The following is a 57,671-nucleotide window of genomic DNA, read 5'->3' on the forward strand; positions in this document are numbered from 1 at the left end:
CGTTTCGCTCGCAAGAGCCGTACCGCCCACGTCTGTGATCGCAACCTGCCGGATCGGTCCGCCCTGCTCTCCCTCGATGGCGGGGAGTGCGGCAACGGTGACGTCGCCGCCCGCAGCCAGAGCGGCCAGCACGGTGACGATTCTCGTGTCGACCCGCCCAGCGCTGAGGAGGGCGCGATCGGTGTCCGAGATCCGCAGAGCGGGGTTCTCGGCGATTTCGGCACCGGCCCGAAGCCGGTCCGCCGCAACGAGGCGCTCGGCTGCGGAGGCGAGGGTCGCACCTTGGGCGACGACTCGGTGCACCTCGACGGTCCCGGCGCTCGTGCCGAACGAGGCCACGACGATGGAGTTCTGCACCGCCTGACGCGCGGATGACGAGACGGTCGAGGGCGGGACCGATCCGGCGACCGTGACGACGTAGTCGAGGCCGCGCCATCCGCTCGGCAGTGCGGCCTCGATCGCGGCGGCGGCGACCGATTCGTCGTAGCCGACCACGTCGACGCCGAGGGCACGGCCGTCCGCGATCCCCGCCGTCATGGCGTCGGGAACAAGCACTCGCTGTCCGCTGTCGACGTTGTCGATGATCCACGCCTGGGCGGCGCGCTCCGCCGCGCTGACGGATGACGACGCACGCCCGACGGGCTCGGAATGGCTCACATTCACGAGGATCACGCCGACGACGCCCGCGAGCACGACAAGAGCCGCAAGCACGGGTACGAACTGGAACAGTGTGGTTCGGTTCCGGGAGGCCCAGGCGCGCTGCTCGATCGGTTCGGGCGGCGTGGCGGCGCCACGCGGTGCGATGGAGGCCGAATAGCCGGCACCCAGGATGGATTCGGAGTGGCGGGCCGACACCGGCTGGGGAAGCGGCTTGACACTCGCGGGCGCAACCGGCTCCGGAATCGGCGTCGGTGTGGAGTTTGCAGGCGGCTTGGGGCCGGGCTTCGTCTTCGGAGCCTCTGCAGGAGGTGTTGTCGCGCGGACCGGCCTGGCCCGGTCCGTGGGGCGGCGGGCTGCGCCGCTGTTCTTCTTGCCGTGAACCGCCTTCTTCGCGGTGCCCGAAAGCTGCTTCGTGGCGGTCGGGGGCCTCTTCGCCCCCACCGCCTTCTTGGCTGCGGTGTGAGGTTTCGTCGCCCCGACCGCCTTCTTCGATGCGGGCGCGGACTTCTTCGCCCCTGCCGTCTTCTGCGGTGCGCGGGAATGCTGGCTCACCGCGGGTGACGGCGCACGGCTCGCCTTCTTGGCGCTGGGTGCGCGGTCGGTGGCTGATCTCGTCGAGACATCACGCGGCGCGCGCGCCGCGTTCGGCTCTGCGTCGAAAGGCTCTGAGCTCACATGGGTCATTCGGAGCGGACGAAAGATCGGATTGGATCCCCCGGACACTCGTCGTCGATGTGTCTGCGCCGGGAGCGAGACGTTTCGCTGCCTTCCGACACTTACCCGGTGAGAGACAATGGTGCTCCGCAGCGACGCACATCCGGACAACCCGGTCGGGCGCGCTGCGGCTGATGGGATGACGCATGGTGGAGCGCGCGGCGACAGACGACGCCTCGCTCGTGGCTCAGGCCGCGAGCGGGAGTGAAGTCGCCTTCCGCACGCTCTACCGCGCGTACGTGCGACCGGTGTACTGGCTTGCGTACGGGCTCGTCGGAAACGCCTCCGATGCCGAGGACGTGACGCAGGAGACCTTCGTGGTGGCATGGCGAAAACTCCCCGGACTCGAACTGGCGAGCGACTCGCTGCTGCCCTGGCTGGTCACGGTGTGCCGCTTTCAGGCGGCGAACCGCATCCGCCGGCAGCAGCGCGACCGCGAGCACACCGCCGGAGCCGTCGCCGACACCCTGCCCGCCACGGTGAACGTCGAGCAGCAGGTGATCGACGATGAACTCGCCGAGCGGATCGTTCAGGAAGTGGCAGGCATGAGCCCGCTCGACCGCGACATCTTCCGGCTGTGCGCCACCGAGGGCTACGCCTACCAGGCCGCCGCAGAAGAGCTCGGCGTCGCGCATGGCGTCGTTCGCAACCGTCTCTCCCGCATCCGCACCAGACTGCGGACCGTTGTCAAGGAGAGCACATGAACACGCAGGAGCACGCCGACGCGACGACATCCGCACCGCTGCCCGAACTGACCGACGAGCGGATCGACGCCATCGAGAGCGCCGTCTTCGCCGACATCTCGCGCGACCGCACCGCCCAGCGCGCACGCCGCGGCCGGTGGTGGATCGGCGGCGCGGCGGCTGCCGCCGTCATCGTGGTCGCCGCCGTCATCGCTCCGAGTGTCGGGAACCTCGTCGGCGGAGGCGGCGCCGGGGGCGGGAGCGAGGAGTCCGCAGTAGCGCCCGACGCGCCCGCGGTCGCCCCGGACGCCGGAGGCGGTTCCGACTCCTCCGAATCGTCGGACCTCACCTCGGGCGGCAAGGGCGCGGCCGGCGCCGCCGACCAGAGCGCCAGCGACCGCGACATCATCACGACCGCATCCGCGACGGTGATCGTAGCCGACATCCCGGAAGCAGTCGCCACCATCGGCGATGCCGCCGAGGCGCGAGACGGGTACGTCGAATCGATGAGCATCGGGCAGGCCGGCGAGGTGATGCCGATCGATCCCGACACCGGCATCGCGTACGACTCGACGATGCCCTACCCGTACACGCCCGACGGCGGCTGGATCACGGTGCGAGTGCCCGCAGACGAGCTCACCGGAATGGTGCGCGAGCTCTCGGCGCTCGGTGAGGTGACGGCATCATCCGTCAACCGGCAGGATGTCACCGAGCAGACCGTCGACCTGCGCGCTCGCGTGGAGGCCTCGCAGACATCCGTCGATCGCCTCACCGAACTCATGACGCAGGCGACGAGCGTCACGGATCTCCTCGCCGCCGAGGCTGCGCTCGCGGAGCGCCAGGCGACGCTGGAGTCCTACCAGGCGCAGCTCGAATCGCTCGAGGGCATGGTCGAGATGTCGAGTCTCACCGTGACGCTCCAGCCCGTGACCGAGACGGTCGAGGCCGACCCGGCCGGATTCTCCGATGGCCTGGTCGCGGGATGGAACGGGCTGGTCGCGACCCTCAACGGCATCGTGGTGGCACTGGGATTCCTGATCCCCTGGCTGCTCGTGATCGGCATCGCGGGCCTGATCGTGTGGGGCATCATCCGACTGGTGCGCCGGCGCAAGACACCGCGGACCCCCGCTGCGTCGCCAGTTGCTGCCGAGGGCGCCGACGAGGCGGACCCGACGGACTGACTATTCCGGCACGGCGTGCTCGCGGACCCACTGCAGTCCGTCGTCACGGGCACGTCGTGTCGACTCGCCGAGCCATTCCGTGCCTTCGTAGAGCCCTTCGTCGCCCAGTCGCTCGAGCAGTCCGCCGGCCTGCAGATGACTCATGACACGATCGCTCGAGACGACCAGACGCAGAGTGGATCCGTGCTTCTGGAGCTCGGTGAGATAGCGATCGAGCACCGCCACGAACGTCAGTCCCACTTCATCGATGCCGCGCAGGCGAAGGATCACGACCGAGCCGCGGGATGCGGCATCCACTTTCGGAAGCTGCGCTTCGAGCGCCGCGGCACTCGCGAAGAAGACGCTGCCGTAGGGCTGAAGCACCACGACCGATGCGGGCGGGATGCGTTCGATCGGCTCCCGCTCGCGGACCCGGCCCTCCGACGCGAACTCGAGCTGCCGGAGCCGCAGCCGATTGGACTGCTGGCCGACGAACATGATGATCGCGAGCCCGACGCCGATCAGCACCGCGAACTGCGCCGGCACGATGAGGGTCAGCACGAAGGTCACCGCCATCACGGCTGTCTGGATCGGCCCGCTTCCCATGACCGAGCGGATGCGCGCAGGCTTGATGGTCTGCACGCCGACGACGATGAGCAGGGCTGCGAGGGCGGGCATCGCGACGAGGCCGACGAGTCCGGACGCGGCCAGCACGAGCACCGCCATGACGCCGGCGGCGATGAACAGAGCCAGCCGTGTCCGCGCGCCGGACGTGGCGACGATCACGGATGTCGACATCGACCCGCCGACCGGCATTCCCTGGAAGAGCGCCGAGGCGATGTTCCCGGACCCCTGGCCGATGAAGTTGCGCGAGTCGTCCGCAGGCTTGCCGTCGATGTTCGGGACGGCTGCGGCGACGGCAGCACCCTGGACGAGCCCGATCAGAGCGAGCGAGAGAGCGGGGACGATCAGCGCGACGATGCTGTCGAAAGACGGGATGCCGGGCGTCGGCAATCCCGTCGGGATCTCCGCGACATCGGCGACGACCGCGACCGGATCGTCGAAGACGAAGCTGAACAGGGCGGCGAGCCCGGACCCGACGACGACTGCCACGACGATTCCGAAGGAGCCCAGACGTGTGCGCTTGAGGACCACGATGAGTGCCATCGTCACGACACCGACGACCATCGTCGGCCAGTGGAAGGCGGCCGGGTGGATGAGCAGGTCCACACTCCGCACGATCCGGTGCTCGCCCTCGCCCTCGCTGCCGAAGAGGTGCGGGAGCTGCCCGAGGATGATGTTGATGCCGATCGCGCTCACGAAGCCGACCATCACCGCGGTGGGCACGAAGCGCAGCAGTCGTCCGCCGTTGAGCAGTCCCGCGATGATCATGACGATGCCCGTGAGAAGGGCGAGGGTGAAGACGGCCTTCCTGGGGTCGGGCAGCGCGTGCAGACCCGAGTCCGCGATGACGATGCTCATGGCGCTCGTCGCCTGTACGGCCATGAACGTGCTGCTCGTGAACAGGGCGGCTCCTGCCATCCCGAACAGGTAGCCGTACAGGCCGACGATCGGGTTCAGACCTGCGAGCAGTCCGAGCGCGAGGCCGTCGGGGACGCTCACGACGCCGAGGATCGTTCCGGCTATGGCATCTTTGCCGAGCGTCTCGCGACGGAAGACGTGCCGCACGCGGCGCCAGCCGGGGATGCGGTCACTGCGCGCCATGCGATGATCATGGCAGTTATGACGGCAGTCGGGCAGGTTCGCTCAGCACACCGTCGTGCAGCTCGAGCACGCGATCGGCGCGAGCCACGATCGACTGATCGTGCGTCGACAGCAGCACCGCCACCCGGTCGTCGTGGGCGATCGACGCCATCAGGTCGATCATCGTGGCCGCCGTCTGCGAATCCAGCTGTCCGGTCGGCTCGTCAGCCAGCAAGATACGCGGCGAACCGGCGAGCGCGCGCGCGATTCCGACCCGCTGCTGCTGCCCGCCGGACAGTTCGCCCGGTCGCTGCCGGGCGTGGCCAGCCAGGCCGACGCGCTCCAGCAGCTCCGAGACGCGAGCGGTGCGAATCGTCGCATCCGAACCGCGGATCCGCATGGGCAGCTCGACGTTCTCTTCGGCCGACAGCGCTCCGATGAGCCCGAACGACTGGAACACGTAGCCGATCTCGTCGCGGCGCACCCGGTCCACTTCGCGCTCCGAGGCATCCGTCAGCACAACGTCCCCCACGCGGACGATGCCGGTCGTGGGCGGCTGGATGCCTCCGAGCACATGCAGCAACGTCGTCTTGCCGGCACCAGACGCGCCGATCAGCACGACGAATTCGCCGGCGGACAGCTCCAGGCTCGCGTCGGCGAGCGCGTGGACGTCGCCTGCGGGAGTGCGATGGACGACGGAGAGTCCGGATGCCGCAAGCACCGCCTCACTCATGGGTGGCATCCTCCCGGTCAGTGCCGCGGCGGAGGCTGCGGCGGGTCTGTGCGGGTACGTCTTCGGCGGGGGCCGCGGGAGCTGCGTCCTCTTGATCCGCAGCTGCGGGAATCCCCTCTGCCGCGGCGGGGGCCGTAGGGGTCGGCCGGGAGTCGCCCGGCCAGACGCCGACATGGTCGGGCATGAGCTTGAGCCGAACGCGCTCCTGCAGCGACAGCTGGTGCATGTAGTCGGTCGGCAGCTGCATCCGCCCGACCCGATCGACGACGACGAACTCCTCGGCCATCGCATGCTCGCGACCCTCGTCGTCGGTGTGCGTCCATCGCAGCACCTCGGTCGACGTCCGCCCGTCCCTGATCTGGACGGTGCGCTGGACGTGATCGGACACCGCCGCATCGTGTGTGACGATGAGCACCGTTGTGCCCAGCTCGCGATTCACGCTCTCGAACGTCTCGAGAACGTCTGCCGATGCGTGCTCGTCGAGATCGCCGGTCGGCTCGTCGGCGAGGAGCACGCGCGGCGAATTCGCCAGGGCGACGGCGATCGCGACCCGCTGCTGCTGGCCGCCCGAGAGTTCAGCGGGACGCCGGTTCGCGACATCCGCCACTCCGACGAGGTCCAGCATCTCGGCGTCGCGCGCAGGATGCTTGCGGTCGCCGCCGATCGCACGGGCGAGCTGCACGTTCTCGATTGCCGACAGGTACGGCAGGAGGTTCCGCGCCGTCTGCTGCCACACGAAGCCGACCAGCTCCCGGCGGTAGGTGACCCGATCCGTCGAAGACAGCGAGGGCAGGTCGCGGCCGGCGACCGTCGCCATACCTGCGGTCGGCGTGTCGATCGCCGACAGGATCGAGAGCAGAGTCGACTTTCCCGATCCGGACGCGCCGACGAGCGCGACCAGCTCGCCGCGCTCGACGACGAGGTTGAGTCCCTGCAGGGCCTGCACCTCGATGTCGGCGACCGTGAAGATCCGCACGAGACCTTCGCACACGATGTCGGGTTCTGTCATCAGCACTCCTCCGTACCTCTCAGTCTTCCTCGGTGCGCAGCACGGTGGCCATCGACGTCGTGCGTGCGCTCACGACGCCGGCCACCACAGCAAGGCCGAGTGCGACCACCACTGCGGCGATCAGCAGGCCGCTCAGCACGGGGTCGATCGCGAGCCGCGGCTGCGCGGCGCCGCCGGTGAATGGTCGCAGGTCGATCGAGGTCACGACCAGCAGCGGCAGCACAGCACCGAGCACGACACCGCCGATCAGCGCGGTGATTCCGAGCGGCACGAATTCCCAGGCGACGATGGCGCGACCGCCTCGCCGATCGAGCCCCAGCGTGCGCAGCAGCGCGATCACTCGCGAGCGGGCATCCCTCGAGACACCGGCAACAAGCAGCAGGGCGATGACCGACAACGCGACCGCGACCGCGAGAGCGGCGACGAGCACGAGTCGCAGCGCGCTGACGGCAGGTGAATCGCGGATCTCGGCGGTCGACTCCTCGAGGATCCGCACCGTGTATGTCGAGTCCATCAGGTCGCCGAGCAACGCCGCGACCGTCGACGGATCCGCGTCCTCGGCCACATCGACGACAACTGTCCGTGGGTAGAAACCCAGTCCCGAGAGCGGTTCGTAGTCGGCCTCGTCGACGATGAGGAATTCGGGGCCGACCGACAGTCCCAGCATGCGATCCACTGTCCCCGCGATCTCGACCGGCTTGTCGCCCGCCGTGGCGTCCCCCGTGCCCACCTGTCGCGCGATCTCGGTCGACTCGATGATCTGGATCGGGTCGGCACCGGGCCGCACCGCGCCAGACGGCACCGCGCCCACCATCCCCCGCTGCACGGCCGCCAGTCGCTCGATGTCGGAGACGACGGCCTGTGCGGTCGCCCGCCCATCGGGGCCGGAGACGGCGAGATAGTCCCCGCGCAGCACACCCACCGCATCGGCGACGCCGTCGACGGCCCGCATTTCGTCGATCGTGTCGCTGTCGAAGATCGGGCCCGAGAGCTGCACATCCGCCCCGACATCCCGCTGCGCCGCGACAACCGCGCCGCGGTCGACCGTGGCGAGCACGACCGACGAGAAGACCGCGATCGCAACGGCCACGAGCATCGCCAGTACGGCGGTGGTGCCGGCGGCGGGATCCCGAAGGCTGCGTGCCGACCCGACGAGTGCGACGACGCCCCGTCCGCTGCGGGCTGCACGCAGGGCCGCGGCGATAGGAACCGGGTAGAGCCGCACGAAGATGAGCGCGAGGGCGACTGTCGCGAGCAGGGGTGCCGCCACGACGAGCGGATCGATGCCGGCTGTGGCGGGCCCGATGCCGCGCACCAGCAGCAGCCCCACGGCGATGATCGCGAGCACGACCAGGACCGCTTCGGCGATCCGGCCGACACGGCTCCGACTCGGCGTGTCGAGATCCGCGCGCCCGTGCTCGAGCACTGCCGGCCGAAGCGTGAGGACCAGCGCGAGCGCCGGCGCCACCCCGACGAGCACGGCGAGGATCGTCGGCATCATGCCGGCATCGTGCACGGTGACAGCGACTCCCATTGCGGCGGCGATCGCTGCGACGGGCACACCGAGCAGGATCCCCTCACCGAAGAGCAGCGCCCGCAGACGCGAGATCGGAGCGCCGCGCGCCGACATCAGCGCGAGGTCGGCTCGGCGACGGCGGATGACGAGCGCGGCAGCGAGCACCACGAGGGCCACGCTGACGGCGAGCGGGCCGGTGGCCGCGACGGCGAGGATCGCGCTCGCCGAGTCGGCGCGTGCGAGGGCGGATGCGAGCACGCCCACGATCTCGGTCGAGAACTGTGCCCGGAACTGCCCGCTGTCGTCGAACGGCACGGACGCCGACGTGGCGGCGCGAATGGCGGCGAGCATCGCTCGCGGGTCCGCCCCGACGGCCGCTGCGCCGTCGATCGGGTACCACGCCGAGACCCGCGGGCGGGGGGTCGATATCGCGATCTGCTCCCACGAGCCGGGATTCACCCATGCCACCGAGGTGGCCACGGGCCGGCGGTTGCCGTCGTCGAACACCGTGGCGCTGAGAGCCGTCGGCAGGTGCAGCCACCGGTCGGCGTCGGGGTCGACCGCTTCGACGAGGGCGACGAGTTCGACCTGTGGTGACGTGGCACCGCTGGCATCCCGGGTCTCGTAGGTGCGAACCTCGCCGAGCGGCCACTTCATCGTGGCCGCCGCATCCTCGGTCAGGACGATGCCGACCGGCCCTTCGCCGCGCCACGCCGCAGGCCACTCACCGTCCACGAGCTGCAGATGCTGCTGCATCGCCGGCTCCGACAGCAGCTGCACCTGGGCGATCGGGGCCGACGGCGCCAGTGTCTCAGGCGTCGCATCGATGGGTTCCGCGTACGCGGCGAACTCCGCAGGGGCGATGATCGGGAGAAGCACGGGCTCGAACGCGTCGCGATTGTCGGCGAGGCTCTGTCCGATCCGCCCGAACACCGCGGCCGCGTCGGCATCCCAGTCTTCGGTGACAGCCGGATCGATCGCCGGACCGAATCGCGGGACGCCCTGCACGCCCGATTCCAGGTCGCGCGACGTGGCCGGCACCGAGGAGATCTGGTGCGCGACCTCCTCATGCACGACACCGACGAGCGCGCGGGGGGCCGCGGCGATCACGAATGCGGCGAACGCGGTGAGCGCGACGATGACCAGTGCGGCGCTCCGCGGAGTGGCGAATCGGCGACGGGTGAGGGCGAACAGGCCCGGGGACCGCTTCACTCGTCCTCCCTCACGTACGGGGCGAGCTGCGCGGGTGCGCGCACGGTCGCGACGATCGCGCAGCACACCCCCACCACGACGATGAGGACCGGCCCGAGCAGCAGGGGCGCCACCTGAAGCGACACCGGGAACGTGTCGGGCACGCTGCCGTAAGCGGCTCGCACCAGCGGCGGCACAACGAGCCACGCCGTCGCGGCACCGGCCACGATGCCGCCGACGGCACCCATCGCGATCGCGAACACGTCTTCACCGGCTCGCAGTCCTGCTGCCCGGCGACGACCCAGCCCCATCACCGCGAGAAGCGCGAGCTCGCGCGAATCGGCGCGCGATCGAGTGCGACGCAGCACCAGCACGACGAAGGCGAGCACGACCGCCCCAGCCGCTGCCAGCACAAACGCAACCGCCGTGCCGGCCGCGTTCTCGGCCGAGCGCGGGTCGGCGACCGTGACGACGACACGGTCGAACTGCTCGTGGACCGCAGCCGCGAGGGCATCCGGCTCGTCGCTCGAGAACCACACCTGCGTCGGCAGGACGTCGTACGGCGCCGCGAGCACGAGGGTTGCGAGGTCGACCGCGATGCCGTCACCTGTGGCGGTGCCAGGAAGAACCGGGACGATCGCCTCGACCTCGAAATCGGCGGCGAACTCGGGTGATCCCATCTCGAGGGAGAACTGCTCGCCGTCGCTGAGACTCATCGACTGTGCGATCGCCGCCGTCACCACCGCCGGGATCACGGCGGGTACGGTCGCGGCGACGGCGCGAGTGTAGGGCAGGTCATCGAATCCGAAATCGAGCTCGGGCGCGAACTGAAGTCCCCCGTCTATCGTCTCAACGTCGCCCGGCGTGCCGCCACCCTGACGGAACTCCTCGAGGTCCACCGTCTCGCCGCCGCTCGTGACGCCGGTGATCTCGAGCGATCCCATCGACGGCGTAAGCGGGTGATAGGCGACGTCGACGGCCGCGAGCGACCATTCCTCGCCCGCCGGCAGATCGAACGTCGACGAGACCTCCGGATTCACCTCCACCGCGAATGAGGTGCCGTTCCCATCGACCGTCGAGACATCCGCATTGGAGACGTCGAACCGCGCAACCGCACCTGATGCCGACACAGCGGTGAGGCGTGCATTCGCCGCGGCGGAGCCTTCGACGACCTCCTCACCGTCGACGACGACGGGCGGTGCGGGCGGTGCCGAGAGCGTGAACGAGACGGTGTCGCCGGTCAGCGGGATGCCGGCGGGCAGCGCGATCGCCGCACCGAGCGCCAACGGGTCGATCGTGCCGCCGGCGTCGAGCATGACATCGCCCATCGCCGGCGCCTCGACCGCGAGGATCGACAGGCGCTGATCGGCGCCCTGGGCGCTGAGCGGCCGCACGAGCATCGCCGCATCCGAGGGCTGCACAGCCGCGATCGCGCCCGGGTCCACATCCTCCGGGATGGTCCGAACGCGCACATCGGCGCCCACGCGAAGCGCCTCAGGTGCGTCGCCCAGCGCCGTGAGACTGCCCTCATAGGCACCCGCCAGCGTCACCGTGCCGACCGCAAACGCAACGACGACGATCGGCAGCGCGTGGCGTCCAGGACGTCGCAGTGCGAGCCGCATCGGCGTGATCGGCGAGACACGGCGGGTCGGGCTCAGTGTGGCGGTGATCGCCCGTGCGATCGGCGTGGCCACCGCGACGACCAGCATCGCCGCCAGCCCCAGTGCGAGCGCCGGCGCGATGGCGATGAGCGGATCGAGCGTCATCGCGCCATCGCCGCGCTCGACGATGGGGGTGCCCGCCTGGGCGAACTGCCACAACGCGATTCCGGTCACGACCGCGAGCAGCACGACCGCGCCGACGTTGACCGCTGCCCGAGCGCGGGAGGAGCCGCGATCGACGCCGCGGTAGGTCGCCACTGCAGCGGTCGCAACTGCGAGCCCCGCGACGAGCGCCGCTGCTGCAGCACCGAAAACCACCCCCGGGCTCACCGCGCCGACCAGGGTCAGGACCGCCAGCGATGTCGACGAACCCACGGCGGCGCCGACGACCGCCACCACGAGCGTCTCGAGGGCCGCGAGACCGACCAGATCAGCTCGCCGCGCTCCGCGGGCGCGCAGCAGGTGGAGTTCGCCTTCTCGCACCCTCACCGTCTCGAGGGCGACCGCGCCTACGACCACCGCGACCATCAGGCCGAGGAGTCCGACCGCCACCGCCGTCGGACCTTTGCGCACCTCCATCTGGTCCTGGATCGCGGTGAGCGTGCCATCCAGCTCGCCCGAGACCTGCACGCCGGAACCGGTCCGGTCCTCGATCGCGTCTCGGAGTCCCTCGAGACCGTCGGCGAGGGACGCGACCTGATCGCCCGTGATGAGATCGAGGTCCGGCGTGATGACGAGACCTCCGTCAGCGTCCTCGAGGATGAGCCCGTTTCCGGCACCCCAGCTGGCGAGTGCCGCGGCGGTGGCATCCCGTCCCTGCTCCGGGGAGACGTCTTCGTCGAAGCTCACCACGAGGCGGCTCTGCTCGCCGGTCGCCGCTGCGAGCGCGGCCCGCATCTCATTCGCCTCGACGGACCGGATCGCGCCCGCGACCGCCACGACGAGGAGGGCTGAGAGGGCGGCAACGACGGCGAGCGTGACGAGCGGCGGGAGGAAAGCGCGCGCTCTGGCGAATGCGAATCGAGGGCCCCCGATCACGCGTCCGTCCCCTGCACCCTGGCACTCTAGCCCAGAGACGAACGCCCCCCGTCGATGCATCCCCAGCGCCGACCCGTGCTGCTCGCGTCCTCGCCTACTACCTTCGAGATGTGACGCATCACCTCACGCGCGACGAAGCCCGTCGCATCATCGTGCGTGCGCAACTCCTCGATGCCGAGCGCCCAGGCGATGTCGTCGAGGTCGCCGAGCAGCTGACCGAGATCAAGATCGACCCGACTGCGACGATTGCGCCGTGCGAGCACACCATGCTGTGGTCGCGGATCGGCTGGTCGTACGAGCCCGGCCAGCTCAAGAAGGCGGTGGAGCTCGATCGACTTCTCTTCGAGTTCGCGGGCACGTTCCGGCCGATGAGCCTGCTCCCCCTCATGAGCCCCGCCATGACGCAGTTTCCGCAGCGGCCGAGCAACCGCGAATGGCTGGCGTCGAACGATCGATTCCGCCGCGACATCCTCGCCCGCCTTCGTGCGGAGGGTCCGCTGCTCGCCGGCGAGATCCCCGATACGGCGCAGGTACGCCGGGCTCCCGATGGCTGGTCGGGTTCGAACCAGGTGCCGATCATGCTCGATTTCCTCTCGAGACGCGGCGAGGTCGCGATCGTCGGTCGAGAAGGAAGGCACCGCCGATGGGATCTCGCCGAGCGCGTGTATCCACCGGATCTGCCCCGGTACGAGGAGGACGAGGCGGCACACCTCCTCGAGGAGCGCCGGCTACAAGCGGCCGGCATAGCGCGGGCGCACCGTTGGTGGAACCCCGTGGGCAAGGCCGGCGAACCCGCGACGGTGGAGGGCAGCAAGTGGAGGTTCCGCGTCGGCCCCGAAGCGCTCGCCGCGCTCGCCGAGGAGGACTCCGGTGGCCGCGTCGCGTTCCTCAACCCCTACGACGGAATGCTGTTCGATCGACCGCGCCTCGAGGAGGTCTTCGAGTTCAAGTACGTGCTGGAGCAGTTCAAGCCCAAGCCGCAGCGGCGGTACGGCTACTTCGCGCACCCCATCCTGATGGGCGACCGATTCGTCGGCATGCTCGACGCCGAGGTGGACAAGGCGCATGAAGCGCTGCGCGTGAACGCCGTGCACGAGTTCCTGCCGTTCGACCCCGAAGAGGACGAGATGGTGCGTGCCGAGATCGTGGAACTCGCCGACTGGCTGGGTGTCGCAGTGGTGCACGCCCGCTGACAAGAGACGTTGTCCGAGACCTCGGATGCCTCGACCACCTCTGTGCCCGCAACTGTGCCGACCGCACAAACCCTCGGCCCGAGGGTCGCGCAGGGAGCCCTTCGCGCCTATCGTCGGGCTATGCGCCGGATCAGGCGCGAGCCTCCGATCGGGGCGACATTGGCACCGCCCTCGAAGGCTGAACCGAAGCTCCACCGACACAGGAGGATCTCATGACGCACCCCACGCGCGCTCGCTGGAGGCTCGCACTGGCGAGCACGACCATCGCCGCTCTCACGGCGCTCGCCGGCATCGCCGCCGTGTCCCCGGCGGCCGCGGCGACGCGAGCGCCACTGCTCACCTCTGCGACCGCGATCAACGGCAGTTACATCGTGATGCTGAAGTCCGGCACGAAGGTCGAAGCGGCCGTCGCACAGGTGCTGAGCGCGCTGCCGACATCCGTCATCACCGAGACGTACTCGGCGCTCGGCGGCTTCGCGGCGACCCTCACCCCCGCGCAGATCGCCGTCATCCGGCAGAGCCCTCTCGTAGCGTTCGTGGAACAGGACTCCGTCATGACGACCCAGGAGACGTGGGGACTCGACCGCATCGACCAGCCGAGCCTTCCGCTCGACAACAGCTACACGCCGGCCGGCACGGGCTCAGGCGTGCGCGCCTACATCATCGACACCGGCATGCAGCGCGCCCACCCCAACTTCACGGGGCGCGCCTACAGCGGCTACACGTCGATCAATGATGGGCGGGGCACCGAGGACTGCAACGGACACGGCACGCATGTGGCCGGCACGGTCGGCAGCAAGACCTACGGCGTGGCGAAGTCGGTGCTGCTCATCGCGGTACGGGTGCTGGACTGCGAGGGCTCGGGTTCCACCTCGGGCGTGATCGCCGGAATGAACTGGGTCGCGGCGAACGCCAAGCGGCCCGCCGTCGCGAACATGAGCCTCGGCGGCATCTACAGCAGCTCGATGAACTCCGCGGTGAAGCGGCTGACCGACAAGGGCGTCACCCTCGCGGTCGCTGCAGGCAACGACAACCTCTCGTCGTGCTACTTCTCCCCCGCGTCGGCCGCATCCGCCCTGACGGTGGCTGCGACGACTCGCACCGACGCTCGCGCATCATTCTCGAACTACGGCGGATGCGTCGACGTCTTCGCTCCTGGTCAGGACATCACATCCACATGGCTCGCCGGCGAAACCAACACCATCTCGGGCACCTCGATGGCATCGCCGCACGTCGCCGGCATCGCTGCGCTCGTGCTGCAGACCAACCCGACTGCGAGTCCCACAACGGTCGCGAGCATCATCAAGGCCGACGCGGCGCGCAACAAGATCAGCAACGCGAAAGGCACGCCGAACCTGCTGGTTCAGGTTCCCTGACGGGCGTCCTCCGCCTGACGGAGGAACAGCGTCCGCGTGTCGGCATTCGCGGTGAGCGCCGCTGCCCGCTCGAACTCCGAGGAAGCCTCGGTGGTCCGGCCGAGACGGCGCAGGAATGTTGCGCGGGCTGCGGGCAGCTGCGGATAGTCGGCCAGCAGTGGTTCCCGAGCGACGTCGTCGAGCAGCGCGAGGCCGCGGTCGGGGCCCTCGGCCATGCCGATGGCTATGGCATGGTTGAGGGTCACGATCGGCGACGGCGCAAGGTACGCGAGGACGGTGTAAAGCGCTGCGATGCGCGTCCAGTCGGTGTCGTCGACCGATGCGGCTCTGACATGGCAGGCCGCGATCGCGGCCTGAAGCGTGTACGGGCCGACGCCGAGCTCTTCCGCGCGGTCCAGCGCAGCGAGCCCTCGACGGATGAGGAGCCGATCCCAACGGCCCCGCTCCTGATCGGCCAGCAGCACCGGACTGCCGTCCCGCGCAGTCCGGGCGGTGAGACGGGCGGACTGCAGCTCCATGAGGGCGACGAGTCCGTGCACCTCTGCCTGGTCGGGCTGCAGGCTGGTCAGCAGGCGACCGAGGCGGAGCGCTTCCTGGCAGAGCTCCGGGCGAGTCCAGTCGTCCCCGCTCGTGGCCGAGAACCCTTCGGTGAAGATGAGGTAGATCACGGCCAGCACGGCGCTCAGCCGGTGCGGCAGCTCGGCTACGGAGGGCACCTGGAACGGAATGCGCTGCTGGGTGAGCGTCTTCTTGGCTCGCGAGATGCGCTGACCCATCGCACTCTCGCTGACCAGGAACGCACGGGCGATCTCGCGAGTCTGGAGCCCGCCCAGGGTGCGCAGTGTGAGGGCCACTCGGGAGTCCATCGTGAGCACGGGGTGGCAGGCGGTGAAGATGAGCCGCAGCAGATCGTCGTGAACGGACGTGTCCAGTGCGTCGTCGACCGACGTCATCGGGTCCTCCATCCCTTCATCGAGTCTCGCCTCGGCGGCGAGGAGGGGAAGTTTTCGGCGGAGCACGGCGTCGTGCCGGTGGCGGTCGACGGCCATGTGGCGCGCGCTGGTCATCAGCCACGCTCCGGGATTGGGCGGGATGCCGTCGCGCGGCCACTGCCGCAGGGCCGCCTCGAGGGCATCCTGGGCGAGGTCCTCGGCCGTGGAGAAGTCACCCACGACACGCGCGAGGGCGCCGACGAGGCGGCCCGACTCGATGCGCCAGACCGCCTCGACGGCTGCTTCGGTGGCGGGCACTCAGCCCTCTGGGTCGAACGAGTAGTCCTCTGGACCGAGGACCTTGACGATGTCGGCCTCGCCCTCCCAGCCGGGCCAGAGGTCCCGGTGCACGGTGAGGAAGCGATTGGTCCACTCGACGGCATCCTCGCGCGCGCGCACGTCGTAGAGGGCGTAGCTGATGAGCTCCTTGGACTCGGTGAACGGTCCGTCCGCCGCGCTCAGCGTGCCGCCGGTCAATGAGACCCGGACGCCCGTCGCACTGGGCTGCAGACCCTGCGTATCGAGCAGCACACCCGCTGCGGTCGCCTCCTGGCCGAGCGTCGCGATCGCGGCCATCAGTTCAGGCGGCGGTGGGGAGTCGGGCAGGGTGATCGCCTTGAGCAGAACGAAGTAGCGCATGATGTTCTCCCTTTTTCTCGAAGTGCGTCAGGAGACGCGACGGTAGAGGCGGATGCAGGTGAGCCCGAGCCAGGCGAAGGCGAGGACCACGGCGAAGATGAAGGCGATCACCATCGGGCCGGCCCCGCCACTCGCGATGCCGCCGAACGCGGCGATGAAGAGCACACCGGTCGCGATGCTGAAGACGCCCCAGCCGGGTTCGCGGTGACGGAGGAATCGCACGCCGAGGACGATCGTCGCAGCGGTGAAGGCGAGGAAGCCCAGCCCTCCGCACACGAGATGCAGCAGACCGTGCCAGGTGATCTCCCCAGCGCCGGCCGGGGTGCCGACGGGGAACCCGTCTGCGGGATCGGCGGTGAAGAATCCGGCTCCGATCTGCCCTGCGCCGAACGCGGCCAAGAGCACCGCTGCCGTCCGGACGTGAAGTGCCCGGCCGATGCCGATCGCGGCGGCGATGACCATCAGTCCGGTGATCACGAGCACGGCCGAGTGCGCCCAGCCGAACTCGCCGTTCGCCATGAGGCTCCAGCTGTGCCGGCCGAGGTCGAATCCGGGTCGCAGCGTCGCCTCGAGCAGCGACACCACGATGTAGAACGGTCCCGCCACGACACCCCAGCCCAGAAGCGACCGCGTGACACGGCCGGCGGGGCTGCACTCTGATCGGTGTGAGCGGGACTGGGCTCGGTGCGAGCGGGACTGGACAGGGCTGGCCGAGAGGGCTGACTTGCTCATCGTGACTCCTCCAAACGGCCCGTCCGATACGAGCCTCTACCCATACCTCGTGTGAGGGGGCGAGGTTTCGACACGGGTCCGGAAATTCTTCCGAGCGATGAAGCTCACTCGTCGGGCACCGGTCGTTAACGCAAAATGCCCGTCCAGAGGACGAGCATTTTCGTTGGTGACCCCAGCGGGATTCGAACCCGCGTTACCGCCGTGAGAGGGCGGCGTACTAGGCCACTATACGATGGGGCCGTTCACGCAACCGTTCGATTATGCCATGTGCGCGGCATCCGGCCAAATCGCCGACGCCGCACCGAGGGGCGCTTGCCGGAGGCCTTTTCGGCCTGTTGACTCGGGGCATGCGAGTCACCAAGTTCGAGCACGCCACCCTGACCCTGACCGATTCCGGAAGCACGATCATCATCGATCCCGGCTCGTTCACCGCCCCCCTCATCGACCTCGAGCAGGTGGTGGGCGTCGTGATCACGCACGAGCATCCGGACCACTGGACGCCCGATCACCTCGACCGCATCCGCAAGGCGTTTCCGGATGTGCCGATCTACGGTCCCGAGGGCGTCGCACGCGCCGCCGCGGGATACGACGTGATCGTCGTCAAGCCCGGCGACACCCTCGACCTCGACCCGTTCCGGCTCGAGTTCTTCGGCGGCAAGCACGCCCTCATCCACGAGACGATCCCGGTCGTCGACAACGTCGGTGTTCTCGTGAACGACGCGTTCTACTATCCGGGCGACTCCTACGCCGTTCCGAAAGGCGCATCGGTGAGGCTGCTCGCGGCACCGGTGGGCGCGCCGTGGCTCAAGATCGGCGAGGCGATGGACTTCGTCCTCGCCGTCGCACCGCGACAGGTGTTCGGCACGCACGACATGACGCTGTCGGTGATCGGCCGCGACATGGGCCGCGCGAGGCTCAAGTGGGCCGCCGAGCAGGACGGCGGCGAGCTTCTCGCGCTCGACCCGGGCGACTCGACCGACCTCTGACAGACGAAGACGACGGATGCCGCGCGGCTTCGATCCGCGGCATCCGTCGTCTGTCCTACTCGGCGTCGAGGTCTGTCTCCAACAGGGTGACGAGTTCGTCGAGCGCCTGGTCGGCGCCATCCCCCTCGGCCTTCAGTGTCACGACGGTACCATGCGACGCTCCCAGCCCCATCAGGGACAGGATGCTGCCCGCGTTGAGGTCGGGGCCGCCTTCGACGGCGATCGTCACCGGCACGCTCTTCTCCTGAACGGCCTGCACGAACAGTTTCGCGGGGCGGGCGTGCAGCCCGGAACTGCTCGCGATGGTGGCTTGACGTTCTGCCATGGGTCAGTCTCCTTCTCTCGTCGTGCGGACTTCGTGCGTCATGCGACGGCGACGGCTTCGAACGGCGCTTCCGCCGCCTCGAGCTCCTTGCGACCGACCCAGCGCTTCAGGGCGATGACGACAAGCGCCGTCACGACGGTACCGGCCGCAAGGGCGATCAGGAAGCCCCAGATCGGGTTGATCGCGAAGAGCACGAAGATGCCGCCGTGGGGTGCAAGCGAGGTGACGGAGAACGCCATGCTCAGGCCACCGGTGACCGCGCCTCCGACCATGCAGGCCGGGATGACCCGCAGCGGGTCGGCCGCGGCGAACGGGATGGCGCCCTCACTGATGAACGCGGCACCCAGCAGCCAGGCCGCTTTGCCGTTCTCACGCTCCACCGGTGGGAAGAGGTCGCGTGCGAGCACCGTCGATGCGAGAGCCATCGCGAGCGGCGGCACCATGCCGGCGCACATGACAGCAGCCATGATGAGATACGGCGTCTGGTTCGTCTCGGATCCTGCGGCGAGGCCCGCGACCGCGAAGGCGTAGGCCACCTTGTTGATCGGCCCGCCGAGGTCGAAGCACATCATGATCCCGAGGATCACGCCGACCACCACGATCAGGCCGGTGGCGGCGAGCTCGTTCAGCCACTCGTTCAGCCACGCCATCAGCGAGGCGATCGGGCGCCCGAGGAACAGGATCAGGATGCCCGACGCCACGATCGATGCGATCAGCGGGATGATCACCACGGGCATGAGTCCACGCAGCCAGCGCGGCACCTCGAGGCGCGTGAACCACAGCGCCACGAACCCGGCGAGCAGACCGCCGGCGATGCCGCCGATGAAGCCGGAGCTCATGAGGACGGCGACGGCGCCGGCGACGAAACCCGGTGCGATGCCCGGCCGGTCGGCGATCGCGAACGCGATGTAGCCGGCGAGGGCGGGTACGAGGAAGTTCATCGACGTGACGCCGATCATGAACGCGACGGAACCCAGGTACTGCCCGAGACCACCGGGCGGCAGGTCCCACAGCGCGTTGTTGACGATGACCGTGCTCGCCTCATCACCGACTTGGTAGCCGCCGAGGAGGAAGCCCAGTGCGATCAGCAGACCGCCGCCGGCGACGAACGGGATCATGTAGCTGACACCCGTGAGCAGGATCCGCTGGATCTTGGCGCCCCAGCCGACGTTGGCGTCGCTCGCGGCCGACGTCGCCACGGCCGCAGTCGCGGTCACGCGTGAGGAGCTCGGGTTGTTGGCGGCGGCGACGGCTTCGTGGATCATCTCGTTCGGCTGCTCGATGCCGCGCTTGACGTTGGACCGCACCACCGGCTTGCCCGCGAACCGCTGCTGTTCGCGCACGTCGACGTCGGTAGCGAAGATCACGGCGTCGGCGTCGTCGATCACGTTCTGCGGGATCGCCTTGTAGCCGCTCGATCCCTGCGGCTCGACCGTGAGGTCGACGCCGAGCTTCTTCCCCTGGGCGGTCAGCGCATCGGCGGCCATGAACGTGTGCGCGATGCCCGTCGCACAGGCCGTCACCGCGACGATACGGGCGGGGCGACCCGCGACCGTGAGATCGGAAGCGGCCGTGGCAGCCGGTGCCGCTGCGGCAGCGGCAGCGGGTGCTGCGGCGGGAGCGGCAGAGGCGTCGCCTTCGCCGATGGCGTTCCGCACGATCGCGACCACGTCGTCGTTCGTCTTCGCCGCGCGAAGGCCGGTCGTGAAGTCGTCCTGCATGAGGCTCCGGGCGAGCTTGGAGAGCACGGCCAGATGCGCTTCAGCAGCCCCTTCGGGTGCGGCGATGAGGAAGACGAGGTCGGCCGGACCGTCCGGAGCACCGAAGTCGACGCCCGGCGCGAGTCGCGCGAACGCGAGCGAGGCCTCGGTCACGGCGCCGCTCTTGGCGTGCGGAATGGCGATGCCACCGGGAAGCCCGGTCTCGTCCTTCTGCTCGCGCGCCCACGCATCGGCGAAGAGCGCTTCGGCGTCGGTGGCGCGGCCCTGCGCGACGACGCGCGCGGCAAGGGCGCGGATGACAGCCGCCTTGTCTGCGCCGAGACCGACGTCGAGACTGACGAGCTCAGGGGTGATGGTCTGTGACACGATGACCTCCAACGGTCGGTGGGTGGGGACGGATCAAGCGAGGCGGAACACCTGCACGTCGCCGGCAGGAAGATCTTCTGGCGTGGGCGCCTGGGTGCCCGGGAGGGATGCCGCAGCCGCGCCGTAGCGGACGGCGCGGCGCAGTCGGTCTTCGGGTGATGCCCCTCCGACCTCGGCGAGCAGGTAGCCGGCGAGCGAGCTGTCGCCGGCGCCGACCGTGCTCGCGACCTGGATTCGCGGAGCAGCCGCGTGCCACGCGCCGTCGGCGGTGATGAGCACGGCGCCGTGCTCGCCGAGCGTGACGAGCGCGGCTCGAGTGCGGCTCGGCACGAGGCTCCGAGCCACCCGGAGCATCTCACCCGCGAGGTCGTCGCCGCCGTCGAGTTCGGCGCCCGCGAGGGCGGCGAGCTCCTCGTCGTTCGGCTTGATGAGGTCGGGGGCGGCGTGCGCCACGACCTCGGTCAGAGCCCGGCCGGACGTGTCGGCCGCGATGAGCGGGGCCTGCGCGCCATGGGCGGCACGCACCGCCGCGACGACATCCACGTAGAAGCCCGCGCCCGCGCCCGGCGGCAGCGAGCCGGCGAGCACGAGCCAGCGTGCTCCGGCGGATGCCGCGACCACCGCGTCGATGACGGCTGCTCGGTCGGTCGCATCGAGGGTCGCGCCCGGCAGGTTGAGCTTCGTCGTGACACCCGCCGGGTCGGTGATCGTGAGATTGGCACGCACGTGGCCGTGGATGGGCACCCGTCGCGCGGTCACGCCGGAACTGCGCAGCGCGGCGTCGAACGGATCGTCCGGTGCGAGGGGAAGGACGGCGATCGTTTCCACGCCGGCGGCGGCGATCACTCGGGCCACGTTGATGCCCTTTCCACCGGCATCCTCTCGTGCGGAGGCGGCGGACTGCACCTCGCCGGGCCGCAGCGCACGCTCCAGTGTGATCGTGCGGTCGAGCGACGGGTTGGCGGTCAGCGTGACGATCATGCGATCCATACCTCCACGTCGGCCTCCTCGAGCGCCGCCGCGAGGGCGGGCTCGGGCTGCTCATCGGTGACCAGCAGGTCGATCTCATCCAGCGCGGCGAACCGCACCAGCGACTCGACGCCGAACTTCGAACTATCCACCATCGCTACCACCCGTCGCGCGGCCTTGACAATGGCGGATTTCACGGCGCCCTCGGCCGGGTCGGGGGTGCTCAGGCCGAATCCGGCCGAGATGCCGTTGGTGCCGATGAAGGCGACGTCGGGGCGAAGTGCATCGAGGGCCCCGAGCGTCGCCGGCCCGACCGCCGCGGCGGTGAGACCACGCACCTGGCCGCCGAGCACTGTGAGGCCGATGTCGGGGATCAGGGAAAGGGTGTGGGCGACGGGAACGGCGTGGGTGACGACCTCGAGCTGCGCTCCAGTCGTCGCGATGCGCTCGGCGAGAAGGGAGGCCGCGGCGCCGGTCGTGGAACCGGCATCGAAGACGAGCGAACCGCGGAATCCGACCGTGATCACCTCGAGTGCGCGTTGCGCGATCGCCGCCTTGCGGTCTGAGTTGACCGTCATCCGCTCGGTGATGGATGGCTCGGCGATGCTGACCGTCCTTGCGGGAACCGCGCCGCCGTGCACGCGACGGAGCGCCCCGCGCTGTTCGAGCACGTCGAGGTCGCGGCGGATGGTCTCGGTCGTCACGTCGAGCGTCTCGGCAAGGCCGACGACCGACACGCGTCCCTCTACGGCCAGCAGGCCGGCGATGCGATCCTGTCGCTCCGTTGCGTACATGTGTCTCCTCGACATCGAAGTTGCCTCACGCTACAACACAAACTCACACATCGCAACACATTCGCAGATAATCGCAGATGGACCGAGTCGCATTGCAGGGCTTCGCGATAGCGTCGAGGGATGCCCGATAAGCCCGCCGCCGAGGTGATGATCGATGAGAGCCTCGTCAGGCACCTGCTGCTGTCGCAGGCCGCCGCCATCGCGGATGCTGCGGAGCTTTCTGTGACGAAGGTCGCCGAAGGCTGGGACAGCGAGGTGTGGCGCGTCGGAGCGGAGCTCGCCGTCCGACTCCCCCGTCGTGCGATCGCCGCACCGCTGGTGCTGAATGAGCAGCGCGTGCTGCCCGAGATCGCCCGTCGGCTCGAGCCGACGGGATTGCGGGTGCCCGCGCCGATCCTCGACGGAGTGCCAGACTCCCTCTACCCCTGGCCGTGGTCTATCGTGCCGTGGATCGATGGCGCGCGCGGGATCGACGTGCCGCGCCAGGATCGCTCGGGCTGGGCCTCGGCGCTCGGCCTCGCGCTGGGTGCACTTCACGTTCCTGCGCCGTCGGACCACCCGATCAATCCCTTCCGTGGTGCCCCACTGGCCGAGCGGTCAGCCGCGGTGGCGGAGCGTATCGCGCTCCTTCGAGAGAAAGGAGCGCTGAGCGTGCGGGAAGCGGATGCCGCGGCATCCGTCTGGGCAGAAGGACTCGACGCCGCGTCGTGGGCGGGACCGCCGCTGTGGATCCACGGTGACCTGCACCCGGCGAACCTGATCGCCCAGGGCACGCGACTGGTCGGCATCATCGATTTCGGCGACGTCACGGCCGGAGACCCCGCGTACGACCTCGCCGTCGCATGGCTGTCGTTCGACGTCAGTGGCCGACGCGACTTCAAGGCGTCGACGGGCGGCGGCTATGACGGCGATGCGTGGGTGCGCGCTCGGGCGTGGGGCGCCTCGGTCGCCCTGATGCTGCTCGCGCACAGCGACGACGAACCGGCTTTCGCGCGGCTCGGGCGCGAGGCGCTCGACGAGGTCACGGCAGCATCCCGTTGAGTGTCGTCGGCACGGCCTCCACCCAGACGTCGATACCGCCCTTGCGCGCGATGAACCGGATGACGCTGCCTACCGCGAGCGGCTGCTCGTACGTCAGCGGCATGCCGTCATCGACGGTGAGGTCGTAGACGGGGTCGAGGCCGCGGCCCGCACAGGTCGCCGTGAAGATCTGCCCCTCGTATGACAGCAGGATGCACCGCGACTCGTCGCTTCCTCGCGCGGTCCAGACGCCGACGGTGTCGAACGGCTCGTAGGCTATGACCGATCCGCGCGCGATGCCCCAGTAGTCGAGGTTCTGCGCGAAACCTGGACCGCGCTCGCCCCCGGTAGGGCTCTTGCCGAGCGTGAGATCGGGGCCCGCCGAGTCATCGGGCTGAGATATCCACCACAGTCCTCCGGCGCCGATCACCACTCCGACGACGAGGCTCACACCGGCGACCGCCCACACCGACGGGCGACGCCACCACGGGCGCCGGGGAGCGAGCATCACCGCCGATGGTTCGACCGGTGTCGGCGGATCGCTCTCACCCGCGCCGTCGGGTGCGTTCCGGGCATCTGCAGGAGTGACGACCGCTGCAGCCGGTTCGCCGCGGTCCGGACGTCGCGCCGGCTCGGGAAGGGCGGGCGACTCGGTCGGCTGTTCGCGCGCCAGATCCTCCAGCTCGTGCAGCCGAGCGACGGCGCCCGGATCGCGCTGGATGTCGGCATCCGGACCGTACGCGCGTCTGCGAAGATCGGCGAGCTCGCGCGATCGCCCTGGCGTCAGCGACGGAGCGTCCATGAGCCCATTATCGTCCGGAGGCAGAACGCTGTTCAGCCTCCGGCTCGCGCAGGGTCACGTCGACCTCGTCGCCGTGCAGCTCGAAGCGGATAACCGTCCCCACCGGCACGATGTCGTCGAGCGGCTGCGGTGATCCCGGGTACGCGACGAAGTCGACCGTCGGAGTGAGCCCGTCGGGGGTGCAGCTGGCGTCCGACCATTGATTGACCCAGAACACGACGAGGCACGTCGAGCCGGTCTCACTGATCGCGGTGATCACCTGGAGGTTGTCGAAGGGCTCGAACTCGGTTGGCGGCTCGTTGACCTGCAGCCAGTCCAGCATGCTCGAGAGCCACTCGTCGTCGAGTGCGAGCACGGGGTTCTCGCTCGGATGGAGTGTGGTGTCCGCACCCGGTGCCACAGCCGCGGGAACCATGATCCCGACGAGCACGCCCAACAGGCCGATGATGGCAAGCGAAACCCAGAGCGGAACGCGCCGCCACCACGGCCGCGACTTCTGCGACGGCAGTGGGGCGGGTGCGGAAGGCGGTTCAGATGCCACCGGCGACGCCATCGCAGTGGACCCGTTCCGTGCATCCACGGCGGGCGCGACGGCGGCCGCCGGCTCTGCTGCCTCGAGCACGACGGGCTCGGGCGTGTCAGAACGGAGCTGCTCCTCGAGCTCGTGTAGCCGCTCCAACGCCTCGGGATCGTGCGCGATGTCGGCATCCGGACCGTACGCCCGCTTGCGCAGATCGGCGAGCTCGCGCGAGCGCTCAGGCGTCAGCGACGGAGCGTCCATGTCCCCCATTATCGTCGCCCGGCGCGGCGTCGCGGTCGTGGCCGCCATGGTGATCGACGGCCCGCGTCCGGAAAGCGAAAAACCCCCGCTGAACGGGGGTTTTCTTCTCGCTGGGGTACCTGGACTCGAACCAAGAACAAAGGTACCAGAAACCTCCGTGTTGCCAATTACACCATACCCCAAGGCGCTCGGCCGAGGCCGTGCCAAGCATCAAGTCTAGACGACGCCGGGCGACCCGCCAAACCGAGCGGGATCAGATCGGACGGTCGACGAGAGCCGCGAGTCGGCGGATCGACTCGGCCTTGCCGAGCAGTTCCATCGACTCGAAGAGCGGCGGCGAGATGCGGCGACCGCTGAGGGCGACGCGCAGCGGGCCGTACGCCACGCGAGGCTTGAGCTCCAGCCCTTCGATGAGAGCGCGTGCCAGAGCTTCCTGCACCGCGGCCGCGGTGAACTCGGCTTCCGGCACGAGCTCGATCGCCGCGACCGAGGCGACGAGCACCTCGTTGGCATTCGCCGGCAGACCGGCGAGGGCGTCCGGTTCGTACGTCACCTCAGCGCGGAAGAGGAAGCCCAGCATCGCGGGCACCTCGCCGAGAAGCTGCACGCGCTCCTGCACGAGTGGTGCGGATGCTGTGATGATCTCCTGCTGCGCTGGAGTCGGCGTCTCGTCGACGAGGCCGGCGGAGTGGAGGTAGTGCACGATGCGCGCGGCGAAGTCAGCCGGCTCCAGCATCCGGATGTGATCGCCGTTGATCGACTCGGCCTTCTTCTGGTCGAATCGCGCGGGGTTCGGATTGACGTCGACGATGTCGAATGCGCCGACCAGTTCGTCGAGCGAGAAGACGTCGCGATCGGGTCCGATCGACCATCCGAGCAGCGAGAGGTAGTTGAGCAGACCTTCGTGGATGAAGCCCTTCTCGCGCTGGAGGAACAGGTCCGCCTTCGGGTCGCGCTTCGAGAGCTTCTTGTTGCCGACCTCGCCGAGCACGAGGGGCATGTGCGCGAACCGCGGGATGAAGGTCGTCACTCCCGCATCGACCAGAGCGCTGTACAGCGCGAGCTGGCGGGCTGTCGAAGGCATGAGGTCCTCGCCGCGGATGACGTGGGTGATGCCCATCAGCGCGTCATCCACGGGATTCACGAACGGATACAGCGGCACGCCGCCGGCACGCACGAGAACGAAGTCCGGAAACGATCCCGCGGGGAACGTCACTTCGCCGCGGATCAGGTCGACATACGTGAGGTCGTGGTCGGGCACCCGCAGGCGCCAGGCGGGCTCGCGGCCCTCGGCGCGGAACGCGGCCTTCTGCTCGGCTGTGAGGTCACGGTCGTGATTGTCGTAGCCGAGCTGCTTCGCGCGGCCGTTCGCCTCGTTGCGGGCGTCGATCTCTGCGGCGGTCGAGTAGCTCTCGTACACCGCACCGGCGGCCACGAGCTTGTCGAGCACCTCACGGTACAGGTCGTGCCGCTGCGACTGCCGGTACGGAGCGTGGGGACCGCCGACCTCGACGCCCTCATCCCAATCGATCTCGAGCCAGCGCAGCGCAGCGAGCAGCTGCAGGTAGCTCTCCTCACTGTCGCGCGCCGAGTCGGTGTCTTCGATGCGGAAGACGAGCTTGCCGCCGTTGTGGCGCGCGTATGCCCAGTTGAAGAGCACCGTGCGGATCAGCCCGACGTGCGGCAGACCGGTCGGGCTCGGGCAGAAGCGAACGCGTACGTCCGCGCCGGATGCGGTGGTGGTGCGAGGATCGGGTGAGGCAGACATCGTCATCCAGTCTAGGTGCGGGATGCCGCAGGCCCCGGGCTGGTCACACCCCGGCGGCGCCCACCAGCTTCGCGATCGCGTCCACCGTGGCGCGGATCGCCGGGACGCGGTCGGCGCCGTGCGCTGTGACGACGTGAATGGTGCGTGCTTCAGCGGCCGGCAGCGGCAGCGTCAGGACGCCCGGCAGCTGCGGAAACGACGCCACGGCCATCCGCGGCAGTGTCGCCACGCCTATCCCCTGGGCGACAAGGCCCTCGACCGCCACGAAGTTGTCGGTCTCGAAGGCGATGTGCGGCTCGAAGCCCGCGCGTGCGCACAGCTCGAGCAGATGACCTCGACATCGCGGGCAGCCTGCGATCCATCGCTCCCCCGCGAGCACCGCGACATCGATCCCCGAGGAGGTCGCGGCCGGATGGCCGATGGGAAGCACCACCAGCAGCTCATCGCTTCCCATGGTCCGCACCGACAGTCCGCGCGCGCTCTGCCCGTGCGGATCGTCGCGGTCACCGGGGTAGCTGAACGTCAGCGCGATGTCGGCCCGGTCGGTGCGGACAGCTTCCACTGCCTCGGGCGGCTCGGCCTCGATGTAGGTCACGCTGACTCCGGAGTGCTGCGCAGCCAGATCGGCCAACAGGCGCGGCACGATCGTGGGCGATGCGGAGGGGAATCCGACGAGCCGTACGCGGCCGGCGCGCAGACCCCGGAGGTCGGCGAGTTCGCCCGCTGCCGCATCCAGCGCGGTCGTCACGGCGGGAGCGTGTCGCGCGAGGATCCGGCCGGCTTCCGTCAAGCGCACTGTCCGGCCCACCCGCACCACGAGCGCCACGCCGATCCGCTGTTCGAGGCGTTTGAGCTGCTGGCTGACCGCCGGCTGGCTGAAGCCGAGAGCTGCGGCGGCGCCCGTGATGGTGCCCTCATCCGCGACCGCCTTGACGACGCGGAGAGCCTGTACATCGAAGTCGAGCTCGTCGCCCAGCACGTCGCTCATGCCTAATCATAAGCACATGGCATGTATTCAATGCGATACCTGCCGTAGACGTGAGGTGTACTCGACACGCACGATGGGGGCATGTCATACCTCGCCGCGACGTCTCCCCTCGCTGCAGCTCAGGCGGAGTTCGTCGGTGGCCGCGGGTATCTTGCGGCCTGCACCGTCGGACTGCCCACGCGGACGAGTCGCGCCGCGATCATCGCCGATCTCGATGCCGCCACCCGGGGCCGTCCGGATCCCGCCGCGTACACAGCCGCGGTCGAACGGTCGCGCGGGCACTTCGCACGGCTGGTCGGCGTCGCACCGAGCCGTGTGGCGATCGGATCTCAGGCATCGGTGGCCGCCGCACTCGTCGCGGGCTCGCTCCCCTACGGCGCAGACGTTCTGATCGCCGACGGCGACTTCTCGTCCATCGTCCTGCCGTTCGTCCACTCGGGACGCGGTCTGAGCGTGCGCACCGCTCCGCTCGCGACACTCGCCGACGAGGTCCGCTCCGGGACGGCGCTCATCGTGTTCTCGCTCGTGCAGTCCTCGACCGGCGAAGTGGCGGATGCCGCATCCATCGTCACCGCCGCGCACCGCGTCGGCGCACGCACGCTCTGCGACGCGACGCAAGCCGTCGGATGGCTGCCGGTCGCGGCATCCGACTTCGATGCAGTGATCTGTCACGCCTACAAGTGGCTCTGCGCACCGCGGGGCGTTTCTTTCCTCACGGTCTCGGAGCGCCTCGCGACGGGCATGCCCGCGATCTTCGCCGGTTGGTACGCGGGCGGCGACCCGTGGGTGTCGTGCTACGGCCACGAGGTGGAGCTCGCCTCAGACGCGACGCGCTTCGACGTCTCGCCCGCGTGGCAGGCGTTCGTCGGCGCGGAGCCGGCGCTCGAATTGTTCGCCTCGCTGGACCAGCAGGAGCTGCACGACCACGCGGTCGGCCTGGCGGCGCGCTTCCGCGAACGGATGGACCTTCCGCGCCCCTCTCGCGCGAGCGCGATCGTCACGTGGGCCGACTCGGACGGGTGCGACCTCGCGCGCCTCCAGGCGGCCGGAATCACGGCATCCGGGCGCGCCGGACGAGCGCGCGTCGCGTTCCACGTGTTCAATGGCGAAGCCGACGTCGACGTGGCGGCGGCGGCACTGGGGCGCTAGTCGCACCGATCGGGCACCGGCGCGTCATTGTCCTCGCGGTTCGGTGACCCCTCGAAAGGAATGACATGCCGAAGCAGGCACTGACGATCCCGAACGCCCCGATCCCCGCGGGGCCGTACAGCCATGGCGTCGAGGCCAACGGGTTCATCTTCACTGCGGGATTCGGACCTCAGGATCCGAATACCGGCAGCGTCGTCGAGGGCGGTGCCTACGAGCAGACGCAGCAGGTGCTGCGTAACGTCCAGGCAGTGCTGGCCGCACGCGGTGGGTCGCTCGACGACGTCGTGAAGGTGACCGCGCACCTGCAGCACCTCAAGCGCGATTTCGCCGATTACAACCGGGCCTACGCCGAGTTCTTCACCGAGCCGTATCCGGTGCGCACCACTGTCGGCTCGGACCTGTTCGACATCCTCGTCGAGATCGACGTGGTCGCGGCCATCTCCGAGGTCTGACGTGACGCGCGTGATCGGGCCGGCTGACAAGGGGATGCCGCCCGAAGCTCACGGCCGCTCCGTTGCAGACTTCGTCGCAGGGTCTCCACGACTCACCGACCTGTGGACGCCGCTGCTCGTCCTCGACGGCGCGGCGATCGGCGACAACATCGCCTTCGTGGCTGACTGGGTCGCCGGTCACGGCCTGGAGCTCATGCCCCATGGCAAGACCACGATGGCGCCGCAGCTCTGGCAGCGTCAGCTGCATGCCGGGGCCACCGGAATCACCCTCGCGACCCCCTGGCAGCTCGGCGTCGCGGTCGATGCCGGCATCCGTTCGATCATGCTCGCGAACCAGCTCACGGATCCCGCTGCCATCCACTGGCTCGGGTGCGGCGGCGCAGGCGACGCCCGGGTCTGGAGCTGGATGGACGACGCGGATGCCGTCGCCTGGACCGAGCGCGCGCTCGACGGCCACGCCACGCACCCGCTCGAGATCCTGGTCGAGCTCGGCAGACCCGGTGGGCGCACCGGAGCCCGCACACTCGACGAGGCGGTGCAGATCGCCGAGATCGTCGCCGCCTCGCCGTCGCTTCGGCTTGCCGGCGTCGCGGGATACGAGGGGGCTGTCGCCCACGGGCGCGGTCTCGACGCCATAGACACAGCGCGACGCTATGTCGATGACCTCGTGGCGCTGCACGGCAGACTGCGCGATCTCTACGCCGACGGAGACGTCATCGTCACGGCCGGCGGCAGCGCGTACCCGGATGTCGTCACCGACTCATTCACCGCCGCGGCAGCCGTCGATTCCGCCCGATTCGTGCTGCGCTCCGGCGCGTACGTCACCCACGACGAGGGCTACTACCGCGCGGTGTCGCCGTTCGAACGACACGGCCTGCGGGCGGCAGCCCGTGGCGTCGCCCGCGTGGTGTCGCACCCGGAGCCCGGGCTCGTGCTGGTGGATGCCGGCAAGCGGGACTTCCCCTTCGACGAGGGGCTGCCGATCCCTCTCTTCGCGGTGGCCCGCGACGGCGAACGCATCTCGCTCCAGGGCGCTGAGACCGTGAAGCTCAACGACCAGCACGCGTTCGTGCGATTCGACGATGACCGGGGTGTGCGCCTGGGCGACCTCATCGTGTTCGGGCTGTCGCATCCCTGCACGATGTTCGACAAGTGGCGGCTGATTCCCGTCGTCGACACGCTCGACGACCTCGCGCGGGCAACCGTGGTCGACCTCGTCGAGACCCGGTTCTGACGGCGTCAGCTGCTCACCCCGCGCGGAAACTCGATCCCACGGAACGGGTGATCGGGTCGTCAGTCGTCAGCCGGCGGGGTGATCAGGAAGGCATCGACGGAGTTGTCGTGGTACTGGAAACGCAGAACGCTGCCGTCCGGCAGTCCCTCTGCGAAGTCCGGGTCCTGGACCGGCCATGCCGCGAGGTCCACGATCAAGTCCGCTTCTCGAGGTGTGCAGGCGAGCTCCAACATGATCTCAGCGGAGCGGTACTCGAGCAGCAGGCAGGGGTTGCCGAATTCGTCGATGACCGACCATGGCTCCACTCCCCGATACGTCTCATACGACACCAGCGTCGACCTGTCGACCCGGAACAGTCGGTTGTCATAGATGAGCGGGACGAACTGCTCATGGAACTCGTTCGCAGTCGTGGTTGCCCACAACGTGGCATCAGGATGAGGTCCGAACAGCCGAGTCACTCCCCATGCGATCGCGATCACCGCCAGCACGGCGCCCACTGCGAGTCCGATACGGGCGGATCGTCTCGAGCCCAGGCGCCGCCGACTCGACGACTGCGACGATCCGCGTGCCGACACTGATGACAGGGAGTCCTTCGTCGGAACGGTGCTCGAGGACGCACCCTCCGCTGCGGCGTCAGGCTCCGCATCCGTGGGCTGCTCGACCTCGGCGTCGTCCTGCTCAGCGAAATCGGCAGCGTCAAGACGCCCGGCTTCGAGCTCGGCCAGCCGCGCGAGCCCTTCCGGATCGCCGAAGAGGTCCGCATCGGGGCCGTACGCACGTGCTTGAAGCTTCCGCAGTTCGCCGGCGTCACCTGAGGGGACGCGAGATCCCGCCATCAGCCCGTCCCATCCGGCGTGAGAACGAACGCCTCGACCGTGTCGTTCCGAAGAAGGAATCGCAACCTCTCGCCCTCGGCGAGACCATGCCCGGCCGTGTCGACGAAGAGGTCCGCGGCGGCAGGCACGCATGCCCGTGCGACGACATCGGTCGTCGGACGGTGGACCGCGATGAGACAAGGGGACCCGAACGCATTCACGGCCGACCAGAGTTCGATGCCCTGAAAGGTGCCGAAACCCTCCAGAGTCGAGAGATCGATCTCCATCTCGCCCCCGCCGAACCCGGGGCGCGGCGTGAAGTCGAACTCGCTCCCCTCCGATTCCATCAAGGAGAGGAGGTCCCCATCGGGGTCGTCGCCCGTCGGCTGCATCGTGGCGTCCGGGCGCGGCCCCGACACCAGGATGACCGTTCCGATGATCACGCCCAGCGCGATCACCGCGAAGACGAGAAGCGCAATCGATATCCCCTGCTTCGCGGTCGCGCGCTGCCCGTCCCCGTGCGCATCAGCCCCAGCTCCGGCGCCCAGGGACGGTGACATCTGCCCCATGGGCCGGACCCTACACCGCGCCGGGTGGAAGCGCCATGCTGATCGTCGGTCGCCGCGGTCCGGAGATCTCAGCATCCACGCTTCGCACCCGCGACGCCTGCAGCGGCGGACGCCATCGACCGGTCAGCCACTCCGGACGTCGCCGGGAACCGCGGCCGCACGCCCGAGCGGCGCGAGCGCGACGGTGGCGATGACGGCCACGCCGACCACGAGGGCGAGCCCGCCGTAGCCGATCCACGCCAGCACCACACCGGCGAGGATGGCGCCGATCGCGGCGACAAGGCTCATTGTGAGATCGCTGAGCCCCTGCCGGCGCGTGCGCTGGGACTCCGCCGACGCCTCGGTGAGCAGTGTCGACCCGGCGACGGTCGTCGCGCTCCATCCGAGTCCGAGCAGCACGAGGGCGATGGTGACGAACACCGTGGACTCCTGACCGAACGACGCGGTCACCAGCGCTGCCGCGAGCAGCACCTGACCGAGAAGGATCGTCGGCACGCGGCCGACCCGGTCGGCGAGGATGCCGAACACGGGCGACAGGGCGAACATGCCCGCAACATGGAGGCTGATCGTCAGGCCGATGACCGTGAGCGAGGCACCGTGATGCAGCAGATGCACGGGGGTCATCGCCATCACCGACACCATCACCCCGTGCGCGGCCGCGACGGCGAAGATCGCATACCGGGCGATGATCGGCCGATCGGCATTGGCGATCGCCTCCGCACCCGGCGCCGTCGCCGCGTGCGTGGTCACGCGCTGCGCCAGCAGCAGCGGATCGGGTCGCAGCCAGATCAAGTACAGCGCGACCGCCAGCAGCTGCGCCACGATCGTGAACAGATAAGGACCGGTGAGGTGCGGCATCCCGAATCTCTCGCCGAGCAGTTCACCCGGACCGGTCAGGTTGGGTCCGAGCACGGCGCCGATGGTCGTGGCCCAGACCACGAGCGAGAGATCCCGGCCGCGCGTCGCATCGGTGGCGAGGTCGGCTGCGGCGAAGCGCGTCTGCAGGTTCGCCGCCTGCGCCGCGCCGATCAGCCCGAAGGCGATGAGCAGCAGCGCAAACGACCTCAGCCCGGCGGCGAAGACGACCAGCAGCACTCCGGCGAGGGCGCCGACCATCCCGCTCGTCAGCGCCGGTCGGCGCCCGCGCCGCCGCGCGAACGCGGCGAGCGGCACCGCGAACGCCGCGGTGCCGAGCGTGATCGCCGCGGTGGCGAGCCCGGAGAACGCCTCGTCGCCCGAGATCTCGGCCGCAAGCACCGCGCCGAGCGAGATGCTCGCGCCGAAGGCGAGACCGCCGAGCACCTGCCCGACCGAGAGCACCCACACCGTTCGCCGCTGCACATCGGCGATCGCCGACGGCGCCAGTGCCGCGGCATCCGACGACTCAGCCATGGGTGCTCTGCTACGCGTCGCGGGCGACGTTGCGCAGGATGCCGAGCCCCGTGATCTCGACCTCGATCACGTCACCCGCGACGAACGGGCCGACGCCGGCCGGCGTTCCGGTGAGGATCACGTCGCCGGGCAGCAGCGTGAAGGCAGCGGACGCGTACGCGATGATGTCGGCGACGGAGTGGATCATGTCGCTGATCGGGCCGTCCTGAGCGACCTCGCCGTTCAGGCGTGTGACGATGCGCGCGCCGTCGAAGGCGAACTCCGTCTCGATCGCGGGACCAAGCGGACAGAACGTGTCGAAGCCCTTGGCGCGTGCCCACTGTCCGTCGGTCTTCTGCAGGTCGCGTGCGGTCACGTCGTTCGCGATCGTGTAGCCGAAGACGTAGTCGAGCGCCGACTCGGCGGGGACGTTCTTGGCGATGCGCCCGATCACGGCGGCCAGCTCGCCTTCGAAGCTGGTGAAGGTCGTCTGGGTCGGGCGAACGATGGCGTCGTTGGGCCCGATGACGGACGTGTTCGGCTTGAAGAACAGCATCGGCTCGACCGGCACCTCATTGCCGAGCTCGGCCGCGTGCTCGCGATAGTTCCGCCCCACGCACACGACCTTCGAGCGTGGGATCACCGGCGCGAGCAGTGCGACTTCGGCGAGCGGAACGCGCTCCCCCGTCGTCTCGTAGCCGGCGAACATCGGGTCGCCGTCGAGGACGACGAGCTCCCGTCCGTCGACGATCCCGAACTTGATCGAGTCGTTGTGGCTGAAGCGCGCTATCCTCACCCGCCCAGCCTAACGAGCCCCCACCCCCACCGTTTACGGACGCGACACGCCGCGCGTCCACGCGGTGACACGGCGTGTCGCGTCCGTAAACGGAAAGGCGCGGTCAGCCGTCGAGGCGGACGAGCCAGCCGTGGCGGTCTTCGCGACGGCCGTACTGGATGTCGGTGAGCTCTTCGCGGAGCGACAGCGCGAGCTCGCCGATCGGCTGCTCGTCGAGGAACCCCTTGCCCTTGAGCACGCCGATCGGCGTCACGACCGCGGCGGTGCCGCACGCGAACACCTCGACGATGTCGCCGGATGCCACGCCCTGCCGCCATTCGTCCAGCGAGATGTTGCGCCCCTCGACCTTGTGCCCCCGGTCGATCGCGAGCTGCAGGATCGAGTCCCGCGTGATGCCCTCGAGGATCGACTCGGACTGCGGCGTCACGATCGTGCCGTCCTTGAAGACGAAGAGCACGTTCATGCCACCGAGCTCTTCGACGTTGCGGTCCTGGTCGAGGAACACGACCTGGTCGCACTCGTTCTCATAGGCCTCGGACTGCGGCAGGAGCGAGGCGGCGTAGTTGCCGCCGGTCTTGGCGGCACCCGTGCCGCCCTTGCCGGCGCGGGCGTAGTCCTCGCTCAGCCAGATCGAGACCGGCTGCACGCCGCCCTTGAAGTAGGCGCCTGCCGGCGACGCGATCACGTAGTAGTTGACCTTGTGCGCGGGCCGCACTCCGAGGAACGCCTCCTTGGCGAACATGAAAGGCCGCAGGTACAGGCTCTGATCCTGACCGCTCGGCACCCACGCACCGTCGACCGCGATGATCTCGCGCAGCGACTGGATGAAGTACGGCACCGGCAGCTCCGGCAGCGCGAGACGCCGCGCCGACCGCTGCAGGCGGCGCCCGTTCTGGTCGGGCCGGAACGTGTGGATCGAGCCGTCGGCATGGCGGTAGGCCTTGATGCCCTCGAAGATCTCCTGGCCGTAGTGCAGCACCGCGGCAGCAGGATCGAGCGAGATCGGACCGTACGGCTGCACCCGGGGCCGGTGCCAGCCGCCGCCGATCGACCAGCAGATGTCGACCATGTGATCGGTGAAGCTGGTGCCGAATCCTGGGTTCACCAGGATCTCGTCGCGCTGCTTCGGGCTCTTCGCCGCGAGGTTCTTCGTGACGGCGAACTCGAGCGGGGCGAGTCCGGTGTCGGGATCGATGTCGATGATGGTCATCTGAGGCCTGTGCTTTCCTGCGGACTTGTCCGCTGCGGTACGAGGAGGGCGTGATCCAGATTACGCCTGGACGCGATCGACGATCGCGTCGCCGATCTGCGCCGTGGGACGGGATGCGGCGCCCCGGCCCGCGATGTCCGCCTCGACCGCGCGGGTGACGGCGAGCGCTTCGTCCTGCAGCCCGAGGTGGTCGAGCAGCAGGGCGATGGAGAGGATCGCGGCCGTGGGATCGGCCTTCTGCTGTCCTGCGATGTCGGGCGCCGAACCGTGGACGGGCTCGAACATCGAGGGGAACGTACCGTCGGGGTTGATGTTGCCCGATGCGGCGAGGCCGATGCCACCGGTGACGGCGCCTGCCAGATCCGTGAGGATGTCGCCGAAGAGGTTGTCGGTGACGATCACATCGAAGCGGCCCGGGTTCGTGACCAGGAAGATCGTTGCCGCGTCGACGTGCAGGTAGTCTACGGCCACGTCGGGGTGCTCTGACGCCACCTCGTCCACCAGCCGCTGCCACATTCCGCCCGCATGCACCAGAACGTTCGTCTTGTGCACGAGCGTGAGCTTCTTGCGACGCCGCTCGGCGAGGTCGAACGCGTAGCGCACGACCCGCTCGATGCCGTAGGCGGTGTTGACGGAGGTCTCGTTCGCGACCTCGTGGGGCGTGCCGCGGCGGATCGAGCCGCCGTTGCCGACGTAGGGACCCTCGGTGCCCTCGCGCACGACCACGAAGTCGATGTCACCCGGCTCGGCGAGCGGGCCGGGGACGCCGGGATACAGCTTCGACGGCCGCAGATTGACGTAGTGGTCGAGCTCGAAACGCAGCTTCAGCAGCAGCCCGCGCTCGATGTTCGCGTCTTTCAGACGCGGGTCGCCCGGCACTCCCCCGACGGCGCCGAGCAGGATCGCGTCGTGCCCCCTGATGGCCTCGAGGTCGGCATCCGTCAGCGTGTCGCCGGTCTCGAGAAAGCGCGTGGCCCCCAGCGAGAAGTGCGTCTTCTCGAACCGGATGCCGCTGCCCGCGGTCGCGGCATCCAGCACCTTCTCCGCCTCGGCGATCACCTCGGGACCGATGCCGTCCCCGGGAATGACGGCCAGCTTCACGACACCAGGTTCTTGCACGCTCGGCATTGCGCTCCTTCGTTCCCTGTCAGCGTATCGGGGCGTGAACATACCCCCGAGCCGCCGTCAGTGCTCGACGGGCTCGTGCTTCGCACGACCGCCGAGGGTCAGCATCGCGATGATCGCGGCGGCGACGATGAGGCCGGCACCGATCATCGCGGTGACACCGACGCCCGCGTCGAACGCGTGGGCTGCGGCATCCCGCAGCGCCTGTCCCAGCGCATCGTCGAGGGAAGCGGATGCCGCAACCGCCCCGGCCAGGGTCTCACGGGCCGCTGCCTCCGCCGACGCGGGCAGATCCGCGGGCAGCACGAGGTTGGTGCGGTAGAACGCAGCCAGAAGCCCACCGAGGATCGTCGTTCCCAGCACGGCGCCGAGCTCGTACGCGGTCTCGGACACGGCGCTCGCGGCACCGGCCTTGGCGGGCGGTGCGCTGGCGAGGATGAGCTCGTTCGACACAGTCTCCGCAGCGCCGATCCCGATGCCCAGGGAAACGAATGCGACCACCAGCAGCGGTAGCACGGCCGTGCTCGCGGCAATGGCGACGAGCAGGTAGCCGAGCACGGAGAAGCCGAGGGCGACCGGCACGACCACCCGCGGGGCGACGCGCTTGGCGATCGGCACGACACCGATACCGGCAACGATCATCGCGAGCAGTCCGGGCACCAGTGCGAGACCGGCTTCGAGAGGCGAGAGCCCGACGATCAGCTGCAGGTGCTGCGCGACGAAATAGAGGAAGCCGACGAGTCCGATGACGCTCAGCAGGTTCACCAGGACCGAGCCCGAGAAGGTTGCGCGGCGGAACAGCCGCATGTCGAGCATGGGAGTCTCGAGGCGGTTCTGGCGTCGTACGAACAGCACGCCGAACGCGACACCGACGATCATCAGCACCAGCGGAAGCGCGCTCTCGGCGCCGTGCACGGCGAACTCCTTGATCGCGTAGACGATCGGCACCATCGTCGCGAGCGAGAGCGCGACACTGAGCGGGTCGAAGCGCCCCGGGTTCGGATCACGGCTCTCGGGAACGAGGATCGGCACGAGCACGAGCAGCGGAATGAGCACCGGCACGGCCATCAGGAAGACCGAGCCCCACGCGAAGTGCTGCAGCAGGATTCCGCCGACCACGGGACCGAGTGCGGCACCGGCCGAGAACGCCGAGGCCCAGACCGCGATCGCCATACGGCGCTGGTCGCGATCCGTGAAGATGCTGCGCAGCAGGGAGAGCGTCGATGGCATCAGCATCGCGCCGAAGACACCCATCGCAGCGCGTGCCGCGATCAGCCATTCTGCGCTCGGGGCGAAGGCGGCGAGGGCAGAGACGGCACCGAATCCGGCGGCGCCGATGAGCAGCATCCGTCGGCGCCCGAACCGGTCGCCGAGCACGCCCATCGTCACGAGAAGGCTCGCGAGCACAAGCGGATACGCGTCGATGATCCAGAGCTGCTGGGTCGCGGTGGGCTCGAGATCGAGCGCGATCTGCGGCAGCGCGAAGCTCAGCACCGTGTTGTCCACCGAGACGAGCAGCACGGGCAGCATGAGCACGACAAGGGCGGCCCAGCCACGCCATCCGACCCGCCGTGACTGAGCGTCGGCGAGCGAGAGTTCCTGAGTGAGAGTCATCATGTTTATATACCGTCCAGCCGGTATACTATCAGGATGCCGGAGCCGCTGTCGATACGATCGACGCCATGAGCCGCCCTCCCCTCGCTCGCGAGAAGGTGCTCGACGCCTTCGAGGCGATCCTCGCCGAAGACGGTGAGCGGGCGGCGACGATGGACGCCACGGCCCGTGCCGCGGGCGTGTCCAAGGGTGGGCTGCTGTACCACTTCGCGTCGAAGGATGCGCTCGAGACGGGCCTCCTCGAGCGGCTGCGCACTCTGGTCGATGCGGATGTCGCGGCCATGTCGGCGGCGGCGGAAGGACCCGTCGCGCACTTCCTGCGGTCGTCGGTCATGCAGAACGATCCGCTCGACCGGGTGATCCTGGCGGCATCCCGTCTCGCTCAGGGCGGCAGCTCGACGGCGGCCGATGCGCTGCGCGACGTGCGCGAGAAGTGGGCCGACGCGATCCGCCCCCATGCCCAGGACGAGACAGCGCTCGACCTCGTCATGCTCGTGAGCGACGGGCTGTACTTCAACAATGCTCTCGCCGGCGGGTCGATCCCCGGTCCGGTGCCTCGCGGGGCCGCCATGGATGCGCTCATCGCGCTGGTCGAGAAGGCCATCCGCGACGACGAGGTGGACTGAACGGCCGGTCCGGCGCTACGGCTCCGTGATCTCGATCTGCCGGAACAGGTCGGCGTGCACGGCCTCGCGCATCGCGTCGAGGATCTCGTCCGGGACGAGCGAGTCCACCGTCAGCACCGAGAGCGCGCGCCCCGTCGCGTCGGGGTGCGCCACCTGCAGCCCGGCGATGTTGATTTGCGCGTCGCCGAGCTCTTTGCCGTAGATCGCGACGATGCCGGGGCGATCGGCGTACCGCATGACGATGTGGTACTTCTCGAACGGCACCTCGACCTCGTAGCCGTTGATGCCGACGACCTTGGGCACCATCCGCGTGCCGGCGAGCGTGCCCGCGACCGTCAGCACCGTGCCATCGGCCAGCGCGCCGCGCAGGATCGTGATGTTGCGGTACAGCGGACTCTCGGCCTCGACGATGAGCCGCGTCTCGATTCCGCGCTGCTCGGCGAAGAGCGGCGCGTTCACGTACGACACGTTCTCGCTCACGATGTTGGCGAAGATGCCCTTGAGCGCCGCGAGGCGATAGACGCTGACGTCATAGGCGGCGAGTTCGCCGCGCACCTCGATGTCGAGGCTCTCGAGCGCCGAGTGCGCGAGACCCGTGAAGAACTGGCCCAGCTTCTCGACGAGCGCGATGCCGGGACGGACGAAGGGATCGATCACGCCGCCGGCGACGTTCACGGCATCCGGAACGAGGTCACCCTCGAGCGCGAGCTTGACAGACCGGGCGACCGAGACTCCGGCCTTCTCCTGCGCCTCCTCCGTCGAGGCGCCCAGGTGCGGAGTGACGACCACGTTCGGCAGCGCGAGCAGCCGATGGGCCGGGCCGCCTTCGACGGGAGGCTCGGTGGTGAAGACGTCGAGCCCCGCACCCGCGATGACGCCGGTGGTCAGCGCCGCGTACAGCGCGTCCTCGTCGACCAGGCCACCGCGCGCGACGTTGATGACGTAGGCGGTCGGCTTCATCAGTGCGAACTGCGCGTGGCCGATCATGCCGGTGGTCTCGGGCGTCTTCGGCATGTGCACCGTGACGAAGTCGCTCTGGCGCAGCACCTCGTCGAACGACAACAGCTCGACCTGCAGCTGCTGTGCGCGCGAAGGGGTGACGTAGGGGTCGTATCCGACCACCCGGACGCCGAAGGCGCGCAGGCGCTCCGCGATAAGACCGCCGATGCGGCCGAGTCCGACGATGCCGACCGTCTTCTCGAAGAGCTCGGTGCCGGTGAACGACGAACGCTTCCACTGGCCCTCCGCCAGCGACGCGCGCGCCGCCGGGATGTGTCGGGCAAGGCTCAGGATGTGGCCGACCGTGAGCTCGGCCGCCGAGACGATGTTCGACGTCGGGGCATTCACCACCATCACGCCTGCGGTGGTCGCCGCCTTGATGTCGACGTTGTCGAGTCCGACTCCGGCGCGCGCAACCACCTTCAGCAGCGGTGCGGCCGCGATCGCCTCGGCGTCGATCTTCGTCGCGGAGCGGATGAGCACGGCGTGCGCCCCGCCGAGCGAATCGAGCAGCACAGGCCGGTCTGTGCCGTCGATCTGGCGGATGTCGAAGTCGGGCCCGAGGGCATCGATCGTGGCGGGAGAGAGTTCTTCGGCGATGAGCACGACGGGCTTCGTCACAGGGTGGGACCTTCGGTGCGGGTGCGCGATGCGCGAGAACGGGAGCAGATGCGCCGCACGCCAATGGGGGCGCGATCACAGACACTCTATCGGCTGGCCGCAGTCGACCCTGTTCGTGTGACGCAACGCGACTGCGGTTCATCCTGGAGGCACAGACAGGCGGCACGTGAGTTCCCTCGGAGCCACCGCGCGTCTTTGAACCTCACTTCTGCACCATCGCCTCGGCTGCCTCCCGCGCAAGCCGCGCCTCCACGCGATCCGCCGGCACGCCTGCGAATCGCTTTGAGAGCTCGTCCATGCGGTCCTGGTTGCGCTCGATGTCCTCCGCGACACGGTCCGCGGGGCGGTGCACGTCGATCCCGACGGGTGCGTGCGGGGTCGTCGGGAGGTGATGAGGCTTCGGCTCGACGGCGACGTCTCGCGGGGTCTGGCATCCGGTCAATGCCAGCCCGGCGACCAGCGCGCATACGGCGACGGTCCGTCGGATGGCCATCCTTGAAGCAGATGTGTATTCCATGGTGATCGTTCCCTCTGTAATGGCTCGGCCGCTCTTCGGCCGGGCGTCTGCTTCGAGAGTCACGACCCCGCATATCCGTGAGCGCGCGGCGGCATATCCGTCGCATATCCGTCGCCGGGACCGCATATTGACTGCGACTGTGGATGCGCCCACACTTCGGTCATGAACAGGGCGATTCTCCGGCAGTAGTCAGTGCCATGCCCGTGATGGTGCTCGGCCCGCTCGACACGGGTACCGACCCGCTCAGCCCTCGCGAGCGGGCCATCTTCGCCGCCCTGATCGTGCGCCGGGGCAGGGGCGTCCCGCCCGCAGAGCTCGCCGATGCGCTCTGGGGCGAGAACCCGCCCGCCACCTGGGAGCAGCAGGTCCGCAACTCCATCGCACGCATCAGATCCCGCCTTGGTCGGGAGGCCGTGACGACGGCCGACTGGGAGTATCGCATCGGTGTCGACCCCGAGTCGATCGACGCGGTCCGCTTCGAGAGGCTCATCTCGACCGCCCGGCAGCACACGCTGCACGGCGATCATGATCGAGCAGTCGATTCCTATCGCAAGGCCCTCGCCTTGTGGCGAGGAGACCCGCTTCCCGAGGTATCGATGTGGGAACCAGGCATCATCGAGGCGGTACGACTGGTCGAACTGCGCACCAGCGCTCAGGAGGAGCTGCTCGACGCACGGCTTCGGGCGGGCGAGGATCGTTCGGTCATCCCCGAAGCCGAGCAGCTGGTGCGTGAGCATCCGCTCCGCGAGGACCGCTGGGCCATCCTCGCCCTCGCCAACTACCGCGCCAACCGACAGGCGGACGCGCTGGCAGTACTGCGGACGGCGCGAGCCCGGCTCGACGAAGAGCTCGGCGTCGAACCCGGCCCGCGGATCACCGAACTCGAGACGGCGATTCTCCGGCACGACCCGCTCATAGATGCGCCGATACACGCCCCGCGCGAGAGCGTGTCGTGCCCCTACCCGGGCCTCGTGCCGTTCGGTCCAGACGACGAAGACACGTTCTTCGGACGGGAAGCCGATATCGACGCCGTCAGCATGCGCATCCGTCCCGGCACCATCACCACGATCGCGGGGCCGTCCGGATGCGGCAAGTCCTCGCTCCTGTTGGCAGGAGTCGTGCCGGAATTGCGGCGCCGCGGCCGTTCCGTCGAGGTGATGCGTCCTGGCTCGGGCGGCGTTCCGGCGCTCACACGGCTGGCGCGCCCTCAAACGGGCGTGGACGTGATCGCGATAGACCAGACCGAAGAGCTCATCGCGGCCCCGGCATCCGACATTCAGGCGTTCTCGGAGCTGACCTCTGCGTTCCTCGCGCGCGACGGCGCACTGGTGCTGACGGTGCGTTCGGACTTCCTGGACCGGATCGGCGCGCTCCCCGACATCGGACAGGTCGTCGGGCGCGGCGTCTACCTGCTCACGGGGCTCGACCATGTCGGGCTGCGCGCGGCGATCGAGGGGCCCTCGCAGCTCGCTTCGCTGCGACTCGAGCCCGGACTCGTGGAACTCGTGCTCCGGGATGCCGCAGACCGCCCGGCGGTCCTGCCGCACCTGTCGCACGCGCTCGTCGAGACGTGGGTGCGTCGAGAGGGCCAGACTATGACGGTCGACGGCTACGAGGCGTCGGGCGGGATCGCGGGCGCGATAGCGCGCTCCGCCGAGAGCGCCTACCAGTCCATGTCCGTGGACGAGCAGTCGGCCTGCCGGTTCCTCATGCGCCGGCTGATCGAACGAGACGCGACCGGCGCGTCGGTGCGTCGGCGGGCGATGGCTGCGCCGATCCTGGATGACCCCCTCCGTCTGCGCGTCGTCGAGACCCTCATGGCGGCACGGCTCGTGGCGAGGGACGGCGACGCCCTGATCGTCGGGCATGAAGCGGTCGCCCAAGCGTGGCCGCGTCTCGACGCGTGGCTGCAGGAAGACGCCGACGGCGCGCGACTCATAGGCACGGTCGTGACCGGCGCGGAGGTCTGGGATGCCGGAGGCCGAAAGGCCGAAGACCTGCTGCGCGGCGGACGCCTGCAGACCGCGCTGGACTGGCGCGCGGCATCCGGGCCCGATCTCACGCCCGTCGAGACCGAGTTCCTCGACGCCTCTGCGAAGACACATCGGGACGAGCTCGTACGACAGCGCCGCCAGAACCGGCGTCTCCGATGGGTGCTGTCGGGCGCCGCGGTGCTGCTCGTCGCGGCGCTCGTCGCCGGTGGCGTGGCGTTCGCGCAGGGGCGACAGGCGGCTGCGGCGGCTGAGCAGCAACGCATCGAGGCGCTCGCCGCGACGTCGCTATCGCTGCGGGCGTCGGATCGGGATGTCGCCGCTCTGCTTGCTGCGGAGATGCAACGGCGGTGGCCCGAGGATCCGCGCGCGCGGTCGGCGCTTCTCGGAAGCTTGACGGCCGCGGGAGGTCTCGTTTCGCGGCTGGTGTTCGAGGAAGGCGTTCGCGCGTCGGGAATGCTCATTCCTGGAACCCGCAAGGTCCTCATGGTCACGGATCATCCGTCAGCAGACCCCGCCGCCGCGACCCCGGCCGGCCTTGCGATTGTCGATATCGACACGTGGACGGTGGCAAAGGAGTTCGACGTCGATCTCCCGCCATTGGGGACGCAGTTCCGACGGGGCGTTGCGGTCAGCGGCGACGGCCGCATCGCGCTGGTGGAGACCCCCGCGTGGGCGGACCCCGTGAAGCGCACGTGCTGCGTCAACGGCGAGAACTTCATCGACCTGACCACGGGGCAACCGTTGGCCGGGTCACACGTGCTTGAGCTTCGAACCGGGGTCTTCCCGGTGCTGTCCGACGACGGCAGCCGGATGTTCACGATCCACTCGATATCGGGCGACCTGATCGCGATCGACACCGCCACGGGCGATGTCCACGCGAGCATCCCCCACCCGCCGGACTACTACTACGGTCAGAGCGGACTGCGCTCTGGAATCTCCCTCTCCTCCGACGGGAGTCTGCTGCTCGGCACGGACGGAGCCGTGAAGGTCTACGACCCCGAGACCCTGGCTCTAACCCGCAGCATCTCTGTCCCGACGGGTTACACCGAATCGTTCATCCAGGACGACGGTGAGGGCGGACTGCTCATCTCGGGTTACCTCGGATTCGGGCGCATCGACGAGAAGACCGGCGACTTCCTGTGGCGGAGGGATCAGCAGGTGTGCGCCGAGGTGGAGCTCACCGGCGACGGAAACCTGGTGTGCAACGCGGGCAGTGGAACGATGGTCGAGCGATCGATCGCGACCGGCGAAGCGACAGGCCGTGAGTACCCGAACCTCTCGGACTGGACGCAGAACTCGGTGGCGATCCCGGGGGCGGGCGAGTTCCTCAGCTTCGCGGACCGCGAAAGAGCCGCGGTCTATCTCTGGCGCTTCGACGATGAGCCGTCCATCACGACCCCGATCGCCGACGGCCGGTCGGCGGTGGACGGCTTCGGCGAACACTCAAGCCAGATAATCACCGCAGCGCACGACGAGAACGGCGACCTCGTGCAGAGCCGGCTGTGGGACGTCGCCGCCGACGCGCCCATCGGGGAAGCATCGGACGAGATGGCCTGGATCTCTGACCACGTGGTGTGGCGAAGGAACGCCGGCGGCGCGAGCGTGCTCGAGGACATCTCGATGCAACGCGAGTTCACCCTGGAGCGAGAGGCGGGTGACACGGCGGACTACTACGTCCACTCGGGGGGGCTGGGACCGCTGGCGTTCATCGTCGAAAATGAGCGGATCGTCCCAATCGACCCCGAGACCGGTAAGACTGCGGCGGCGCCGATCAGCTTCTCCAAGATGGAGCTGCTGAACACCCTACAGAGCATCAGTGAGCCGGCCGACGCGCGCAGAGCAGTGATCACCTGGTTCGACCCTGACGAGGTAGACACCGTGACGACCGTTTTCGATCTTGAGACTGGTCGAGAACTCTCGCGCGGGCTGAAAGGCGACGTGCAGACCGTGGTGACCCCGGATGGCGACATCCTCAGCGCGAACGCGGCGCGGCTCGCTCGAAGCACGAGCGAGCTGAAACCTCGGTTTGCACTGTCGAAGTCGGGCGTGGCACCGAAGTTCATGCAGGTCGCACAGGATGGGCGATCGCTGATGCTGTCGGGGGTCGACAACTCGGTGTCGCTCTACGACTTGCGCGATGGCCGCAAGCTCGGCGATGAGATCACGACCGGGTGGGAGAACCCCTTCTTCTGGCCCTCGGGCTACCTCAGCCCAGATGGCCTTCGAATGGTGACGAACACCAAGACCGGTGTGCTGCTGTGGAACCTCGCACCGGATCGGCTCTTCGAGGCCGCCTGCCGGATCGCCGGGCGCGAGCTCACCCCACTCGAGTGGAGCACGTACTTCGGCGACGAGCAGCAGACCGCGACTTGCTCGGGAGTGCTCGGCTGATTCAGGTCAGCAGCGACAGCGTGTTCGTCGTGGTGTATGCGACGACGTTGAGCCAGAACACGGCCGTCAGCGCGAGCCCGGTCAGCATCACGAGGAAGAAGTGGTGCACGGGTCGGCGGAAGCCCACGGCGAACGCCGCGGCCAACGCCAAGATCGGGAACACCGTCGCGAAGATCCAGAGGAACCAGCCGAGGCCGTTGAGACCCAGAGGTGCCGCCTCGATGAGGTTTCCGAGCGCATTCCAGACCGCGTACGCGTAGAACACGCCGAACCCGCCCGCGATCGTCGCGACGACCCACGTGGGGTTCTTCCGTGGGGCGGATGCCGCGGCATCCGTCGTCGTGCCGTTCATACTCCCACCGTCCCGACCATGATGAACGGCCACGGCACGAGCAGGATCGCGCCGGCCACGAGCCACACGATGCGCACCCACCCGGCCGAGCCTCGAGTGAGGAGGAAGACCGTCCCGAACCACAGCGCGGGTGCGAGGACGGCCAGCCAGAACGAGCCCTGGAACATGATGTCGGCCAATGGGTCGAGGAGCTGGTCCTGCAGCCGGAACCCGCCGATGATCCAGCCGATCGTGAAGATCAGGTAGAACCCGCCCAGCACTCCGAGCGCGATGAGGGTCGCATTGCCCATCGGCTTGCGATCGCCGGGCATCGTCACCGTGCCATCGGCGTGAACGCGACCCACCTCCTCGCTGCCCTTGCCGACCGCGCTGTAGCCCGACGGCAGAGCGGCGGGTTCAGCCGCCTGCGTGTCGGCCTCGTCGCGGCCTTGGTCAGCGGTCGCCGGCTCTGTGGCGAGCTCCGGCGAATCGGCAGCGCTGGACGGATCCGTGTCCTCTGTGCTCCCGGGAGCAGGCGAGGGAGAACCCGTGTCGAGCGTCGGGTCGTCGTCACCGTCCCACGTGAGCGCATCGTCATCGGGTCGGGCCATGGCTCTCACACTACCTACCGGGTGCGGACATCCGGTCCCTCGCGGAGGGGATCGGCGAATGGCCGCCCCGTGTGGGGCGGCCATCAGCCGAACAGGTCCGGAGATCAGCCGGCACGGCCACCGTCACCGGACGATGTACTTTCCTCCGCCTCCGCCGTTCCCAACGGCCCACGCGGTGCCTCCTGAGTCTGCCGGAGGCACGAAAGCGGATCCGAACGCGAGGGTGACGGCGATGAGCACGGCGGCGATGGCAGTCGCGATCCCCCGCCGCTGAGTTGTCTGTTCCATGGTTTGCTCCCTTTTCAGTAGGTGCTCGATTGCGCCTGTACCCTCAGGGTTCGCCGAGGCGGTACTCGTCGACTCCGGGTTCGGTACTCATCCGGTACTCGCGAACGGATGTCGCATTGACGACCGAGACACGCGGCTCCACACTTCGGATATGACTGTTCGGGTCCTGGGGCCGCTCGACACCGGAGTCGACGAGCAACTCAGCCCGCGGGAGCGGGCAATCCTGTGCGCACTGATCGTGCGAGCCGGCTCTTCCGTATCGTCGGACGAGCTCGCGGAGGCCTACTGGGGTGAGGCTCCACCTCGGACATGGCCGCAGCAGGTGAAGACATCCGTCGCACGCATCCGTGGCCGGATCGGGCGTGAGGCGGTGCTCACCCGCGGCTCCTACTACGTACTCGGCATCGACCCCATCTCGATCGACGCGTTCGAGTTCGAGCGCCTCGTCTCGCAAGCCCGCAAACATGGCCTCCACGGCGATCACGACCGCGCCATCGACGCCTACCGGCGAGCACTGGGGTTGTGGCGCGGCCGCGCCTTTCCCGAGCTTCCGGATTGGGCGCCCGCGAGGGAGGAGTCCGACCGGCTGGCCGGGATCCGACGCAGCGCCGAAGAGGAGTTGCTCGAAGCGCGCCTCAACATCGGCGCGCATCGCGAGATCATCGCCGAGGCTGAACGGGCGGTGCGCGCTGAGCCCCTTCGCGAGGATCGATGGGCGATCCTCGCTCTTGCGAACTATCGTTCGGGGAGACAGTCTGACGCGCTGGCCGCAATCCGGTCCGCGAGAGAACGCCTCGCCGATGAGGTGGGCATCGAGCTGTCTCCGCGGCTGCGCCAATTGGAGACGGCGATGCTGCGGCAGGATGCCGACCTCGAGCCGGCTCCGGTGCTGAGGCTTCCGGACGCCCGGTGTCCCTATCGTGGTCTCGCGCCGTTCGGACCGGACGATGCCGACGCATTGTTCGGTCGGCGAGAGGAGATCGATGCGGTGCTGTCGCGCATTCGACCCGGTGCGATCGTCACGGTCGTGGGTGCATCAGGGTCGGGCAAGTCCTCCCTCGTGCTCGCCGGGGTCGTCCCGCGAGAACACGAGAGCGGAAAGCGATGCGAGATCCTGCTCGGTGGTCCGTCGCTGGTCCCGTCACTGCGAGTCGCTGTGCACCATCTCGCCATCCCCGGCATCATCGTGGTCGACCAAGCGGAGGCGATCTTTCAACTGGACGAGACCGACGTCGAGGCGGCCGGCGCTCTGATCGGAGAAGCACTCCGCGTGGGAAGCGCGATCGTTCTGACTCTGCGCTCGGATTTTCTCGATCGCGCGATTGCGCTGCCGCATATCGGCTCGGAGGTGGCTCGCGGGCTGTACGCCTTGGGGCCGCTCTCCGAGGAAGGACTGCGCCAAGCGGTGACCGAGCCCGCTGCTCGCGCGGGCCTCCGGCTCGACCCGGGTCTCGTCGAGCTGATCCTGCGCGATGCCGGCGATCGGCGGAGCACGCTCCCCCACGTCTCTCACGCGCTGGTGGAGACCTGGGTTCGGCGCGAGGGCAGCACTCTCACCGTGGACGGCTACGAGGGGTCAGGCGGCATCGCCGGCGCGATCGCCCAGTCCGCCGAGACGATGTATCAATCCATGCGCGAGGCCGACGCCGTTGCCTGCCGCGCGCTGATGCTTCGGCTGATCCAGCGCGATGTGGACAGCCGGTCCATTCGCCGCACGGCTCAGCTGGCGCCGTTGCTCGCCGACGACCAGCGCCGGCGCGCCCTGGAGCAGCTGATCGCGGCGCGATTGCTCACTTCGGACGGCGAAACGGTCGTGGTCGCGCACGAGGCGGTCGCGACGGCGTGGCCGCGCCTCGACGGGTGGCTGGAAGAGGATGCCGAGGGCGCGCGCCTCGTGACGACCGTGGCCACGGCGGCTGAACTGTGGAACGGGTCAGGTCGTCGGATCGAAGACCTGCTACGCGGCGCCCGCCTGCAGGCAGCGATGGATTGGCGAGATCAGTCTCAGCCGGATCTCACCGCCGTCGAACGAGAGTTCCTCGACGCCTCCGCGGAGCGCGAGCGGGACGAGACTCGCGAACTCGCCGAGCGCGCCGCGCGCGAACGACGCAGCAACGGGCGGCTGCGGTGGGCGATCGCAGGTGCGGGCGTGTTGCTGATCACGGCGATCGTCGCCGGAGGGCTGGCTGCGATCAGGGGTGAGGAAGCGCAGGCCGCAGCCGAGGACGCGCGCGTCGAGGCGCTCGTGGCGACATCCCTCAACCTGCTCGACAACGACCGTGAGACGGCAGCGCTGCTCGCGGCGGAGGCGTTCCGGCGGTGGCCGGACGATGCCCGCATTCGCTCCGCGCTCTGGGGCGTCGTGACCAGCGTGGGGGGCCTCGCCGCCGCGCATCATGACCCCGATGCCTATCTGCCCGTCGTCGACATGATTCCTGGTACCACAACGGCGCTGCGGGTGCAGTCGTCCGAGTACGGCCTTCGACCCACGGTCGACGTAATCGACATCGATACCGGTGAGGTCGCTCGCGAATTGGATGTCGTCCTCCCAGAGGTGCCGCCCGGTGCGTGGAGCGAAGTCGCCGTCAGTCCCAACGGCGCTGTGGCGGCGATCCAGTCTGCTGTGTTGGATCCTTCGAGTGATGAATGCTGCCGCAAGCAGCTCACGATTCTCAACATCAGAGACGGCCGGACACTGCCGGGAACGAACGTCGTGCGGACGCAGATGGCCACGGCGATGGCGTTCGATGAGCAGGGGCGACACCTCTACATCGGCCAGCCCATCACCGGCGATGTCATGAGGGTTGACGTGACCACCGGCGAGGTTCGCGAATCGACCGCGGGCGTGTTCGACATGCCCGGGGACTCCCAGGGTTCAGGGGTGGCGCTCATCGACGGGGGTCTTGTAGCGGTGAGTGGGGGCGATCAGATCCGCATCTTCGACGGCGAGACCGTCGCGCTCACGCGAACCATACCGCTCGCGGGCAACCTCGCAAGCGGCGACATCGTCGCGGACGGCCACGGTGGCCTCGTGGCCACCGGGTTGGCCGGCACCGTCCGGATAGACCTCGCCTCGGGCGCGATCCTCTGGCGACGGCTCGTGAAAAGCGAGGCCCAGTGCGGCACCCTCCACCTCGCGACCGAGACCACCGTGGCATGCGGATCGTATCTCGGGGTGGCGTTGCTCGACCTCGCGACCGGAGAGACGACGAACGCACGTACGCTTCAGCTCAATCGGCCGCCGTACCTCGCGACCATCGATGACGAGTCGATTCTCGTCTCCATCGAGACCCCCGCCGTCTGGATGCGATGGCGGATCGACGGGGGCGGGGCCGGCGCCGACATCATCGCGAACGGACGCGAGCTCATCGACGGCCCCGAACAAGGCGGCTCGCTTGTCGTGACGCGACCGCGCGACGGCGGGCCCATGCGGCTATGGGACTTCGAGCGCGATCTCCCCGTCGGCGGCGAGTCGGATCGGATTGCGCTTCTCGGCTCAGGCATCGCGGCCCGATTCGACGAGTCCGGTCGACCCCACCTCGAACGCATCGCCACGGAGGAGCGCATCCCGCTGCGCATACCCGGTCTGCCGAAAAGCTTCGACGTCGTACCCGGGGGCTGGGCACGCCCCGCCTTCGCGGTATGGGATGCAGGCATCGTGGCCTTCGACCCTGCAACGGGCGAGCCGCTCGGGCACCGCCTCGCCATCCCGGCCGACGAGTTCGAGGTCTGGGCGGTGAGCGAGACGCGCGATGGGCAGGGCGCTCTCGTTACCTATGAAGTGGGCGGGCGCACCGAGACAGCTCTTTTCGATATCGCGAACGGTGCGTTGCTCGTGGGTGGTCTGCGCGGTCTCGAAGCCAGCCAGGTCCTCGACAACGACCTCGTCATCGGTGTCTCGGAGAGCCAGGCACGTCTTTACGACATCACGACACTGAAGCCGATCTCGTCACTCGCCCGAGCGATCGGCGGCGGTCAGAAGATCTCCGTCAGCGCAGACGGCCGCACATTGCTGAACGTCGGTTGGAACAATGCGCTCACCCTGTACGACTTGACGACCGGCGTCGCGCTCGGCTCGCCTCTTCGGAGCGAGATGACCAGTCTTGAACTGAGCGGCGGAGTGCGTGTCGGCTTCCGTGTCGGTGGGTTCCTCACGGCCGACGGCGAGACGCTGCTCGAAAGAGTCGCAGATGGGATCCGCATGTGGGACCTTCGTCCCGACGAGCAGGCGCTGAGCGCCTGCACGCTCGCTGGGCGCGAGTTGACCGAGGAGGAGTGGGCCACCTACTTCCCGGGTGAGGAGCGCGTCGCGACCTGCGCTGCCCTGGAATCGAGCGCAGCCGAAGAGTGACTCGAGTACCGCTCCGACCATGATCAACGACCACGATGACTACTCGCGACGCTTGACGTGGATGCGAGCCCTTGCTGTGATGGGCGGATGAGGCCAACGGTCGACGTCGACGTCGACTATCTGATCGTCGGTGCGGGAGCCATGGGAATGGCGTTCGCGGATTCCCTGGTGCGCAACTCGGACGCCACAGTCGCGATCGTGGACCGACTCCACGCGCCGGGTGGTCACTGGATCGACGCATACCAGTTCGTCCGCCTTCACCAGGCGTCAGCCTTCTACGGTGTCGCGTCGACTCAACTGGGCGGCGGTCAGCGCCAGGCGAGCGGTCCTGAGGCGGGTCTCCACGAGCGAGCGACAGCACCGGAGATCTGCCTGTACTACGCGGATGTGCTCGCCCAGCTCGCGGCCACGGAACGGGCGACCTTCTTCCCCAGATGCGAGTACACGGGTGGCACCGAGTTCCGTTCGCTGCTCAGTGGCCGCCGCCACACCGCGCGCAGGGCGCGGATCGTGGATGCAACGTATCTCGCGCCCACGATTCCGTCCTCCACTCCCCCGTCGTTCGCTGTCGACGACGAAGCGAGGGTCATTCCTGTCAATGACCTCGTGCGGCTCGAGGAGCCGCCCGATCAGTTCGTCATCGTGGGTGCGGGCAAGACGGCCACCGACGCCTGTATATGGCTGCTCCAGAACGGTGTCGACCCCGACGCGATCTGCTGGATCCGCGCGAGGGATCCCTGGCTCCTCAATCGCGCAGTGGTGCAGCCCGACCCCGCGATCTTCCTCGGCATGGCCGCCGACATCATGGAGGCCGCTTCCGAGGCTCTGTCGGCGGATGACCTATTCCGGCGGCTCGAGGATCTCGGCATCATGCTGCGGATCGATCGCGCTGTCACCCCGACGATGGCCAAGGCCCCGACGATCGCGCAGTGGGAGATCGACCTGCTCGCATCCATCACGAACGTCCTGCGGCTGGGCCACCTGCGCGCCGTGGCCACCGGCCGACTCCGCTTCGAAGATGCGGACGTCCGCATCCACCGGAAGGCCGTCGTGGTGCACTGCGCCGCGTCGGGCCTCCGATATCCGCCGCTCGTTCCGATCTGGCAGGTCGACGCGATCCGACCCCGGCCCGTTCGAGTCGGCTTCCCGTGCTTCGGAGCGGCGCTCGCGGGGTACGTCGAGGCGACGCGGAGCGATGACGAGACACGCAACGACGTCTGTCGTCCCTCGCCGTACTCCGACACGCCCGCGGATTGGCTCACGATGCAGGTCATCGGCGGAGACGCATCGCTCGCGATGTCGCGGCAGGCCGACCTCAAAGCCTGGTCGAACACGACCTCCCTCAACCCCGCCCGAGTCCCGCCTGATCGAGCGGCCGATCCTGCGGTCCTCGACGCCGCCGCGCGCCTACGCGAGGCCATCGCACCCGGCCGAGAGCGACTGGCCGCCCTCGCCGCCGCCCGATGACATCCACCTGCGAGGCGCTGGCCGGGTGACGGATGCCGAGAGCCCGGCCCCCTTGTAAGGGGCCGGGCTCCGTGTGGCTTGTTCAAGCCCGACTCGGCGGATCGCCGAGAGTCCCTGCTCAGCGCGCCGCCGAGCCCTCCACGTAGCCCTCGTCCTGCTGCTTCCAGGCGAACAGGGCACGCAGCTCCTTGCCGACCTCTTCGATCGGGTGCTGGGCGCCCTTCTCGCGAAGCGCGTAGAACTCGGGGGCTCCGGCATCCTGATCCGCGATGAAGCGCTCCGCGAACGCGCCGGACTGGATGTCGCCGAGGACGGCCTGCATGTTCTCCTTGACGTGCGGGTCGATCACACGCGGGCCCGAGACGTAGTCGCCGTACTCGGCCGTGTCAGACACCGACCAGCGCTGCTTGGCGATGCCGCCCTCCCACATGAGGTCGACGATGAGCTTCAGCTCGTGCAGTACCTCGAAGTACGCGATCTGCGGCTGGTACCCGGCTTCGGTGAGGGTCTCGAAGCCGTACTGGACGAGCTGCGACACGCCGCCGCAGAGCACGGTCTGCTCGCCGAACAGGTCGGTCTCGGTCTCTTCCGTGAAAGTCGTCTTGATGACGCCCGCACGGGTGCCGCCGATGGCCTTGGCGTACGACTTCGCGAGGTCCCATGCCTGGCCCGAGGCATCCTGCTCCACCGCGATGATGTCAGGGATGCCGCGGCCCGCGACGTACTCACGGCGAACCGTGTGGCCCGGTGCCTTCGGTGCGACGAGGATGACGTCGACACCCTCCGGCGCCTGGATGTAGCCGAACCGGATGTTGAACCCGTGCGCGAAGGCGAGCGTCTTGCCGGGGACGAGCTTGTCCTTGATGCTCTCGGTGAAGATCCCGCGCTGGTGCTGGTCGGGCGCCAGGATCATGATCACGTCGGCCCACTCGGCCGCATCCGCGACGGACTTCACTTCGAAGCCCGCCTCCTGGGCCTTGGCGGTCGACTTCGAGCCGTCCTTGAGGGCGATGACCACCTCGACGCCCGAGTCGCGCAGGTTCTGCGCGTGGGCGTGGCCTTGCGAGCCGTAGCCGACGATCGCGACCTTCTTGCTCTGGATGAGCGACAGGTCGGCATCGTCGTCGTAGAAGATTTCAGCCATGGGGGTGTTTCTCCTTGTAGTTCTGATTCGGCATGGTCGTTTTCGTCATTGCGTTTCGTCTCGCTTCGCTCGCTCAACGACCGGGAGGACGAGAGAAGGCGGGTTCTGTCAGCCGCGCAGCACTCGTTCGGTGATGCTCTTGCCGCCGCGGCCGAGGGCGAGCAGGCCCGACTGGGCGAGTTCCTTGATGCCGAAGGGCTCGAGCGCGTGCAGGAAGGCGTCGACCTTTCCTTTGTCGCCGGTCACTTCGACAACGAGCGCATCCGGCGCGTAGTCGACGATCGAGCCGCGGAAGAGGTTGACCACCTCGAGCACATTCGACCGGGTCGCGTTGTCTGCGCGCACCTTGACGAGCATGTGCTCGCGCTGAACGGACGCGACAGGGTCGAGCTCGACGATCTTGATGACGTTGATGAGCTTGTTGAGCTGCTTGGTCACCTGTTCGAGGGGGAGCTCGTCGACGTCGACCACGACCGTGATGCGGGAGAGTCCGGGCACCTCTGTGACCCCCACGGCGAGCGATTCGATGTTGAACCCGCGACGGGCGAACAACCCGGCGACTCGGGTCAGGAGGCCCGGTTTGTCTTCGACGAGCAGGCTGAGCACGTGGCTGGACATGGCGTCAGTCCTCCTGCTCGAACGCCGGCGCGTGATCGCGCGCGTACTGGACATAGCTGTTGCTGACGCCCTGCGGCACCATCGGCCAGACCATCGCGTCGGCACTCACCACGAAATCGATGACCACGGGGCGGTCGTTCGTCTCGAGCGCGAGCTTGATCGCGGCATCCACGTCCTCTTCTTTCTCGACGCGGATCGCGAGGCATCCGTATGCCTCCGCGAGCTTCACGAAGTCGGGAACGCGCATGGTGCCGTGCCCCGTGTTGAGGCTGGTGTGCGAGTAGCGGCCGTCGTAGAACAGCGTCTGCCACTGCCGCACCATGCCGAGCGACGAGTTGTTGATGATCGCGACCTTGATCGGGATGTTGTTGATCGTGCAGGTGGCGAGCTCCTGGTTGGTCATCTGGAAGCAGCCGTCGCCGTCGATCGCCCACACGTGGCGGTGAGGCTCGGCCACTTTCGCGCCCATCGCGGCCGGAACCGCGTAGCCCATCGTCCCGGCCCCGCCGGAGTTGAGCCACGAGTTCGGCCGCTCGTACTTGATGAACTGCGCCGACCACATCTGGTGCTGACCGACGCCCGCGGCGAACACGCCCTCGGGCCCGGTGAGCTCGCCGATGCGCTGGATGACGTACTGCGGCGACATGAGCCCGTCCGTGGGCTGGGTGTAGCCGAGCGGGAACTCGTCGCGGAGGCCATCGAGGAACGACCACCACTCCGCCGTGTCGGGGGTCACGCTCGCTGCGGCATTCCGGAACGCGGCGTCGAGGTCGACCAGCACGTCTTTCAGGTCGCCCACGATCGGAACTTCGGCGGCGCGGATCTTGCCGATCTCGGCAGGGTCGATGTCGACGTGCACGACCTGCGCGTTCGGCGCGAAGAGTGCCGCCTTGCCTGTCACGCGGTCGTCGAACCGCGCGCCGAGCGAGATCAGCAGGTCGGCCTCCTGCAGCGCGAGCACCGCGGGCACAGTACCGTGCATCCCCGGCATGCCGAGGTGCTGCGGGTGCGAGTCGGGGAACGCGCCGCGTGCCATCAGCGTCGTGACGACGGGCGCCCCGGTCGTCTCGGCGAGCTTGAGCAGCTCGGCCGATGCCTGCGAGCGGATGACGCCACCGCCGACGTACAGCACGGGCTTCTTCGCTGCGGCGAGCAGCTGCGCGGCGGCCTGGATCTGCTTGCCATGCGCCTTCGTCACCGGCCGGTAGCCCGGCAGGTCGATCTTCGGCGGCCACACGAAGGGCGCCTCGGCCTGCTGCGCGTCCTTGGTGATGTCGACGAGCACCGGACCCGGGCGACCCGTCCCCGCGATCTCGAACGCCGCCGCAATCGCGCCGGGCACGTCTTCGGCGCGCTTCACGAGGAAGGAGTGCTTCGTGATGGGCATCGTGATTCCGACGATGTCGGCCTCCTGGAAGGCATCCGTGCCCATCAGGTTCGAGAAGACCTGTCCGGTGATGCACACGATCGGCACCGAGTCCATGTAAGCATCGGCGATCGCGGTGACGAGGTTCGTGGCTCCAGGGCCGGACGTCGCGATCGCGACCCCGATCTTGTTGGATGCCGCAGCGTAGCCCTCAGCCGCGTGACCGGCTCCCTGCTCGTGCCGGACCAGGATGTGGCGAAGCTCGGTCGAGTCCATGAGCGGGTCGTAGACGGGGAGGATGGCGCCGCCCGGAAGCCCGAAGACGTCTTTGACGCCCAGCAGCTCGAGCGAGCGGACGACCGCCTGCGCACCCGTGAGCACGGGCGCGGGCGCGGTGCGAGCGGGAGGCCGGGGTACGGCCACGGCAGATTCGGCTGACATGGTGAGATCCTCTGTTCAAAGGTGCGGGGATGCCGGACTAACCCGTGACCGCGCCCTCCGCAGCGGAGCGCACGAGACGGGAGTACTTGGCAAGGACGCCACGGGTATAGCGCGGGGGAAGCGGCTCCCAGCCAGAGCGGCGGGAGTCGAGCTCTGCATCGTCGACGAGTAGGTCGAGAGTGCGAGCCGCGATATCGACCCGTATCAGATCACCATCGCGCACGAAGGCAATGGGACCTGCGTCCACTGCTTCGGGTGCTATGTGGCCGATGCACAGTCCGGTTGTGCCGCCTGAGAATCTGCCGTCCGTCAAGAGTAGTACATCTTTTCCGAGCCCAGCGCCCTTGATGGCGGCGGTGATGGCGAGCATCTCGCGCATTCCAGGTCCGCCCTTGGGACCCTCGTACCGGATGACGACGACGTCGCCGGCGGCGATCTGTCCGGCCTCGAGGGCATCCATCGCCGCCCGCTCTCGCTCGAACACGCGAGCGGGCCCCTCGAAGACGTTCGCATCGAAGCCTGCCGACTTGACGACCGCGCCCTCGGGGGCGATCGAGCCGTGCAGGATCGTGATCCCGCCCTTCTCGTGGATCGGGTTGTCGAACGTGTGGATGACGGTGCCGTCGACCGGGTCGGGGCTCAGGTCGGCGAGGTTCTCGGCAAGCGTCTTGCCGGTCACCGTGAGCGCGTCGCCGTGCAGCAGTCCTTCATCCAGCATCGCCTTCATGATGACCGGGATGCCGCCGTGCCGATCGACGTCGTTCATGACGTACTGACCGAACGGCTTCATGTCGGCCACGTGAGGAGTCTTGTCGCCGATGCGATTGAAGTCGTGCAGCGTGAGCTCCACTTGGGCCTCACGCGCGATGGCGAGCAGGTGCAGCACGACGTTCGTCGAGCCGCCGAGCGCCATCGCGAGGGCGATCGCGTTCTCGAATGCCTCCTTGGTCAGGATGTCGCCGGTCGTGATGCCCAGCTTCAGCAGGTTGACGACGGCCTCGCCCGAACGGTGCGCGAAGTAGTCGCGGCGGCGGTCGGCCGACGGCGGAGCCGCGGAGCCGGGCAGGCTGAGGCCGAGAGCTTCCGCGACGGAGGCCATGGTGTTCGCGGTGTACATGCCGCCGCACGCGCCCTCACCCGGAGCGATCGCGCACTCGATGCGCTTCAGGTCGGCTTCGCTCATCTTGCCCGCGAGACAGGCACCGACGGCCTCGAACGAGTCGATGATCGTGACGTCTTTCTCGGTGCCGTCCGAGAGCTTGACCCAACCCGGTGCGATCGAACCGGCGTAGAGGAAGACGCTCGAGAGATCGAGGCGGGCCGATGCCATGAGCATGCCGGGGATCGACTTGTCGCAGCCCGCGAGCAGGACGGTGCCGTCGAGGCGCTCGGCCATCACGACCGTCTCGACCGAGTCGGCGATGACCTCGCGCGAGACCAGCGAGAAGTGCATGCCCTCATGGCCCATCGAGATGCCATCCGACACCGAGATCGTGCCGAACTGCAACGGGTAGCCGCCACCGGCGTGCACACCCTCTTTCGCGCCCTGTGCGAGGCGATCCAGGCTCAGGTTGCAGGGTGTGATCTCGTTCCACGAGCTTGCGATGCCGATCTGGGGCTTGTCCCAGTCCTCGTCGCCCATGCCGACGGCGCGGAGCATTCCGCGGGATGTCGTCGCCTCGATGCCGTCAGTGACGACGCGGCTGCGGGGTTTGATGTCGATCGAATCGGTGCTGGTTTCTTCGGACCCGGGCATTGTGGAAGTCTATTCCCGCGCGGCGGTCCGTTCGGCGGCCAGGTCACTCAGAAGCGCCGCGAGCGCCGGGATGTCGGGCACCGACAGGGTCGCCGCGGTGTCGCGATCGCCGACGTGCACGCCGAGGTCCTGCGGACCGAGGCTGCGAAGGGCATCCTCGTCCGTGGTGTCATCCCCCGCGAACAGGACAGAGGAGGCGCCGACGCGCTCGCGCAGCTCGGCGACCGCGGAATCCTTCCCCTCCTGCCGGAACGCGTACTCGACGATGTTGTGGCCGGTCCGGCGTCGCCAGTT

At 68.7% G+C, this 57,671-nt stretch carries 47 protein-coding genes and 2 tRNA genes (2 of these 49 cut by a window edge); 13 read left to right on the plus strand and 36 right to left on the minus strand.

Features of this window, described 5'->3' with window-relative positions:
* A protein-coding gene (locus tag ABD188_RS14160) for a hypothetical protein (protein WP_344063531.1) crosses the window boundary here: on the minus strand, positions 1-1,335 show its 5' portion. 129 nt of this gene lie to the left of the window's left edge; 1,335 of the gene's 1,464 nt are visible here — the first part of the coding sequence; the start codon lies at positions 1,333-1,335; the stop codon falls past the left edge of the window.
* 185 nt (positions 1,336-1,520) lie between these two features.
* On the opposite strand from ABD188_RS14160, the gene ABD188_RS14165 reads away from it, so the two are divergent.
* Both ABD188_RS14165 and ABD188_RS14170 read left to right on the plus strand, forming a co-directional pair.
* Positions 1,521-2,078, plus strand: a complete 558-nt coding sequence (locus ABD188_RS14165) for an RNA polymerase sigma factor (protein ID WP_344063533.1) — start codon at positions 1,521-1,523, stop codon at positions 2,076-2,078.
* Positions 2,075-3,238, plus strand: a complete 1,164-nt coding sequence (locus ABD188_RS14170) for a DUF4349 domain-containing protein (RefSeq protein WP_344063535.1) — start codon at positions 2,075-2,077, stop codon at positions 3,236-3,238. Before ABD188_RS14165 ends, ABD188_RS14170 begins: the two co-directional genes overlap by 4 nt.
* Here the strand turns inward: ABD188_RS14170 and ABD188_RS14175 are convergent, their stop codons facing one another.
* The 5 genes from ABD188_RS14175 to ABD188_RS14195 are packed head-to-tail and all read right to left on the minus strand — an operon-like array spanning position 3,239 to position 12,069.
* Entirely contained in the window at positions 3,239-4,942 is a 1,704-nt protein-coding gene (locus ABD188_RS14175; RefSeq protein WP_344063537.1) for a SulP family inorganic anion transporter, read from the minus strand.
* A gap of 16 nt (positions 4,943-4,958) precedes the next feature.
* Positions 4,959-5,654, minus strand: coding sequence for an ABC transporter ATP-binding protein (locus ABD188_RS14180; protein ID WP_344063539.1), 696 nt, complete (start codon positions 5,652-5,654; stop codon positions 4,959-4,961).
* Positions 5,647-6,663, minus strand: a complete 1,017-nt coding sequence (locus ABD188_RS14185; RefSeq protein ID WP_344063541.1) for an ABC transporter ATP-binding protein — start codon at positions 6,661-6,663, stop codon at positions 5,647-5,649. The genes ABD188_RS14180 and ABD188_RS14185 overlap by 8 nt, the downstream gene beginning before the upstream one ends.
* Before the next feature lie 19 nt (positions 6,664-6,682).
* Positions 6,683-9,391, minus strand: coding sequence for an FtsX-like permease family protein (locus tag ABD188_RS14190; RefSeq protein WP_344063543.1), 2,709 nt, complete (start codon positions 9,389-9,391; stop codon positions 6,683-6,685).
* Positions 9,388-12,069, minus strand: a complete 2,682-nt coding sequence (locus ABD188_RS14195; RefSeq protein WP_344063545.1) for an FtsX-like permease family protein — start codon at positions 12,067-12,069, stop codon at positions 9,388-9,390. The genes ABD188_RS14190 and ABD188_RS14195 overlap by 4 nt, the downstream gene beginning before the upstream one ends.
* A 110-nt stretch (positions 12,070-12,179) precedes the next feature.
* On the opposite strand from ABD188_RS14195, the gene ABD188_RS14200 reads away from it, so the two are divergent.
* Positions 12,180-13,262, plus strand: a complete 1,083-nt coding sequence (locus tag ABD188_RS14200; protein ID WP_344063548.1) for a DNA glycosylase AlkZ-like family protein — start codon at positions 12,180-12,182, stop codon at positions 13,260-13,262.
* A gap of 212 nt (positions 13,263-13,474) precedes the next feature.
* The gene (locus ABD188_RS14205; RefSeq protein ID WP_344063551.1) at positions 13,475-14,638 is read left to right on the plus strand and encodes a S8 family peptidase; all 1,164 of its coding nucleotides are present in this window, start codon (positions 13,475-13,477) and stop codon (positions 14,636-14,638) included.
* Here the strand turns inward: ABD188_RS14205 and ABD188_RS14210 are convergent.
* The 4 genes from ABD188_RS14210 to ABD188_RS14225 form a co-directional block, all read right to left on the minus strand.
* Positions 14,626-15,888, minus strand: coding sequence for an RNA polymerase sigma factor (locus ABD188_RS14210; RefSeq protein WP_344063554.1), 1,263 nt, complete (start codon positions 15,886-15,888; stop codon positions 14,626-14,628). The two genes, ABD188_RS14205 and ABD188_RS14210, sit on opposite strands and share 13 nt — an antisense overlap.
* Positions 15,889-16,269 carry a YciI family protein gene (locus tag ABD188_RS14215; RefSeq protein ID WP_344063557.1) on the minus strand — a complete coding sequence of 127 codons (381 nt, stop codon included), beginning with the start codon at positions 16,267-16,269 and terminating at the stop codon, positions 15,889-15,891.
* Positions 16,270-16,296: 27 nt separating this feature from the next.
* Entirely contained in the window at positions 16,297-17,001 is a 705-nt protein-coding gene (locus tag ABD188_RS14220) for a DUF998 domain-containing protein (protein ID WP_344063560.1), read from the minus strand.
* Positions 17,002-17,165: 164 nt separating this feature from the next.
* Positions 17,166-17,241 (minus strand) — tRNA-Glu (locus ABD188_RS14225).
* A gap of 107 nt (positions 17,242-17,348) precedes the next feature.
* On the opposite strand from ABD188_RS14225, the gene ABD188_RS14230 reads away from it, so the two are divergent.
* Positions 17,349-17,987: an MBL fold metallo-hydrolase gene (locus ABD188_RS14230; RefSeq protein WP_344063563.1), complete on the plus strand. Its 639-nt coding sequence runs from the start codon at positions 17,349-17,351 to the stop codon at positions 17,985-17,987.
* Positions 17,988-18,042: 55 nt separating this feature from the next.
* Here ABD188_RS14230 and ABD188_RS14235 read toward each other — a convergent pair whose 3' ends face one another.
* From ABD188_RS14235 to ABD188_RS14250, 4 genes are read right to left on the minus strand one after another with little or no spacing between them, the layout of a single operon-like run.
* Positions 18,043-18,312: an HPr family phosphocarrier protein gene (locus ABD188_RS14235; protein WP_344063566.1), complete on the minus strand. Its 270-nt coding sequence runs from the start codon at positions 18,310-18,312 to the stop codon at positions 18,043-18,045.
* A gap of 38 nt (positions 18,313-18,350) precedes the next feature.
* Positions 18,351-20,399: a PTS fructose transporter subunit IIABC gene (locus tag ABD188_RS14240; RefSeq protein ID WP_344063569.1), complete on the minus strand. Its 2,049-nt coding sequence runs from the start codon at positions 20,397-20,399 to the stop codon at positions 18,351-18,353.
* Between the two features lie 33 nt (positions 20,400-20,432).
* On the minus strand, positions 20,433-21,380 hold the full coding sequence (gene pfkB, locus ABD188_RS14245) for a 1-phosphofructokinase (protein ID WP_344067125.1): 948 nt from the start codon (positions 21,378-21,380) through the stop codon (positions 20,433-20,435).
* Positions 21,377-22,162 carry a DeoR/GlpR family DNA-binding transcription regulator gene (locus tag ABD188_RS14250; protein ID WP_344063572.1) on the minus strand — a complete coding sequence of 262 codons (786 nt, stop codon included), beginning with the start codon at positions 22,160-22,162 and terminating at the stop codon, positions 21,377-21,379. The genes pfkB and ABD188_RS14250 overlap by 4 nt, the downstream gene beginning before the upstream one ends.
* A gap of 120 nt (positions 22,163-22,282) precedes the next feature.
* Here ABD188_RS14250 and ABD188_RS14255 point away from each other — a divergent pair, with 120 nt between their 5' ends.
* Positions 22,283-23,203 carry an aminoglycoside phosphotransferase family protein gene (locus ABD188_RS14255; RefSeq protein ID WP_344063575.1) on the plus strand — a complete coding sequence of 307 codons (921 nt, stop codon included), beginning with the start codon at positions 22,283-22,285 and terminating at the stop codon, positions 23,201-23,203.
* On the opposite strand, the gene ABD188_RS14260 is transcribed toward ABD188_RS14255, so the two are convergent.
* The 5 genes from ABD188_RS14260 to ABD188_RS14280 all read right to left on the minus strand — a co-directional run bounded on the left by ABD188_RS14260 (position 23,184) and on the right by ABD188_RS14280 (position 27,521).
* The gene (locus ABD188_RS14260; RefSeq protein WP_344063578.1) at positions 23,184-23,984 is read right to left on the minus strand and encodes a hypothetical protein; all 801 of its coding nucleotides are present in this window, start codon (positions 23,982-23,984) and stop codon (positions 23,184-23,186) included. The genes ABD188_RS14255 and ABD188_RS14260 overlap by 20 nt on opposite strands.
* Positions 23,985-23,991: 7 nt before the next feature.
* The gene (locus tag ABD188_RS14265) at positions 23,992-24,765 is read right to left on the minus strand and encodes a hypothetical protein (RefSeq protein WP_344063581.1); all 774 of its coding nucleotides are present in this window, start codon (positions 24,763-24,765) and stop codon (positions 23,992-23,994) included.
* A gap of 110 nt (positions 24,766-24,875) precedes the next feature.
* Positions 24,876-24,947, minus strand: a tRNA-Gln gene (locus ABD188_RS14270).
* Between the two features lie 71 nt (positions 24,948-25,018).
* Entirely contained in the window at positions 25,019-26,533 is a 1,515-nt protein-coding gene (gene gltX / locus ABD188_RS14275) for a glutamate--tRNA ligase (protein ID WP_344063583.1), read from the minus strand.
* Positions 26,534-26,576: 43 nt separating this feature from the next.
* A complete protein-coding gene (locus ABD188_RS14280) occupies positions 26,577-27,521 on the minus strand; it encodes a LysR family transcriptional regulator (RefSeq protein ID WP_344063586.1) in 945 nt (314 codons plus the stop codon).
* An 81-nt stretch (positions 27,522-27,602) separates the two neighbouring features.
* Between ABD188_RS14280 and ABD188_RS14285 the strand changes: the two genes are divergently transcribed.
* The 3 genes from ABD188_RS14285 to ABD188_RS14295 all read left to right on the plus strand — a co-directional run bounded on the left by ABD188_RS14285 (position 27,603) and on the right by ABD188_RS14295 (position 30,356).
* Positions 27,603-28,670 (plus strand): aminotransferase class V-fold PLP-dependent enzyme, encoded by a 1,068-nt coding sequence (locus tag ABD188_RS14285; RefSeq protein WP_344063589.1) that lies wholly within the window; start codon positions 27,603-27,605, stop codon positions 28,668-28,670.
* Between the two features lie 65 nt (positions 28,671-28,735).
* Positions 28,736-29,122 (plus strand): RidA family protein, encoded by a 387-nt coding sequence (locus tag ABD188_RS14290; protein ID WP_344063592.1) that lies wholly within the window; start codon positions 28,736-28,738, stop codon positions 29,120-29,122.
* Position 29,123: 1 nt separating this feature from the next.
* Positions 29,124-30,356: a type III PLP-dependent enzyme domain-containing protein gene (locus ABD188_RS14295; RefSeq protein ID WP_344063595.1), complete on the plus strand. Its 1,233-nt coding sequence runs from the start codon at positions 29,124-29,126 to the stop codon at positions 30,354-30,356.
* A 59-nt stretch (positions 30,357-30,415) separates the two neighbouring features.
* Here ABD188_RS14295 and ABD188_RS14300 read toward each other — a convergent pair whose 3' ends face one another.
* From ABD188_RS14300 to ABD188_RS14330, 7 genes are all read right to left on the minus strand, one after another.
* On the minus strand, positions 30,416-31,192 hold the full coding sequence (locus ABD188_RS14300; RefSeq protein WP_344063598.1) for a hypothetical protein: 777 nt from the start codon (positions 31,190-31,192) through the stop codon (positions 30,416-30,418).
* Positions 31,192-31,740, minus strand: a complete 549-nt coding sequence (locus tag ABD188_RS14305) for a hypothetical protein (RefSeq protein WP_344063602.1) — start codon at positions 31,738-31,740, stop codon at positions 31,192-31,194. The genes ABD188_RS14300 and ABD188_RS14305 overlap by 1 nt, the downstream gene beginning before the upstream one ends.
* Positions 31,741-31,863: 123 nt before the next feature.
* Positions 31,864-33,132, minus strand: a complete 1,269-nt coding sequence (locus tag ABD188_RS14310) for an MFS transporter (RefSeq protein ID WP_344063605.1) — start codon at positions 33,130-33,132, stop codon at positions 31,864-31,866.
* 10 nt (positions 33,133-33,142) lie between these two features.
* Positions 33,143-33,907, minus strand: coding sequence for a fumarylacetoacetate hydrolase family protein (locus ABD188_RS14315; protein WP_344063608.1), 765 nt, complete (start codon positions 33,905-33,907; stop codon positions 33,143-33,145).
* A 103-nt stretch (positions 33,908-34,010) separates the two neighbouring features.
* Positions 34,011-35,117 carry a branched-chain amino acid aminotransferase gene (locus tag ABD188_RS14320; RefSeq protein WP_344063611.1) on the minus strand — a complete coding sequence of 369 codons (1,107 nt, stop codon included), beginning with the start codon at positions 35,115-35,117 and terminating at the stop codon, positions 34,011-34,013.
* A 60-nt stretch (positions 35,118-35,177) separates the two neighbouring features.
* Positions 35,178-36,245: a 3-isopropylmalate dehydrogenase gene (locus tag ABD188_RS14325; protein ID WP_344063614.1), complete on the minus strand. Its 1,068-nt coding sequence runs from the start codon at positions 36,243-36,245 to the stop codon at positions 35,178-35,180.
* Between the two features lie 57 nt (positions 36,246-36,302).
* Positions 36,303-37,859 carry an MFS transporter gene (locus ABD188_RS14330; RefSeq protein WP_425561352.1) on the minus strand — a complete coding sequence of 519 codons (1,557 nt, stop codon included), beginning with the start codon at positions 37,857-37,859 and terminating at the stop codon, positions 36,303-36,305.
* Between the two features lie 65 nt (positions 37,860-37,924).
* Here ABD188_RS14330 and ABD188_RS14335 point away from each other — a divergent pair, with 65 nt between their 5' ends.
* Complete coding sequence (locus ABD188_RS14335; protein WP_344063617.1) at positions 37,925-38,482, plus strand: TetR/AcrR family transcriptional regulator; 558 nt, start codon at positions 37,925-37,927, stop codon at positions 38,480-38,482.
* 15 nt (positions 38,483-38,497) lie between these two features.
* On the opposite strand, the gene serA is transcribed toward ABD188_RS14335, so the two are convergent.
* Complete coding sequence (serA, locus tag ABD188_RS14340) at positions 38,498-40,102, minus strand: phosphoglycerate dehydrogenase (protein WP_344063619.1); 1,605 nt, start codon at positions 40,100-40,102, stop codon at positions 38,498-38,500.
* Positions 40,103-40,304: 202 nt separating this feature from the next.
* Complete coding sequence (locus ABD188_RS14345; RefSeq protein ID WP_344063622.1) at positions 40,305-40,595, minus strand: hypothetical protein; 291 nt, start codon at positions 40,593-40,595, stop codon at positions 40,305-40,307.
* A gap of 221 nt (positions 40,596-40,816) precedes the next feature.
* Here ABD188_RS14345 and ABD188_RS14350 point away from each other — a divergent pair, with 221 nt between their 5' ends.
* Entirely contained in the window at positions 40,817-45,004 is a 4,188-nt protein-coding gene (locus ABD188_RS14350; protein WP_344063625.1) for an nSTAND1 domain-containing NTPase, read from the plus strand.
* A 1-nt stretch (position 45,005) separates the two neighbouring features.
* Here ABD188_RS14350 and ABD188_RS14355 read toward each other — a convergent pair whose 3' ends face one another.
* From ABD188_RS14355 to ABD188_RS14365, 3 genes are all read right to left on the minus strand, one after another.
* The gene (locus ABD188_RS14355; RefSeq protein ID WP_344063628.1) at positions 45,006-45,356 is read right to left on the minus strand and encodes a bacitracin resistance protein; all 351 of its coding nucleotides are present in this window, start codon (positions 45,354-45,356) and stop codon (positions 45,006-45,008) included.
* Positions 45,353-45,946 (minus strand): DNA polymerase III subunit gamma/tau, encoded by a 594-nt coding sequence (locus tag ABD188_RS14360; protein WP_344063631.1) that lies wholly within the window; start codon positions 45,944-45,946, stop codon positions 45,353-45,355. The genes ABD188_RS14355 and ABD188_RS14360 overlap by 4 nt, the downstream gene beginning before the upstream one ends.
* 123 nt (positions 45,947-46,069) lie before the next feature.
* The gene (locus tag ABD188_RS14365; protein WP_344063634.1) at positions 46,070-46,234 is read right to left on the minus strand and encodes a hypothetical protein; all 165 of its coding nucleotides are present in this window, start codon (positions 46,232-46,234) and stop codon (positions 46,070-46,072) included.
* Positions 46,235-46,385: 151 nt separating this feature from the next.
* Here ABD188_RS14365 and ABD188_RS14370 point away from each other — a divergent pair, with 151 nt between their 5' ends.
* Together ABD188_RS14370 and ABD188_RS14375 are read left to right on the plus strand one after the other, a co-directional pair.
* Positions 46,386-50,585, plus strand: a complete 4,200-nt coding sequence (locus ABD188_RS14370) for an nSTAND1 domain-containing NTPase (protein WP_344063637.1) — start codon at positions 46,386-46,388, stop codon at positions 50,583-50,585.
* An 87-nt stretch (positions 50,586-50,672) separates the two neighbouring features.
* Positions 50,673-52,052, plus strand: coding sequence for an NAD(P)-binding protein (locus ABD188_RS14375; RefSeq protein WP_344063640.1), 1,380 nt, complete (start codon positions 50,673-50,675; stop codon positions 52,050-52,052).
* Positions 52,053-52,170: 118 nt separating this feature from the next.
* Here the strand turns inward: ABD188_RS14375 and ilvC are convergent, their stop codons facing one another.
* From ilvC to otsB, 5 genes are all read right to left on the minus strand, one after another.
* Positions 52,171-53,196, minus strand: coding sequence for a ketol-acid reductoisomerase (ilvC, locus tag ABD188_RS14380; protein WP_344063643.1), 1,026 nt, complete (start codon positions 53,194-53,196; stop codon positions 52,171-52,173).
* 108 nt (positions 53,197-53,304) lie between these two features.
* Positions 53,305-53,814: an acetolactate synthase small subunit gene (ilvN, locus tag ABD188_RS14385; protein ID WP_344063646.1), complete on the minus strand. Its 510-nt coding sequence runs from the start codon at positions 53,812-53,814 to the stop codon at positions 53,305-53,307.
* Positions 53,815-53,818: 4 nt separating this feature from the next.
* Positions 53,819-55,621: an acetolactate synthase large subunit gene (locus ABD188_RS14390; protein ID WP_344063649.1), complete on the minus strand. Its 1,803-nt coding sequence runs from the start codon at positions 55,619-55,621 to the stop codon at positions 53,819-53,821.
* A gap of 37 nt (positions 55,622-55,658) precedes the next feature.
* The gene (gene ilvD / locus ABD188_RS14395; RefSeq protein ID WP_344063652.1) at positions 55,659-57,377 is read right to left on the minus strand and encodes a dihydroxy-acid dehydratase; all 1,719 of its coding nucleotides are present in this window, start codon (positions 57,375-57,377) and stop codon (positions 55,659-55,661) included.
* Positions 57,378-57,386: 9 nt separating this feature from the next.
* On the minus strand, positions 57,387-57,671 hold the final stretch of the coding sequence (otsB, locus tag ABD188_RS14400; RefSeq protein ID WP_344063655.1) for a trehalose-phosphatase. The gene runs 498 nt beyond the window's last position; the window shows 285 of its 783 coding nt (coding positions 499-783); its start codon lies off the right edge, out of view — the gene reads right to left on this strand; it ends in the stop codon at positions 57,387-57,389.

The sequence above is a fragment of the Microbacterium pumilum genome (assembly GCF_039530225.1).
Taxonomy (GTDB): domain Bacteria; phylum Actinomycetota; class Actinomycetes; order Actinomycetales; family Microbacteriaceae; genus Microbacterium; species Microbacterium pumilum.

Coding starts and splice junctions, on each gene's coding strand:
- ABD188_RS14370 (WP_344063637.1), top strand. CDS start 46,386: ATGACTGTTCGGGTCCTGGGGCCGCTCGACACCGGAGTCGACGAGCAA.
- ABD188_RS14290 (WP_344063592.1), top strand. CDS start 28,736: ATGCCGAAGCAGGCACTGACGATCCCGAACGCCCCGATCCCCGCGGGG.
- pfkB (WP_344067125.1), bottom strand. CDS start 21,380: ATGATCGTCACGCTGACCGCCAACCCGTCGCTCGACCGCACGATCACA.
- ABD188_RS14165 (WP_344063533.1), top strand. CDS start 1,521: ATGGTGGAGCGCGCGGCGACAGACGACGCCTCGCTCGTGGCTCAGGCC.
- ABD188_RS14185 (WP_344063541.1), bottom strand. CDS start 6,663: ATGACAGAACCCGACATCGTGTGCGAAGGTCTCGTGCGGATCTTCACG.
- ABD188_RS14170 (WP_344063535.1), top strand. CDS start 2,075: ATGAACACGCAGGAGCACGCCGACGCGACGACATCCGCACCGCTGCCC.
- ABD188_RS14215 (WP_344063557.1), bottom strand. CDS start 16,269: ATGCGCTACTTCGTTCTGCTCAAGGCGATCACCCTGCCCGACTCCCCA.
- ABD188_RS14175 (WP_344063537.1), bottom strand. CDS start 4,942: ATGGCGCGCAGTGACCGCATCCCCGGCTGGCGCCGCGTGCGGCACGTC.
- ABD188_RS14230 (WP_344063563.1), top strand. CDS start 17,349: ATGCGAGTCACCAAGTTCGAGCACGCCACCCTGACCCTGACCGATTCC.
- ABD188_RS14205 (WP_344063551.1), top strand. CDS start 13,475: ATGACGCACCCCACGCGCGCTCGCTGGAGGCTCGCACTGGCGAGCACG.
- ABD188_RS14345 (WP_344063622.1), bottom strand. CDS start 40,595: ATGGCCATCCGACGGACCGTCGCCGTATGCGCGCTGGTCGCCGGGCTG.
- ilvC (WP_344063643.1), bottom strand. CDS start 53,196: ATGGCTGAAATCTTCTACGACGACGATGCCGACCTGTCGCTCATCCAG.
- ABD188_RS14330 (WP_425561352.1), bottom strand. CDS start 37,859: ATGATGACTCTCACTCAGGAACTCTCGCTCGCCGACGCTCAGTCACGG.
- ABD188_RS14360 (WP_344063631.1), bottom strand. CDS start 45,946: ATGGCCCGACCCGATGACGATGCGCTCACGTGGGACGGTGACGACGAC.
- ABD188_RS14305 (WP_344063602.1), bottom strand. CDS start 31,740: ATGGGGCAGATGTCACCGTCCCTGGGCGCCGGAGCTGGGGCTGATGCG.
- ABD188_RS14255 (WP_344063575.1), top strand. CDS start 22,283: ATGCCCGATAAGCCCGCCGCCGAGGTGATGATCGATGAGAGCCTCGTC.
- ABD188_RS14180 (WP_344063539.1), bottom strand. CDS start 5,654: ATGAGTGAGGCGGTGCTTGCGGCATCCGGACTCTCCGTCGTCCATCGC.
- gltX (WP_344063583.1), bottom strand. CDS start 26,533: ATGTCTGCCTCACCCGATCCTCGCACCACCACCGCATCCGGCGCGGAC.
- ABD188_RS14375 (WP_344063640.1), top strand. CDS start 50,673: ATGAGGCCAACGGTCGACGTCGACGTCGACTATCTGATCGTCGGTGCG.
- ABD188_RS14260 (WP_344063578.1), bottom strand. CDS start 23,984: ATGGACGCTCCGTCGCTGACGCCAGGGCGATCGCGCGAGCTCGCCGAT.
- ABD188_RS14350 (WP_344063625.1), top strand. CDS start 40,817: ATGCCCGTGATGGTGCTCGGCCCGCTCGACACGGGTACCGACCCGCTC.
- ABD188_RS14365 (WP_344063634.1), bottom strand. CDS start 46,234: ATGGAACAGACAACTCAGCGGCGGGGGATCGCGACTGCCATCGCCGCC.
- ABD188_RS14300 (WP_344063598.1), bottom strand. CDS start 31,192: ATGGCGGGATCTCGCGTCCCCTCAGGTGACGCCGGCGAACTGCGGAAG.
- ABD188_RS14280 (WP_344063586.1), bottom strand. CDS start 27,521: ATGAGCGACGTGCTGGGCGACGAGCTCGACTTCGATGTACAGGCTCTC.
- ABD188_RS14320 (WP_344063611.1), bottom strand. CDS start 35,117: ATGACCATCATCGACATCGATCCCGACACCGGACTCGCCCCGCTCGAG.
- ABD188_RS14335 (WP_344063617.1), top strand. CDS start 37,925: ATGAGCCGCCCTCCCCTCGCTCGCGAGAAGGTGCTCGACGCCTTCGAG.
- ABD188_RS14265 (WP_344063581.1), bottom strand. CDS start 24,765: ATGGACGCTCCGTCGCTGACGCCTGAGCGCTCGCGCGAGCTCGCCGAT.
- ABD188_RS14355 (WP_344063628.1), bottom strand. CDS start 45,356: ATGAACGGCACGACGACGGATGCCGCGGCATCCGCCCCACGGAAGAAC.
- ilvD (WP_344063652.1), bottom strand. CDS start 57,377: ATGCCCGGGTCCGAAGAAACCAGCACCGATTCGATCGACATCAAACCC.
- ABD188_RS14285 (WP_344063589.1), top strand. CDS start 27,603: ATGTCATACCTCGCCGCGACGTCTCCCCTCGCTGCAGCTCAGGCGGAG.
- ABD188_RS14220 (WP_344063560.1), bottom strand. CDS start 17,001: ATGAGCAAGTCAGCCCTCTCGGCCAGCCCTGTCCAGTCCCGCTCGCAC.
- ABD188_RS14325 (WP_344063614.1), bottom strand. CDS start 36,245: ATGCCGAGCGTGCAAGAACCTGGTGTCGTGAAGCTGGCCGTCATTCCC.
- ABD188_RS14235 (WP_344063566.1), bottom strand. CDS start 18,312: ATGGCAGAACGTCAAGCCACCATCGCGAGCAGTTCCGGGCTGCACGCC.
- ABD188_RS14250 (WP_344063572.1), bottom strand. CDS start 22,162: ATGTACGCAACGGAGCGACAGGATCGCATCGCCGGCCTGCTGGCCGTA.
- ABD188_RS14390 (WP_344063649.1), bottom strand. CDS start 55,621: ATGTCAGCCGAATCTGCCGTGGCCGTACCCCGGCCTCCCGCTCGCACC.
- ilvN (WP_344063646.1), bottom strand. CDS start 53,814: ATGTCCAGCCACGTGCTCAGCCTGCTCGTCGAAGACAAACCGGGCCTC.
- ABD188_RS14310 (WP_344063605.1), bottom strand. CDS start 33,132: ATGGCTGAGTCGTCGGATGCCGCGGCACTGGCGCCGTCGGCGATCGCC.